Genomic DNA, 57,671 nt, shown 5'->3' on the forward strand with positions numbered 1-57,671 from the left:
GCGGCACGGCCAGCGGTTTCGCTTCCACTTCACGCCGTTGCACGCGAGTTGGGTCAATCAGATCGAACTCTGGTTTGCCCGCTACACGCGCCGGGTGCTGCGCCATGCCAGCTATACCAGCACCGCGCATCTGCGCGAGCGCACCGAGCGGTTCGTCAGCGAGCACAATCAGGCCGCGCGCCCCTTCAAATGGAGCTTCCGAGGCTATCCACTACAAGGCGGCGCATCGTAATTGAGGGACCGACATGCCAGCTTTACCCGCCAAACACTACGCCGCTGAACTGCAGCGGCGACTGCGCAGTCTGCTCGGCCATGAGCAGATCGTTACGCAAGCCTACGGGCGTCACCTGCTGATCAAACGTCTGGACGACGAGGAGCCAATCGTGGTGGCGCGCCTCACCGAACTCGCCCGCAATCGTTACGGCGCCGCCTTTCGCAGCCAGAGTGGACGTTGGGAACCCCTGCCAGGCACCGGTACGCTCGACGAGATGGCTGGGGTGGTCTTCACGCTGCTGCACCCGTACCTGCAGCCCGACAATTATTAAACCTATTTGCGGGATGTCGTACTAGTCCGATTCGACCGGCAAGCCAAAGTCCGGCGTGCTGACACGCTGCACCTGTTCCAGCGCTTCAAGGTAGCGATGGACTGGCACTGCAGCAAGTTGCTCATCATGGACAAGAAGCAACGCTTCGAGTGCAGCCCGCTCGGCGTCCGTCAAGGTCCACGGGCCACCTCGCTCCGCCCGAGCAATGCACTGCGTGAGCGCGGTATCCGCGCAGCGATACGGTTCGGCCTCGCCATGGGCACGCAAGTGGAACGCGAGCGCGAGCGTACTGGATAGCGTGGCGATCGACTCGACGTCACCACATCCACCACATAGCGCCGCAAGTGCGAGATGGTACTTGAGCGAAAGGCGACGGACCTGATTCGTAGGCAGTGGTAGCAATTGCGCCTTCGTCAGCGGCCAACGGCGCAAGGTAGAGTGTTTTCGCATTGCTCTATCGACAGTCCAGGGTAAATCGGAAGTGACCGTACGGTCCGTTCAGTCGCATCGCCGACGTCACTCGTCGGCGAATGTCCGTGCCCCGCACACGAACTCATACTGCGGTCGCGTCGTTCCTGTTGGATCCTGGTACGCTCCAGTTCTCTCGCGAACGTGAGTCCAGACGTTGATTGTACAGACGGCGTCTGCACAATCCAGTCGATCTGCCAGATCAGATAAAAGGCGCGCATCCGCGCGAGGTTGCGTCACCCAAAGCCACGGCCGTACCACTGTGACAAGTCTGCGCCCAAGCGCCGGATCACGGTCTCGCCGTAGCCCACCCTTTCGACGCCGCCGTGCTCGAGAACACCACGATCCGCCGCCCAATCCTCCAGTCGCTGTCATTAGCGCGTTCGCGCTGCGGGCCGACGCCGCACGAGTGGAGGCGACCACCTCGACAATCTCGCGATGCAGGCCGGCGTGGGCGGCCGGCCCGAACTCGCCCTGCGTCACGACGCGTTCACCGCGTCCTTAAAGGACTTGCCGGCCGTGAACTTCACCGTGTTCGCCGCAGCGATAGCGATCTCCGCGCCGGTCGTCGGATTGCGACCGGTCCGCGCTGCGCGCCGCCCCTGCGAGAACGTGCCGAAGCCAATGAGCTGCACCGCCACGTCGCGGCTCACCGCGTCCGTGATGACCTCCAGCACCGCCTGCACCGCCTTACCCGCGTCGCTCTTGCTGACACCGGCACCCGCAGCAACGGCGTCGATGAGTTCCTGCTTGGTCATGAACCCTCCCGCTCACCATGTCAAAGTCGCACCCTACCGCATACCACGGCGGACAAGCAAACCCTCGGACTTCAAAACGAGCGTGCCATCGGGCGCCGCTCACCCAGCACATGCCGAATCCAGGAGACGCCTGCCGCTTCGCGAGCTGTTCACGCACGGCACCTTTCATTTTACCGACACCGCGCGCGCCTCCGCCGCCCGCACCGTTAGCGCGGTCGCAACGCGGGAAAAACCGCCCCAAACGATCGGACCCCATAATAGATTAGCCATGATAACTCGCATTTTTCATTATCAGGTTACATCTTCCACTCGAAGACCACTACGGAGGAGCCGTTGCCAACGGCTTCGGCATAATCATGTGAATTTGCCGGGTACCTATCCGCTTTCGGCCACACCATCAGACGTACGGTCCGCATACGGCGTTGGCCGAACAGCGTCGCAACGTCCCCGCACGGACCGTTATCGTTTTGCGAACGCGGGTTACGACGCGGACAAGAAGCGCACGTTACCCATATCCATGCCGAGCAATACCGACAGACGTTCGCCCCATCGCCGCCACGCGTCGCGCATTTGCACGTCATAGTCGAATTGCAGATAGATGCGATCAAGCGGATCGTTGCGCGCGTGATTCAGGCATCGATGCACGATGCTCTCCGGAATGCCAAGCGACTGCATCATCGTTGCGCACGTCCGGCGCAGGTCATGACATTTCCATTGACCACCTGCGAGAGTAAGCGCATCAGTTGCTCTTGTTCGACCTTCGGTCGGCGAATCCTTTGGGCGTTGCCGGTCACGGATCGCCTTGCACGCCGTATGGATGCTGACGTGCGCTAGCTTGCCCTTTTGCGACGGAAACACGTATTCGCGACGTGCGTCACCTTCGGGCACTCGAGCGCGCTCGACCTGCTGCGCCGCGAACTGCGCGAGAACGAAATCGGACAGATGAATCGTAATCTCCGCGTTCGACTTCGTGTGTTCCTTTGGAATCGTCCACGTCCGTTCCTTGAAGTCGAGATCGGCCCATCGCGTCATGAGCGTTTCGCCGACGCGCGTTCCGCAACCTAGCATCACCCATACCGCTGACACAATAGAACGAGGAAGCCGCGCGGCCGGAATAAGTTCACCGAGTGTGCAGATTTCGTCGTCCGTAAGTGTCCGATCGCGTTCGTTGCCACGTACCGGATCGTAATCGCCTGAAACGACATCCTCTTTCGTAAGTGCGAGCACATCGCAATCGCTCAGCAAGCGCTTCCACGGCTGATTGCGTTCGCCCCATCGAATCATTTGCTGGATGGTTCCCAGCATCTCGACCGCTTGTCGGTTATGTCCCACGTCGGAGATCGCGGTAAGCAGCGGCAGAACGTTCGACGCAAACACACCCGCGACTCTTTGCGCACGGAGAGTCGGAAGCACATGTTTTTCCATCGCACCTCTGAGCAACTTGCCGCCATCCTTTCGGCCTTTCTTGCCGCGCTTCTTGTTGATGGTCGCGAACCACGCATCGAATAAATCACCAAACGTGAGTTCGGCCATCGCCGCTATTTCCGCCGTGGCCTGACGTTCACGCTTCTTCGCATCGAGATAGTCCACGCCATCGCGTGCCTGTGAACGAATCTTCACCGCTGCTGCTCGGGCATCCTCCAGCGACAACTGCGCGTCGGCCGTCGTGCGCCCCCATGCCTTGCCGAGCGGCTTGTCACGTTGCTTGCCATTGATGCTGACGCGAACGAACCAGGTTTTCCCGCCCGTCGGGCCGACACGCAGGAACAATCCACGCCCATCCGACAGGAAATACCGCTTCCCGGTCGCCCTCGCGGCTTCGATTTGCCTGACCGTCAATGCGCCCATGATCGCCCTCCATTGATATCGCCACTCGATCGGCCCGTGCATCCTAAGCAGAGCCTACCCCACACCGCGAACACTAAAAAGACACTAAAAAGTCGTGGCTCGTGCAGGATTTCAGCGGAAGTTGGTGGACCGCCAATTCCCCGCAAACCCTTGTCAGACGGGGCCTGGACGGATTTCAGCGGACTTGGCCGGATCACCCGGAAAATAATCACAAATCATTTAACTTTGAACGACGCATGCGCGGTGAGCCAATAGCCGCAAGGCTTTTCGCTCCAGCGCCTGAAATGCAGTTTCCGTCATCCGGGTACGAACGCTAAATGAACCCTAAAAAGCGGACGCTTCGGGAACGGCCGCCGGTGCACGCGCTCAGGACGCTGCGCGGTGTCCCGCTGCCGTTGCGCCGGCAGGCGATCGAGGTGCTGCCGCAGCGGATTGCGCGGGCGACGGGGACGCTGCGGCGCCAGGCCCGGAAGGCGGCGGCGGAGCAGGCGTATGCGTCGCAGCCGGCTGCGACGAGGACGCTTGGCCGGCGCCGGCTCCCGCTGCCGAACCTGACGCGACGGAACCCGAAGCCGCAGGCGCGGCGCCGGGCGGCGGGCGCAGCCCGCCGTCGAGCGAGGTCCGGCGAGCTGCCAAGTCGGCCTGTTCGGCGCTGCGCAGAGCGGCGCGATCGGAGGACAGGCGCGCCGCTTCGGCATCCGGATTGATCGTGTTGACGCGGATGCGCTCGACGTCGCCCACGCCCGCCAGCCGGTTCAACGGCACGTAGTCCGTCCGAAACACCAGTTCGACGCCGCTGCTCAGGTTGACGTCGGCGTGCGAACTCTCGGTCGTCTGGGTCCGGTCGGTCGACACGTAGCCGATCGTGCTCTGCACATTGGCCTCCGCGCCCCAGGGCCCGAAGCGTGCGCCCCCGCTCACGCCCACCGTGTTGCGCGTGTCGAATTGCGAGCCGCGGTCGTTGGCGGCGGCGCTGCTCGCATCGATATGGAAATTCATCGCGGCGTTGAGCCGCCCGCTCTCGATGACGATGCGCTGCAGACCCATCTGCACCATCGTCGCGAGCAACTGCTGGCGGTTGCGGGCCAGCACCTGCTGCGCGAGCGGCACCAGGCGCTCGGGATCGGAAGCCGGGACCGCGTCGCCCGGCCCCATTCCCAGTGCGCTGCGCAGCGCCGCTTCGGCCGGCGGGGACGCGCCCGGGCGCAACGTCAGCCGGGTCGCGGCATCGCGCTCGGCCTGCAGCTCCTGCTGGCGCTGGCGGCGCTCGTCCGGCGGCAGACCCGCCAATTCGTCGGCATCGTCCGCGGCCTCGTCGTCGCCGGTGACCTGGTAGGCGGCGGGGAAATGCTCGGCCAGCCACTGCCGCGCACCGGCGATGCCGACGTTGCTGTCCGCGAAGCCTTCGGTGGTCTGCGCGACGTTGCGGATCAGGTCGACGAACGCGGTCAGCTGCTGCTGGTTCGAATCGTTCATCGCCTTGAAAACACCCGTGATCAGCTCGGTCACGAAGCGCGGGAACGACACCGCGTTGAGCACCGCCCGGGTGGTGCCGGCCATCCGGTCGATGGCGGTGCCCGAATAGTCCGAGCCGGCGTTCTGCGCGACGGCCAGCGCCGCGCCGGGACGCGCCGCGAGCGCGTCGTGGTCAAGCGCGATCGAGCCGATCCGAACCAGTCCGGACGCGAGATCGCGGCGCGTGGCCGGATCGAGGGCGCCGAAGCCCTGCTGCGCGGACAGCAGTTCGCGGACACGGTGGCGAACGTCGGGCCGCAGCACCGGCGAACGCGCAGGGCGCGCGGCCGCCGCCATCTCAACGGCTCCGCCGCGCGTCGCGCGTCCCGCGACGCGTAGCGCGCGGCCGGGGTGGCGACGGCGCGTCCACCGCCCTCGGTATCCCGGTTGTGCCGTCCGTATCGCGACGGCCTGAGCGACGAGGTTTCATGTCAGCGTCCGAGTGCCGCCCACGGGTTCTCCGGCGCGGCCGGCCCCAAAGCCGGCGGCACGCCGCGGCCGGCGTCCGGCGCGGCAGGCGCCTGGCCGTCGGGTTTCTCGCCGAGGCCGAGCGTTGCCTCGATCCATTCGGCGGCGGCGGCGATCACCGGATTGTCGGTGGTCACCAGCGGCGACGCGCCGCCCAGGGCATCCGCGACGTCCGCCAGCCACGCGATCACGGTCATCCCGGCCTTGCCGCGCCGGACATGGGCGGCGGGCTGGCGCGGCGGCTGGCGCGAGAGCCGGCCGATGCCGGCGACCACGCCCCAGATGTCGTGCGCACCGAAGCCTTGACGCATGTCGGCATGGCCGAGGATCGCGAACGCGTCCCTGAGCATGCCGACGATCTCGCCGGCCATGAACGCGGTCACGCCGGTACACGCGGCGCCGAGGTTTTGCGCGAGCGAGCGGGCGGCGTTGCGGACCCGCGCCTGGTGCCCGAGATCTCCACGCGGGTCGGCACCCGGCGTCTCGTCGAGCTTGTAGAGCGCCTCGCAAAGCGCGAGCATGCACTCCTCGAACTGGACGTTGCACTCGGCATCCGCCGCCGCCGGGCCGTACGCGGTGCCGAACAACCGCGAATAGAACGCCGCGCGTTCGCCGGCCGCCAGCTTCTCGGCGCGGTGGCGCCACCAGTTGGCGACCAGCGGCCCCGCGCCGCCGAGATCGACGCCGACGGCGCCGCTCGCGGACAAGCCGGCGAGCGCCTCGACCGCGGGGATCACGCCCGCGGGCTCGAGATCGGCCGCCAGATAGAGCGACGCGAGCGCCCGCAGCTGCGCCTTGTCGACGCGCGCGGCGACGGGATCGGGGATCGCGATGTCGCCGAGTTCGTCGAGCGCGAAGGCCAGGCCGTGCGCGGTCGCGCGCTCGACGAGCCGCTCCCCCGACCGGATGGCGACCGCGAGCCCGGCATCCGCCAGCGGGGCGATGAGCATGCGCGCCATGATTCAGTGCTGCCCGGCCGGCAAGCCGGCGGCGGGGGCCGGCTTGTTGGGGTTGTACGGCGTCGAGTTGCCCTGGATCACCGACATCATCTCGGGCGTCGCCATCTTGTCGAGCGGCAGGTAGTCGCTCTTGAAGTTGACGCGGACCTCGCCCGAGAGCTTCGCTTTCACCTCGGCCCTGGATTCGCTGGTGTCGTCGAGCGCCGACCCGACGGTGGCCACGTGTTCCTGCTGCCCCTCGAACGCGGCGTCGGCCGAATAAGGCGTGTACCAGCTGCCGTAGTGGGCGCTGAGCGATTCCTTGTATTTCTGGCTCTCGCGGTCGTGCATCGACGCGGTATAGGTGCGCTTCGCGGTGTCGCTGGCGCGCATGTCGAACACCACCTTGGCGTTGATCGACCCGTCGGTGACGACGATGCGATTGATGCCGAGCATGACCATCGACGACAGCAGCTGCTGGCGCTGCTTCGCCATCTGCAGGCGCGCCGCGGTGACGAGGCGCAGCTCGGACTTGTCGTCGGACAGGTCGGTCACGGGCGGATCGAGGTTGTAGTTGCGGCTGATCTCGGCGAGCCGCTGCGGCGCGTTGTCGCCCTGCGCCACCAGCCGCGACGGGGCCGCGGCGGCCGCCGCGCCGGCGCTGTCGGCGTCGAACGCGTCGGCGCCGTCCTGCGCCTGCACCGACAGCACGTCCGGGAACGAATCGGCGAGATAGTCGCGGCCGGCCCCCTCGCTGATGTTGTCGCTCATGAACTGGGCGGTGGTCTTGGCGACATTGGCGATCAGCTCGCCATACGCGCGCATCTGCTCGATCGAGCTTTCGACGATCGCCTGGAACACGTTCTTGATGAGGCCGCCGACGAATTTCGGGAAATCGACCTTCTGCACCATCTGGCCGAACTGCTCGACGCCCTGCTTGACCGCGCCGGCCTGGAAGTCCTTGCCGGCGAAGCCGGGATCCTGCGACAGCTGGCGCTTGGTCGCGGTGACGGGATCGTCGGCCAGCGCGGCGGCGGCCGGCACCGGACGCGGTGCCGCGACGGGGCGCGCGAGGCCGGTAGGCGGCAGTTCGCCGTTCGCCTCGCGCTCGGCGATCTCGGCATGCACGCCGTTGGGATCGGCCAGGTACGCGAGCACCCGCACCGTATCGGCGGCGATGCGGCGGCGCTCGTCGTCGGGCAGGTCGAGGAACGACGGAATCGCGGTCAGCAGGCGGCGCACCTCGGGCCGCGTCGCGTCGAACGCGGCGGCGCTCGTGGGCGGCCGCACCGGGTGAAGCGCGTCGGGGGGAGCGGACAGGCCCATGGCTCAGTTTCCCCTGGCCGGAGCGGGCGCGGCGGCCGGTGCGGCGGCCGGAGCCGCAGCGGGTGCGGGTGCGGCTCCGGCCGGCGGCGTTTTCGGGCTGGGCAGCACGTTGGGATCGGCCGGCGTCGCGTTGCCGGTGATGGTGGCGATCATCTGCGGCGTCGCCATCTTGTCGAGCGGCAGGTAGTCGCTCTTGAAATTGACGTCGACCGCGCCGGACAGCTGGATCTTGGTCTGCATCGCCGCGTTGCTGGTTTCGGACGCGGCGGTCGACGCGGTGATGATCGGCTTGTTCTCGTATTCGTAGTCGCCCTTCGCGTAGTAGTCGGCGCTGTACTGGCGGCCGTTGTCCTTGTCGTTGCTGGAGTCGTACTTGCCGCCGCGGTCGTAGGTGCCCTTGCCGGCATGGGTCGTCTGGACGTTGCCGTCCTTGTCGCGGGCCAGGTCGACCGCGGTGGCGCTACGCTGCTTGGAGAGCGTGTCCTGCGCGCGCACGTCGTAGATGATCTTCGCGGAAATCTTGCCGTCGGTGACGACAATGCGGTTGATGCCCATCAGCACGATCGAGGCCAGCATCTGCTGGCGCTGCTTGGCGAGCTGCATCTTGAAGCGGTTGACGATGGCCAGTTCCGACGCCTCGTCCGACAGGTCGAAGGTGTCGCCGTCGCCCATCTGCAGGCGGGCGCGCACGGTCTTCGACGCTTCGTCGGGGTCGACCCCGTCGCGCACCTGCACGCGCGGGCTCGGCGTATCGCCGCTGTCGTCCATGCCGATCTCGAACAGGTCGGGAAACTGGCCGACCATGTGATCGCGCGCCTGGTTCTCGGTCACGTGCTCGTCGGCGAACTGGCCGAGCGATTTCGCCACCTGCGCGATCATTTCCTGATACGCCTTCATCTGCTCGATCGAGCTGTGGGTGATCGACTGGAACACGCCGCTGATCAGGCTGGCGACGAAGGTCGGAAACTTGACCTGGTTGAGCAGCTCGCCCGCCACCGCGGCGCCTTCGTGCGCGGCCGACGCGGTGAATTTGGACTTGCCGATGGCCTCGACTGCCTGGTTGTGGTCGTCGAAATTCTTCTCTTGCGCCGAATGATCCGTATTGTCGTCGAGCGCGCGCGCAGTGGCGATGCCCAGACCGCCCGGAATCTCGTGGCCGGCGAACCCCTCGGGCCGCGCCAGGTAATCGGCGATCAGCGCGGTGTTGCGGGCGATGTCGCGGCGATCGGCGTCGGGCATCGCGTTGAAGGCCTGCGATCGGGTCAGCATCTGCGCGACGCCGTGGCGCACTGCGTCGGCCGGCACCGGCGGCGTGTGGCGCGGGACGGCCGCGGCGGCGCGCGGGGGCGGCGCGATCGGCGTGGGACGGGCAGCTTGCGGGAACATGGCGACCTCGCGGGAAACGCGTGACGAAGCGATTCGGATTCAGCTGGCCTGGGCGAACGCGTCCACAGGCAACTCGAACTCGATGGGGCGCAGGTAGAGGCTCACCCGCGCCGGGCAAGCCGCGTCCGTGCGCAGGCTGATGATCGAGAAGCGGCCCGGCCAATGCGCGTCCTCCGGCGTAAACGCGCCCATCCATTGCTCCAGCGCCTGCAGCCCGCGCGGACGCTCGGCGAGCCCCATCGTCAGCAGGCTGAGGAATGCGGGCGGCACGTCGGGGATCGCCGAGAGCAGCACGTAGAGCTCGAAATCCGGCCCGTCCGGTCCCAGCCCGAACGCGAGCAGCGCGCCGTGCGGCGGCAGGTCGAACCGCCCGCCGAGCACCAGCCCCAGGAGCTGCATGATGCCGGGCAGGCGATGGCCGATGCCGAGCGCGTCCATGACCGGCTGCAGATCGGCGAGCCGCAGCGCCCGGGTGCACGCGAACGTGAGCCGCTGGCCGCCGAGGTCGCGCTGCGCCGCCATCGTGGTGAAGAGCGGCTTGAGCCCGGGCACCATCCGCAGCGCGGCCTGGACGATGCCGGCCAGGTCGCGCGGCAGGTTCTCGATCGTGCCGGCGTCGCCGGGCAGCTCGTAGTACACCTTGGACGCGTAGAGCCCGTTGCGGTCGTAGCTGGAGCCGAAGAACGCGCCGTAGTCGAGGTTGCCGCCCGGTCGGGCGAAGCCCCGGAACGGCTCGCTCGCCTGGTCGAACCAGTGCAGCGCTTCGCGGCCGATGAAGTCGCGGATCAGCTTGCGCATTTCGCGCGTCGACGCGTCGCGCCGGTCGATCGCGGACGCCTCCGGCGGCAGCGGCTCGATCGTGAAACGCAGCTTGCCCGGCTGGCTTTCCGAGAAGCTGGGTTCGAACGGCACCGCCATCGGCATCAGCGCGTTGTCGCGGAACCGCAGATCGTCGGCGCCGTCGCCGAACGTGCGCAGGAACAGGTCGCGCGACGGCGCGAAAGGATCGGCGGTGCCGAGGCTTCGCGCGGCGCTCTTCAGGCGGCGTTCGACCCGGGCGACGACCGGCTCGCGGATTGAGGTCAGGGGCATGGCTCGGCTCCGGCAGGGTTCGGGGATGGCGCAGCGCACGCAACGCCGGTTCAGTGCGGGCGGTTCGAGTAGTAGCTCGCGCCGTTGTGCGTGCCGACACCGTAGCCCGCCGTCACCGGCACGCCCGTGCCGAGGCCGATGCCGGCGCCGATATCGCCGACGCCGTCCAGCATCTCGCGCGCCATCGCCGGGATCGGCACCGGCTTCGACGTCATCTGCGGCGCCTCGCGCGGCTGCGAGAACTGCTCGATCTGCGTATCGGTGGTCGCGGTATCGGCCAGCCACAGCTCGCACGCGTTGACCAGGTCGTAGTCGGTGGGATCGACGGTCGACTTGTGGTTCGACGAGACGTCGGGATTGGCGATCTGGTCGATGCTGAGCAGCGGGCCGGTCGCCTTGTTGACGCGGTCGACGTTGTTGGCCAGCCACGCGGTGATGATCGTGCCGCAGGTCGCCAGCGTGCGATAGCGCGAGCTGGTGCGCGCGCCGCCCAGATCGTAGGTCGCGACCTGGTCGATCACCTGCCACATGTCCTTGGCACCGTAGCAGCCGCGGATCTCGGGGTCCTGCAGCAGGTCGATCATGAACTTGACCTGCGACTGGATCTCGCGCGCGGCGTAATGCGCCATGCCGTAGCCATGCAGCGAAAGGTTGCCGGCGAGATCCCGGGCAGCCTTGCGCACCTGCTGGTGGTTGATCGGGTTCGGCACGCTCGCGCGCAGCAACGCGTCGACCTCGGTCTGGCGCACGAACGACGACACCGACGACACGAAGCGGATCCACAGATCGTTGAATTCGCGGTTGCCCGCGGTATTCGGATCGCCGCCCGGGACGCCGAGCGTGATCGCCGCGAAGTTCTTGCGCTCCTGCTCGGAGATGCGGTTCGGCGTTTCGCGCCAGTAGCGATAGAGCAGCTTGCCGGCATTGCCCGGGCCGATCGGCAGCGTGCCGTGCTGGAACTGCTCGACGATGCGGTCGACGACCTGGAACACCTTGAGTTCGTCGAACATCGCGGCGACGATCATCGGGCCCATCACGCGCACGTTGTCGGCGACGATGTTCGCATCCTCCAGATCCTCGAGGTTCGGCAGGTCGATGCCGAGATCGGCGATCGCGTCCTGGCTGCCGATGTTCTGGACGGTGTTCAGCTCCTCGTTGATGCGGCGGCGCAACTGCGGCTCGTCGGCCTGGATCTTGCGGGCCTGCAGGCCGCGCATCACCCGCGCGAATTCGGTGGCGACCACGCCAGGCTTCTCGCCGCCGCGGCCGTCGGGATCGCCCTCGATGCACAGCAGCGCCAGCACCCGCTGCGCGAGCGCCCCATACGAATTGGCTTCGCCCACCGCCGCGAAGAACTGGCGGGTAAAGGCGTTCATCAGCCCGCTGTCGTCGTCCGGCACGGTCCTGCCATCCGCGACCTTCACGGGCGGCGGCGTGGCTCCGTCCACCACGAGGATGCCCAGCACCAGCGCGACCAGCGTGATCGCCGCGGGCTCGGGGTCCGCACCGTTCGCGCCACTCGCCCCACTCGCCCCACTCGCGCCGTCCGCGCCGAAGATCAGCTGGCCTTCGTCCTCGGTAAGCAGCGGCGGGTTGACCAGCGACTTGCTGGCGAGCAGTGCGCGGGTGGCGACGAACAGCGGGTCGCAGACCTCTGCCACGTCGCCGGACGACGTCTTGCTGCGGTAGACGACGTCGAGAATGGCCTTGCACAGCGCGAGCTGCTCGCGCTCGGCAGCGACCGGGGGCCGCTTCAGCGACTCGAGCCGGTTGACGATATCGACCAGCCCGTCGCGTGCCCGGGTCTCGAGGTCGACGAAGTCGAGGAAGCGGACTTGATCATTGACATGAAACATTTAACTTCTCCTTGAAATCCGGTCGGTTCGAGGGAATGAACGGGATCCGGTGCACAAGTCAGCCGTCGTCGGCACTGCCTTCCTTGCCCGCGCAACCGTCGTCCGCCGCTTCGTACGCATCGATGCGGCCGGACAGCGCCTGCAGCGCCGCCGCCGCATCGAGAATGCCGGCGCCGCAGCCGTCGGCCGCGCCGGGCGCGAACGGGCGGGCGGTGGCGACGAGCAGATCGCGCACCGTCGCGCCGTCGAGCGGATAGGCGCGGCGCTGCGCATACGCGACGAGCAGCGCCGCGGCGCCCGCGACGAACGGCGCGGCGAAGCTGGTGCCGGTTGCAAGCTGATAGGCCTCGATCGCGGTCGTCAGCACCCGTTCGCCCGGTGCGCACAGCGCGACGTGCGGGCCGCGCGTCGAGAACGGGGTGGGCCGTCCGTCGTCGCCCACCGCACCGACCGCGATCACCTGCGGGTAGGCGGCGGGCCAGTAGCGGGTGACGCAGCCGTCGTTGCCGCTCGCGGCAACGAGGATGCAGCCGCGCGCGGCGGCATACGCAATCGTGTCGGCATGCGGTTTCGGGCGGTTGGCGGCGATCGTCGCATCGTCGGTGCCGAAACTCATGTTGATGACCTTGGCGCCGAGGTCGACCGCCAGCTTGAGCGCGCGGTCGAGGTCGGCGATCGCGCCGAGCCCGACCGCGTGCGCCTTGCCCGGCAGGCGGGCGGCCGCCAGCGCGCGCATCGGCAGGATGCGGCAATCGCCGCCGAGTCCGCGCGGCATCGCGACGCCCTCGGCGGCGATGATGCCCGCGCAGCCCATGCCGTGGCCGACGAAGCGGTCCTCGGGAAAATCGCCGCGATGGCCGTGGCCGCTCAGCAGCTGCACGCCCGGCGACAGATCGCCGGGCTCCAGCCGCACCGTGTCGGCGCCCGCGCGGAACGCGTGGGCGAATTCGGGATGCCGGCGGGCGATGCCGCTGTCGATGAGGCCGACCGTGACGCCGCTGTCGCCCCGCTCGATCGCATGCGCGTCGGCCATGCGCACCAGCGCGCGGGCATCCTGCGCGAACCGCGCGGCCGGCGGCACGGGCGCCAGCCGGCCGGGCGCGTCCATCGGCACCATCGCCACGTAGTTGGGCGTCACGCTCTCCACGCTCGCGAGCTGCGCGAGCGAGTCGCACAGCGCGCCGATCGGCGTGCCGGCCGGCACGCGCAGCAGCAGCGTGCGAGCCATGCCCGTCGTCTGTTCGACCGCGTCGTAACCGTGGTGCGCCTGGCCGGGCACCCAGCGCCCGGCCAGCGCGCTGAACGGGCGCACCGCGAGGAAGCGGCCGGCGAACGCGACCACGATGCGGTCGACCGGGCCGCCGTCGATGCATTGCGCGGCGGCCAGCGCGCCGCGCGTCACGTCGCGGATCGACGGCACATGCTCGGGCGCTTCGCCGAGCGCCAGCTTCAGGAGCAGGCTGGTCGGCAGGCTGAACTGCCGCTCGCCGGGCGACGCCCACGGCGTGCCGAGTGCATGGATCGTCATGGCCGCGTCTCCTCCTGACCGGGAACGGCGGCCAGGGTCATCGGCCTCGCGGCGGGCGCCGGCGGCGGCGCGAAAGCGCTCAGGTCGAACGCCACGGCGGCGGCATGCCGGCTCGTCGGCGACACGGCGAGTTCGCCGGCCCACTGGTCGTGACCGGGCGCGAGCAGCAGCTCGTCGTCCGCCGATTGCAGCACGGCGACCGGGCGATTGCCGATCCGCACCAGCGGCGCGTGCCCGCCATTGACGAGATTGCGCCCGACCACGCGCAGCAGCGGCGACGCATCGGGCAGCGCATCGGTGGCGGGCGCCACGGGCTCGACCCGCTCGACGCTCGGCGCGGACGCCCGATCGAGCGCCCGGCGCAGCCGGTCCACGGACAGGTTGGTGACGCGGCCGATCGCATGCACCATGTCGCGCTGCTCGGCCTGCCGGAATTGCCTGACCGTGCGCACGCCGGCCCATTCCAGCCGCTTGCGGTCCTCGGCCGAGAGTTCGTCGCCCAGCGCGTCCAGCGGCTGGTCCTTGCTGTCCTCGGACAGCGCGATCGCGTTCTCCTCGATCGCCGGCCGCGTGATGGTCGTGAAGACGAGATGGAAGGTGCTGCTGTCGCTGTCGCCCGGGCCGGCGGGGCGAATCCAGACCTCGCTTTCGACGAATTCGACATGGGCGCGCAAATCGAGGTTGACGTCCTTGATCGCGAAGGTCAGCGGCAGGTTGAGGTTGCGCGCCTTGATCGCCATCGCCGCCTGCGCGTTGTCGAGCTGGCTCTGCACGGCCTGGATGAAATCCTCGAGGCGCAGGCTGGCGTTGCTGTTCATTGCCCCGCTCCGCCAGCCGGCACGGCTTCAAGGACGATCACGAGCCGCGCCGGCTCCGGATCGAAGGCCGTGCGGGTCAGGAACTGCGGCAGGTCGCCGACCAGCTCGATGCCGCCGGCACCGCGCGCGACGCGCAGGTCGAGCGGCAGCTCCATGGCCAGCGAGCGCACCTGCAGCCCCTGCGCCGCACCCGCGGTCAGCAGTTCGGCAACGTCGGCAAACGCGCCCAGCGTCTCGCCCAGCGGCCGCTGCGAAATCATGCCGGTTCTCCTCGAGTGGATGCGGGCGCAGCCGGAGCAGCGGGCGCGGCGGGTGCGGCCGCCGCCGGCCCGGCGACCGGCGCAGGCGTCGCCGCGGGCGCGGGCGCCGCAACCGGCGCGGCAGGCTGGGCGACCGGCGCGGCCGTCGGCGCCGGCGGCGCGATCCGCGCGGCGGGCCGGCTGTGCCGCTCCAGCAGATTGCGCGACGCCTCGTCGACGAAACGGTCGAGCGGCAGTGTTTCCGACGCGAAATTGATGCTCACCTTTCCGGTCAGCGTCGCCTTGAGATCGGTATCGGTTTGCGCGTTGACCGCAACGGTCGAGACCGTGGTGACGACGTCGCCCGACGTCCCCCGTCCGCCCCAGGTCGTCTGTCCCGACGACGGGTCGTTCGACGTCGCATACTGCACGGCGGCCCGATCGCGCGCCTTGGCCTGGAAATTGAGGCTGGCGGCGATCGTCCCGTCCTTGACCACGACACGCTGCATGCCCAGCAGCACCATCGTCGACAACGTCGACAGCCGATGTTGCGCGACGCGCTCGCGGGCGCGGGGCAGCACCACCGATTCGAGCGTCTGGGCGTCGAACGCGCCGTCGGCGGCGCCGAAATCGGCGAGCCACGCGGGCGCGGGCGCCGCGTCGTCGTCGCCGGGCCGGACCACCGGCGCGAGACGGTATTCGCCGCCGTCCTGCACCAGCGTCACGTCGTGCGGATACTGCTCGACCAGCCACGCGCGCGCCTGTCCGTCGGTCACGTTCTCCTGCGCGAACTGGTCAAGCGGCTTGGCCACCGCGCCGACCAGATCGGCGAAACTCTCGACCTGCTTGATCGAGCTGTCGACGATCGCGTCGTACGTGCCATGCACGAGGCTCGCGACAAAGGTCGGAAAATCGATCGCGTCGGCCAGTGCCGCCGCACGCCGGCCGATGGCGTCGGTCGCCTTCTCCTTGGGGGGCGCCGACACGCCCGGGCCGCCTGCCGGCGTCGCTTGCGGCAACGCGCCGTCCTGCCTGCCCGGGTCGCTCGATCCGGAGCCGTCGACGATCTCGCGGCCGAACGCGTCGCGAGCGAGCGCCATCGCGGGCGTTGCCGCGCCGCGTGGCGGCGGAGGGGGAATGTGGCGGGCCATCGCGCGTGTCCCTCGGGGGTCAGGCGGGCTGCAATTCGCGCGCCGCGGGTTGCGTGCCGCTTGCCGGGAGCGGCGCCGCGCCGTCGGCGCCGTGCACGGTCTGGAAGCGGCCGTCGCCGTTCAGCGCCACCTCGGTCACGCCGATCTGATCCTCCTCGCCGGCATGCCGGAACGTGGTGGTGATGCGCAGCTTGACGCTCGCCCGCTCGGGGGTGCCGGAACCGCGGCCGATATCGGCGCGCACGAGCGCGCTCCAGCCGTCGAGCATCTGCCCGTCGCCCGGCGAAATCGCGACGTCGCCGACCGCGCCGCCCTGCCACGCCCAGTCGATCGTCACCGGCGCCGACGTGCGGCCGCTCGGCCCGTCGATGTACGGCCAGTCGTCGAGGGCGATGCGCTGACCGGTCATGCGCGGCTGGCCGGCGCCGCCCGCCAGCGCATTGGCCGGCTGGACCAGCCCGGCCAGTTGCGCAAGATCGTAGCTGCGCCCGTCGCGGCTCTCGGTGCGCCGGGTCAGGCTCACGCCGAAGCCGAATTCGCCGCCCGCGGCCGGCGGCTCGACGCCGAGCGCGTAGCCGGCGCCCGCCGCGCTGCCGCGATTGATCAAGTGGCCGAACGTGCCGCCCGCATGCATGAGCTGGATCACGCCGATGCCGGCCGCGGCCTCGTATTCCGACACGAAATCCTCGTAAGTCATGATGTAGCGGCTGCCGGTCGCGTGGGTCGGCGGCAGGGTCCGCGCGCCGGGATGGCCCGGCGTGCCGACCACGCGGTCCAGCGGATCGGTGATCCGCACGAAATACGCGTCGCCGCTGCGATACATGCCCGTCACCACCACCGCATGGAAAAAGTTGACCGGCGCGCGCACGACTTCGGCGACCCAGATCGGCCCGTTGGCCTCGAGCAACCGCCGAAAGCCTTCGGGCGCGAAGCACGCATTGGGTTCGACCGTGAGGCTCGACGCCCCGGCGAAGACCGCCACCTCGGCCGGCTTCAGGCCATCCTGCATCTGGCGCTCGAGGCTGATGCAGCGCGCGAGCAGCGCCGGGTCGACGCTCTGGTTGTCGCGCCAGCCGATCACCATCGACGCGGCCGTTGCCCAGCACCCCATGTCGGTAGGCTGCGGGGTCAGCTGCACCTCGTCCCAGTTCACCGTCCAGTCGTCGGCGCCCAGCGCGCGCGCGGTGCCCGGCGCGACCGACAGCGCCTGGCCGATGCCGAAGAAGCCGCGGCTCGGGATCGGCGCCTTCAGGTGGCCGACATATGCGAGCGTTCCCGGAGCCATCGTGCCGGTCGACAGGCTGGCGAGATCGCCCGGCGGCACCCAGTGCGGCGGCACGCTGACGATCGGCTTGCCCGCGTCCTGGAAGGACTGGGCGACCAGTTGCGAGCAGAAGAAGTTGTCGGTGTCGGCGCCTTCGCCGAGTTCGATGCGGCCGACGAAACGGCGGCAGCGCTCCGCCGCGTCGCCCGACAGGAGTTCGCACGCGTGGCGATCGATCAGGTAGCCGCCGCAGCGGACCAGCCCGACATAGTTGAAGCCGCGATCGAGGTAGCGCGCGGCGGCATCGGCGACCTGCCGCTTCTGCGTATCGGTCAGGCCCGGCACCCGGAACGCGACCGCGAGGCGCGCGTCGGCCAGCGCATCCGCGAGCGGGCGCAGCTGGACCCCGCCGGGAATCGCCTCGATCACCTGCCCGCCTTGCCCGACATAGAGCATCGCATGGCTGACCTCGGCGCCGGAGCCGGCACGAATGACGCCGGAGCCGGGATTGCCGGTGGTGCTGAGAATGATGTCGCCGATCTCCAGCGCATCGGTGCCGATCGACAGGCCGCCGACGCCCGGATCGAGCGGAATGTCGTCGCCGAGGCCGCGGGCGGCGAGCCCCAGCGCCTGGCCGGCCGACTGCGGCTGGCAGGTGCGGCTGTTGACCAGCCGCATGAAGTAGTCCCAGTCCCAGTTGCCGTCGGGGCACGCGGTATGGCCGGTCGACGTGTCGGCCTCGCGATGGCCCATGATCGTGGTGCGATTGATCGGCAGCTGATACTTGTCGCACAGCGACGCGACCAGCGCCGCCGAGGTTTCGTACTGGAGCGGGGTCGGCGCCAGCGCATCGAAATGCTGGACGGTGCCGTTGCGACGCGGGTAGTCGGCGCCGCCGCGCTTCACCGCGATATGCTCGATGCCGATGCTGCGCTGGTTCGAGCCCTTGCAGTGCCACGCCGTATCGGCCTCGGAGACGAACTGGACGACTTCGCCCGCCTGCCCGACCAGGTAATGCGAACTCACCTTGGACGCGGCATTGGTGAAGGTATTCACCACGTGCTGCACGGTGGGCACGTCGGCGATGTGGATGACGATGCGGTCGATCGTCCTGCTGCCGCGCCCCTCGTCGAAATTCGGGCTGGCCGCGGTGCGCGTGACGAGACTGTTCTCGCGCGCACCCAGCGCCAGCGCACTGGCCGTTGCGGCCGGCTCGGCGGCCGCGTCGTCGTCGCTGTACGGCGGCGTATCGATGCCGTACGCCTCCGGGTCGTCGCTCAGGCTGAGCGACCACGCGAGCGACGACGAGGTGGCGATCGTGCCTGACGCGGCGCGCGAGACGCCGACGAAGATGCTCACCGGGCTGCCGACGCTGACGCCGGCCGACAGCGTGACGCCGACGAATTCGTTGCGGGCGTTGAACAGCGCCGAGATGCCGCCCGCCGGGGCTTCGCCGATCGTCACGCCCACGGACGTGCCGGCGCCCGCGAAATCGTCGATATGCCCGCGCAGCAGGCTGATCTGCCCGGTGACGCTCGCCGACACGATGAAGCCGAAGTCGAGCTCGCCCGCCGCGAAGGCGCCGATGTCGTCGCCATTGGCGTCGAAGATGAGGCCGACCGAGCCAGAGCCCCCGGCTTCCCGCCCGGCGCCCGCGCCCGCGCCGATCGAGACCGACAGGCCGTTGCGCATCGCGACCGGCAGCAGCAGCAGCAGCGATGCGGTGGCCGGATTCGCGCTCAATATCGCGCGCAGCGCGGCCCGCTCGACAGTCGATAGCTTGCGCGGCCGCGGCCAGGTAAAGCTGCGGCGCTCGCCGGCAATGCGGAAGTCGGCATCGTCGCCCATCCCCTGCGAGACGGGCGCCGGCGCGGCGGCGGGCGCCGGTGCCGGCGCAGGGGGGATCGCTGCGACCGGCGCGGCGGCGTGCAGCGGCGGCAGCGGGCCGAACCCGTCGTCGTAGTGGACGTCGTGGTGTGGCGCAGCAGCCTCGACGCCCGGCTGCGGCGCGGCGGGCGCCGGCACGGCGACGGCACCCGGCCGGGTGCCGTCGCCCGCCCAGCTCAACAGCGGGCTCCTGACGCCGGCCCCCCCGCGAGTCGGGAACATCAGGACCCTGCGCAACCCCCGGTCGCTGAGCCCCGACAGCGACACGTAGGGGCTGTCGGCATTCGGCAGGACGTCCACCGTCCACGCGTCGGCATCGGGCGACGCGGCGGTGGCGAGACCGAACCACAGCCGGCCCGCGCCCGTGAAGCGCGCCAGCACCGCCGGCGGCACCATGAACACCGCTTCGCCGCGCGGGATCGCCAGCAGGCCGTCCTCGCGGCTGGTGTAGAACGTCGACGACGTGCGGCCTTCCTTGCGCACGAACAGCGCGGAATCGGTGGCGATCACCAGTTCGGCGACGCACGGCGCGTGGCCGACGCGAATCGTGAAGCCCAGCATCGGGAAGCGGTCGGTCACGACCATGCGGTTGGGATGGAGTTGCGCTGCCATGTCGTGTCCTCAGCTCTGGTTTTGATCGGGCTCGTCGCGACGGCCGCCGAGCATCGGCTTGCTGCGCGCATCGATCGCGCGCTGTTCGAATTCCTGCGGGGGAAGAATCGCCAGATCCGGTTCCGGTTCGGCGATGTCGGCAATGTCGGGGATGTTGTGGTGCGTCGCTTCGAACTGGGCGATCGAGTGCGCGAGCAACTGTGCCAGCAGCTTGGCGTGAACCGGGCTGACCGCGATGCGGCTCATCAACTGGACGTTGCCGGACTGCGGCTCGACCTGTCCGGCATCGATCAGGAACTCGAACGCGTTATGCCCGACCTCGAAATAATTCGCATAACTGGCAAGCAGCGGCCGTGGCTGGCCGGCCGGCTGCGCCGGGTCCGGCGGGGCATCCTGGAGTGGCTCGATGACGTGCACGACAGCCTCCTTGCATGGCGACGGGCGGTCTGTCCGTCGATCTTCGCAAGGAGCGGGCCAACCCGCGCGCGCTGACGCAAGCGCATGATTTGCCGTGGAATTTCCCGGTCGGACCGGAATGCGTGAAGGCTGCCGGGCTGTACCATGTGACAGCCGCGCTGTCACACTGATGCAGTGTTGCCGCCGTCCAGGTTGTACTTGGCCAGCTTGCGGTACAGCGTCATGCGCGACCAGTTCATCTGGCGCGCCGCTTCCATCTTGTTCCAGTTGGTCTGGCGCAGCACCGAGACCAGCCGCTCGCGCTCATGTTCGCCGGCGGAAAAGTCCTGCACGAACAGGCGGCGAAACGCCGGCGGCAGGTCGCCCAGCCCGAACGGACGCCCTTCCGGCGCATCGATGAACAACGCCTCGACCAGGTTGCGCAGCTCGCGCACGTTGCCCGGCCACCGGTAGTGCCGCATGCATTCGAGCAACGCCGGATCGGGCCGCCCCACCCGCATCGCACGCCGCTGGTTGTGTTCGGCGACGAAGTGATCGACGATCGACGCGATGTCCTCCGGCCGTTCCCGCAGCGGCGGTATCTCGATGCGCGCGACGTTCAGGCGATAGAACAGATCGGGGCGGAAACGGCGTTCGGCGACCAGATCCTCCAGTCTTTCGTTGCTGGCCGCCACGATCCGGACATCGACCGCGCGTCGGCGCAGCGAGCCGACCGGCATCACCGTGCGGTCTTCGAGCAGGCGCAGCAGCTTGGCCTGGACGGCGGGCGGCATCTCGCTGATTTCGTCGAGAAACAGCGTGCCGCCGTCGGCCTCGACGAAGCGGCCGGGAAACGCGTTCTGCGCGCTGGTGAAAGCGCCGCGCTCGTGGCCGAACATCTCGGATTCGAACAGGCTGTCGGGCACGGCGGCGCAGTTGACCGCGATGAACGGCTTGCCGGTGCGGGCGCTGAGACGATGGACGGCGGCGGCGACGCGCTCCTTGCCGGTGCCGGTTTCGCCGGTCACCAGCACCGTCGTATCGGTCCGCGCGACCTTCGCCAGATAGCGGCGCAGGTCGGTCATCGCCGGGCTCGTGCCATGCAGCCCGAGTGACGTCGCCTGAATGCTTCCGGTCGTGCTCATGCGCGCGCCGTTCGGCTAGCAAACCGCTGACGGGTTATGCGCAGCCCCGATTTTCATCGCCACTTTCCCCCCGCTGGATATTGAGGAACAAGGCAACCATCCTCGATGGCGATTGTCGGCACGCGTTTAATTAGTACTTGGCGATGCGTATTGAATGGATAACCGCGTGTCCCGGCGCCGGCTGATAATCAGTGTAGTGTCATTATCGATATACGTACAACCTGCCGGCTACCGGCGCTTGTGCACGAAATGCCGGCCGCCAATGCGCCGGCGCAAAAAGCGAACAGGCCATTTCACGCTTTTTTCATAACGGGATCGAATGCGACGAGCCCCGACGTTTCTTCGTGAATGGCGCAGTAGATCCGCGAAACGGCGCGCTGCATGGACGGGTGGCCGTCGCGTCCTATCCGGAAAGCAGCGCATCGCCGGCCCAATGTTCCGGAGCAATCGCGTTCGTACGTCTTCGTCCTGAAAATCCAATGCATCGGCCAGCCCCTGACTGACGCGAAGTCGGCAGAATTGTCAGGATTCCTGCACGGCAACCCCGCCTCAGAAATTGTGGGCCAATCCGATCATGAACATGTCCTGGTCCGTGTTGTTGCCGGTCGCGACACGGTTGAAGCGAAGATTCGCAGTCCAGTCCTTGGTAAATTCATAGCCGATCTGCGCGCTGAAAAGCGCAGCAAGCTTCATCCGGTCAGACGGCGCACTCTTGTCGTATGCAAGATAGGGGCCGATTCCGGCACTGAGACTCCATCTGCTCAAGATCGGCGCAACGTACCAGAATTGGGCTGCGACGCCCCTTCTGGCAGCAACGTCGTTGACGCCCTCGTAAACGAAGCTTGCCGAATATGCCCAGGCATTGCCGATCGGCCGTTTGAGTTCGACCAGGTAACCCTTCTGGATCGGAACCCTCGGCCGGTTCGTTTGCGAGGTTCCGGTCCAGACGCTCAGCTGAGTCCTGCCGTCGGAAAACGACGGATGAGGGTCGCCGCCGAATCCCGAGCCGATGCCGAACAGCACCGTATCGGATGAGTGGCCGCCCGCCATCTGAACACGGTTGTACTGCGCCTTGAGGTAGATGCCATTGGGCGTGAGTTCGTAACGCAACGCAGCCGACGCGCGGATCCCGAGACGCTTTTCGTTGCGCGCCTCATCACCGACGTGTGTCGTATTCATGCTGAAATACGGGCCCGCCGCAAACTCGAGCGCCGCCCTCCCGCCAAGCGGCAAGCGCGCCGCGCCGAGCAGCGCGAAACCGTCGCGATGGTTGTCCGTCGGATGGCCTTCGTTCAGGTAGGCGACGAAAACCGACGCGTAATCGTTCAGTGCCTGGCCAAAGCCGATTTCGTAAGCGCGCCAGTGCATGTTGCCGCCCTCGCTCGCACGGCCATTACCATAAACGGCGTATGCGTCGAGTGTGCGTTGCCCCGGGCCGAGCCCACTCGACGGGCTCGGCGCGCCTTCGTCGGCATTCGCAAAACCCGCGACAGCCAAGCCAACGGCGGCGGCGGCGGCGGCGAAAGCAAAACGGAAGCGAACATCAGAGTGTTTTCCCATTCCGGCACGCTCCAGCAATGACAATGGCAACAAACCAGAGAATCGGATCGCGCCGCGATTTGCGGGCGCCGGTACCCCTGGCGCCTTATCGCGCTAGCCGCGAGCGTTCACGCCTGGCCACCTCTCCAACGACCGTCAGCCATTACCGCCTGGTGGCCGGTGCCGCCGGCTCGACAGCGCGCCTGATGGATGTCGAGGTTGCTTTGGGCGACCTGAACCGCCTGTTGGCCAGTTCGTTGCAGTATTTCGCAAAGCGCGTTTGGCGGCAATCGCCGAATCCAGCGGCACGCTGGCGGCCTCGGAGCCGGCGGTCGCACTTTTCGCGACGTCCGCCACCAGCGTCCTGACTAATCGATTCGCATTTACCGGATCGTCTTTTCTAGATGCCGCGAGCGATCACGCAGCGTATGGCCGTCACGTGCCGGCGGCGAGACGCGGGCCCGCGCCAAGCGGAGTGAACTCGGCTTCAGGTTGCGGCGACGGCAGCGCGTGTACCCAAGGATCGATGCCCTGCTGCTGCACTTCTTCCAGAAACGCAACGCGCGTGCTCCAGTAGCTTGCTCGCAATTTCGCATCGATGACACGCTGCTCGGCAGCGAACAATTCCATGCGAGCAGTCACCAGCATCGACGCGGCGGTCTTTTCCGGTGTCGGGGCGTGACGCATCGCCCAACGGCTGATCCAGTTCACCATGCTGCCCCCCGCAAAAAACAAACCGACCTGGATCGGGCAATCGCGAGCGGCCGCGCCCGTCTCGATGCATCGCGGCCGCCACCAAACGCCACCACCCAGGTTCCAGGCGCCATCGACACCCCCTATCGATGTCGATCGCCGCGGCATGCGCGCGCGGTTTACCTATCCTATGAATACTTTCCGGTTTGCGCGATACGGGTTTGCATCCTTCGACACGTTTCATTCTTGAATCCGTGCATCGCACATGCAACGGAGGAACGGGCGGCGCATCGTCGATCGTGCGCACATTGGCATTGCGGTGGCGCATTGCCGCTGCTTGGCATGCCGCAGGAAGCTGCGATGGCGACGGTGCGGGTGCCGGGAGCCAATACTGGCGAGGCTTTTAGTTCCGGCCCTTGAGATTCGATTTCCATCGTCCGGGTGCGGACACCTGAATCGCCCCGCCCCGTATCGCGCGTTATCGCACGCGCTGGCCCCACGCCGCACGAATCCCCGCGATTCCCTCACCCCGCCCGACGCGCAGTCCGCACCTGCTCACGCGACGGCATCTCGACCGCAGACTGCATGAACCGCTGATCGGCCGTCGCGGAGATGCGTTGTGCCGTTTCGCACAGCGCGACGCCGATCTGCCTGATCGACATCGCCCCGGCTTCTTCCGAGAGCGCCAGGTACGGGCAAGCGAGGATCGCGATTGCCGAGCCCGACTTGTCGACGATCGGCGTTGCGATATCCGTGATGCCGGGAATGCGCTCGTTCGGGCGGCAGATATAGCCGTCGCCCCGATGGGTCGGCAATGCGTCATCGCTGCGTTGCCGGTTCCACGACTCGACATCGTGCCCGATGTTCCGGAGCAATCGGGTTCGCACGTCTTCGTCCTGAAAAGCCAGGTACATCTCTCCCACGGCACTGCCGTGCAGCGGAACGCGCGTGCCGACCCGGACCGCGAGGTTCCATTCCGTTTCAGCGCCGGCCGTTGCGATGACAACCATCGTGTCGCCGTCGAATACCGTCAGGTAGCACGACTGGACAGTCTGTAATGCGAACTGCTTCAGGAGCGGCGTGACAAGCGCGCCGAGCGATCGTGTCGGCGCATGATGCTGCCCGAGAAAATAAAGCTTCATGGTCAGCGCGTAACGGTCGTAACGATCCACCCTGTAGATGTATCCCCGCTCCTCGAGCACCTGCATCATCCGATACAGTTCGCTCCGGCTGCGCTTCAACGCGCGGCAGATGTCCGCCTGCGCCATGCCGAACTGGCGATCGACGAGCAACTCGAGAATATCGAGGCCCTTCTCGAGCGCCGGCGCACGATAATGCGCTTTTTTCTTGAGCCCCGAACTGTCGGGATCAACCGGATCTTCATTTGGATTCCGCATGTGAAACGATGCCTCTGGAATTCAGCTCACTTGAGTCACGCCGGCATGACCGCGCGCGTCATGCGGCGCTGCTGCGAATGCGGGAAAAATATCGCGGAAACCGCTCACGAAGGCCGGATCGCATGGATCACGCCGCGCAGGTTTCTGGATGACGCCTCCGTTACGCGCGGCAGCGCGGCATGCACCTGGTTGCGCAGTTGCGGAAGCGCCGACACGAACCGGTCCAATACCGCCGCCAGATGCGTGGAGCGCATCGCTTCCTCGGGCTTCAGCAAGAAGCTGTCCGACAGACCGAAATGACTGAAGAGCCCATGGAACTTGTCCTGATAGGTCAGCGCGGCGACAGGCACACCCATGCCAAGACTGGCGATCGCCAGATGCATGCGCCCCGTTACCACGCCGTCCACCTGCCCTGAAATGGCCTTCAGTTCCGCCGCCGACATCCTGGTGCGCGGGTAGCAAAGCCGCTCGCCCATCGTCGCGGCCAATGCGCGATGCAGCGGCTCGAGACAGGTATCGTCGCCGTCCCGGCCGCGATAGTCGTGGGACAGCAGCACGATGCTGATCCGATGAAGCTCCGCGAGTTCGCGAATGGCAGCCTGCGCCGACGCGACCAGCGCCGCGATATCGTCGTCGCTGGCCCGGCGGATCAGCATCGGGTGAAGGTTGAACGCGATCACGATGTCGCCGGCCGCGCGGCGCGCTTCGACCCACGCGGCCGTGCCCCTGACGCAATCGGACGAATCGTCCGGCCGAAGCATGAAGGCGGAATCCGCCACGAGCTCCGCGCTCGCCGAACTGAAACGCCTGAATCGATCGAGCGAGACGCCGTCGCGAACGTTGACCAGCAGCCGGGCGTCGATCCGGTCGAAAGCATGCTTCAACTGCCGATACGGCAAGCGATTGAAGCTGAAGCCGAGAATCGTGCCGGGCACGCCGCGCCTGACCAGCAGATCCGCCGTTGCCAGCAACCTCAGCGACGTCATGGGCGAATAGTAGCCGTCCATCACGTCGGCACCGATGACGACCACCGCGCTGGGTCGCAGCGCGGCAAGCCGTTCGACCGTGTCCGTCAGGCGCCATGGCTCGTTCCATGCGTCGACCGCATGCAAACCGAGCTGCGTCGCGGCGTCCGCTGCCGCGGGCGTAGCCGTGACGACCGACACCTTCAACGCGCCGTTCGCCTGTCGCAACCGCTCGACGACCGCGCGCAGCATCGCTTCATCGCCTTTCGAGCCGACCAGCGTCCACGGATCGCCCGGCAGTATCAGCAGATGGGCGCCGCGCGCGCCGTCGTTTTGCGGGGCGCCCCGGGAGGCCTCGCGACGCCATTGCATCGTCAATCGCTTGACATACAGCCACACGCGAAGCCGCTGCTTCAGACCGGCCAGTTTCGACATGTTCGATTCTCCTGGGTGATTCGATGGTTTCGACGGCTGCATTCGTCAGGCCTCCGCGGCGACGGGCGGCCGCCGTTGGAGCGTGTCGCGAAGCACGCGAAGCTGCGTGTCGTGCCAGGCTCGCGCGGAATCGCGCGCCGCCGCGCCCTGGGCAATACGATGCGCGCGGTCAGTCGCGAGCCGGACGACCGCATCCGAAAAGCCCTGCGGATCGCCGTCCCGCACGACCGTCACCCCGCGCAGGTCATGCTCGCCAAGGCCGCGCGCGCCCGTCCGGGTGCTGACGATCGGCACGCCGAGCGACATGCTTTCGAGCAGCTTGATGTTGATGCCCGTGCCGAGCAGCATCGGATTGATCGAGATCGGTGCGATCGCGAATGCGTCGCCCAGCTCGGCGACGGGGCCGTGCTTGACGATGTTCGGCCCGTCAGGGACGGCCGCGGCAATCGTGCCGGCCAGATGCACGCGAAACGCCGGCAGCCGGGCCACGATATGCGGCAGGATTTCGTCGACGAAGTATTTGACGGCATCGCGATTCGGTTGGTTGTCGCTGCCGAGGAAGGTCGCGTCGGCGTGCCCGGCACAGTCCACCTGCGGCGGAAACGCCAGCAGGTGACTCAGCACCGCGACCGCCGGGATGTCGCCGCTGCCGAGGCGCGCCGCCAGCAGGTCGCCCTCCTCGGCCTGGATGGCCAGCGCGACATGCGCGCGGCGCAATCCGTCGCACTCCCGTTGCGGCGGAATCGAAAACATGTAGCGCTTCGCACCGGGGCGGCCGATGAACGGCACATGCCGGTCCGCAAAGATGTCGTGCGTATCGATGACCTTGACCACCGTATCGGGAAACGCATCCAGCGCGCGCGAATAGAACACGTATTCGACGAACACGGCATCGAATGCATGGCGGTGCTGCAGCGCGCGCAACTGCCCGGTAAAGCGCTCGCTGAACAATTCATCGAGCCCCGTGTAGTACGCATGGCGGCTGCCGGCCGCTTTCGCGGCGAGACGACGCGCCAGCCAGGCCACCCGCTTGGCGCGATACAGCGCAAGCGAGAGGCCCGCGCGGCGCAATATCGACACGCGGTCGGCACCGAACTCCCGGCGATGCGCGTCAAGGTCCATGCCGCCCGTCTGGCGCGATTCCAGATAGACGAAATGCACGTCGCAGCCGAGCGATTTGATCGCCCGCGCGAGATTCAGCACGCGACTGCGATTGCCGGCATTGACGGGAAACAGCGGAATGGGCGAAACGATGGCAACTTTCATGAGGCGTTTCCTTTGAGCGGAACCGACGGCAGCGTGCCGCCCGGCGCACCGTGACGAATGGCGATGAAGGTGCCGACGCGCACGGACTGGCCTCGCGCGAATCCGACGCCGTGGACATAAATGCCCTTCTCGTGATCGGCGTCGTACGCGAACGGGCCGCCCGGGACAGGCAGCCATCCGAATCGCGCGTCGTCGAGCGTGCGCGCCGGCGTGTCGGTGCGCAGCGTCATCGGCGGGTAGGCGCCCACCCGCACGGCCGCAGCGCCAGCACCACCCGCACCGCCGCCTTCCGGCACACGCACCGACGCGTAGAGATCCCAGCGCCCGTCGCGCGGCAGCTTGTCGAGCTTGAGCTGGATTGCCCAGACGCCCGAATCGCCGCGTATCGCTATCGCGGCGCCGTCGAGCGCCGCGGGGTCGGCCACCACGCGCGCGCTGTCGTAGAGATTCACGCGCGAAACATCGATCGCGCGCCAGTCGCTGTCGGCGAGGCCCGCCACGAGCGGCGGCGCAACGACGGGATGGCGGTCGAGATCGAGCAATGCACCGAGTGCCGCGAGATTGCCGCTTTGCCGATACTGACGAACGCCCGCGGCCGAGATCGCCGCATCGAAACGCGCGCGCCGCCCGCGAATATCGAGGTCCCAGCCTTCCTGCGCGGCACGCGCCGCGTAGCGGTCGCGCAGCGCCAGGATCACGAAATCGAGCGGCATGCGCGCCTGGCGAACGCGCGCGCTACGCACGGCATCGCCGTCGACGGCACGGGCGGCCGCATCGAAATCCCGCTCCGACTCGCGGACGAAGTCGTACGTGTACATCGACATGCCGACCGGCGTCTGTTCGGCCAGCACGTCGCCGCTCGCGCGCAGCGCGGCATGCATGCGATCGATGTAGCGGACGACGGCCGGGGCAGCCGCGCCGTAATAGGCGTCGCAATATTCGCGGACGAGCGTGCGCGGGTCCGCGGTCGGCGTCCAGAGCAGCCGGGCGATCAACCACACGCGCAGGCTCGCGAATTCGCCGCCGCGCGACTGCCAGTCGCCTTCCGCGAAGTAGCCGTCGATGCTCGGCAACGTGGCGAGCCACGCGATGCTGCGGCCGATCGGATAGAGATTCGGCGTCGGCTGTATGTAGCCGCCGAAGTTCACGACGTGATCCCACACGGTAACGTGCCGCGCGATGTCGCTCCATTTGCGCAGACCGTCGCGCAGCGATGCATTGCGACCCTCGTTCAGCGCGACGCCGTAGTCGACCTGGATCGTCATCGGATACACGCGAACGTAATCCGGAACCTGCATGCCGTCCGGCGGCGTGAAGCCCCAGTGATAGGCCGGCATCGCGAAACGCGCGCCGGGAACCTCCTGCCGGACCCGCGCCGCCACGTCCCGCACCATATCGAGAAACGCCGCCGACGGCGCACCGCCATGCGCGTCGGCAAACGCGCGGCTGGCTGCGTCCAGATCCCAGCCCCAGTCCATGTCGCGGATGCCGAACCAGATGCGGGCCGGGTCGGGTTGCCGCTTCAGGCGCTTCACGATCCCGGCCGCCATCGCGGCGCGGACGTCGGCCGACATCATCGCGAGTTGCCCGCCGGCATACCACTCGGGATGCGCGGCCGCATACCGGTCACGCGGCACGAGCGTCCAGAAATCCGCATCGCCGTCCCGCGCGAGCCAGCTGCGATCCCACATGTCGATACCGGGCGGGGAGGCGCGATACGACGTGCCGTGCGACTCGCCGTTCAGCAGGTTGTGCGCGCGGAACGGCTTGTCCTCCCCTTCCGCGCTCAACACCTCCCGATACGCGAAGCGCGGAACCTGCCGGACGGGCGCCGCGTCGACGCGCAGCTCGGCCTGTTGCGGCACCTCGGTCGCATCGGGCGCGAGCCACTTCACGCCGAGCTTGCGGTCGAGCCACCAGTACGCGCCGAACAGCGTGCCGCGCGGGGTGTCGCCGGCCACGACGAGGTCGTCGCCGCTGCGGCAGACGACGAAGCCGTCGCTGCCGAGCGGCGCCGCGTGTGCCGACCGGCATCGTTCCGCCGCATGCTCGCCGCCGACGACAATGGCCGGCGTGCGGTCTTGCCCGTCGTCCGACACGGCGAACGACGCGCCGCTGATCCGCGACAGGTAGTCGGCAATCTCGTCCGCCGCATGTCGCGTCACGGCATCCGTCGCACCGGCACGAACGAGGTAGCGCGCGACGCCATCCCGCGCGAGCAGCACGCGCGGCGCCGACACCGGGGGCTTTCCGGCGACGACGTTCGCGTCGTGCGGCGGCCGCACCGGCTGCGCGCAAGCGCCGCCGCGCGCGGCCATCGCGCACAATGCGACAGCCGCGGCACGCACGACGACACGAACCGGCGCGGCAGGCCTCATTACCGTGCGATCCGCGAGATGCCGGGCGGCAACGACAGCGGCACGTGGAACTTGCGGTAGAACCGCCACAGGCTGCGCAGATGATGCCGCCCCGCTCGCGACACGGGGCTCGCCGCCGACTGTCGTTGATGATCGTGCACGAGCGTGACGCCCGGCATGCCGAGCACCCGATAGCCGGCCAGCCAGGTCCGCGCGCACAGATCGACATCCTCCATGTACAGGAAATACGATTCGTCCATGCCGCCGAGGGACTCGAACAGGTCGCGCCGCACGACGAATCCCGTTCCCATCACCCATTCGGCATCGAACGGGTTGCCGCACGACCATGCATCGATCATCAGGTGCTGGTTCATCCGCGCACGAAAGCGGCCCGAGCGGCCAAGCGCGGTGCGTCGCGCGACGATGTCGAGCCAGCTGTAGAACCGTCGCGCCGAATACTGGCGCCGGCCGTCGGGGTACTGCAGGTCGAGCCCGACGAGCCCGGCCTCCGGCCGTGTCTCGAACAGCTCCAGCACTTTCGCCAGCCCGTTCTCGCTGAAACGCGTATCGGGATTGACCACCAGCACGTAGTCGCGCCGACAGGCGGCCATGCCGAAGTTCACGCCGGAGCCGAAGCCGCGATTGCATGCGGCGCGCAGCAGCCTGACGCCGCGCGGCAATGCGTGCCGCAACCGCGTGTACGAGTCGTCCGGCGACGCATTCTCGACGACGACGATGTCGTCGGCGAGTGCGACGCGTAACGACGTCAATGACGCCACGCATCGTATCGTCAGGTCGGGCGTGCCGTAATTGACGACGATGACGCTGATTCTTCCTTCGGTTTCCATCGTGATACCCCGCGCCGTGGTGGATTGTGTCGGCCGGTTTGCCCGGCTCTGTTCGTTGACGTGCGCGTCATGCCGACGCGCCGACCTGCTCGACGAGCCGCCAGAACGTGCGCGCCGATGTGTCCCAGTCGAACCGGCGGGTCTGCTCCCGGCCTCGCGCGACGAGCGCGTCTCGCCACACGGCCTCGGTGCCGAGCCGGCGCATGGCGACCGCGATGTCGACGACCGACAACGGGTCGACGAGCATCGCGGCGGTGCCCGCCACTTCCGGCATCGCCGACACGCTCGAGGTCAGCACGGGTACGTCGGATGCCATCGCCTCGAGGATCGGCAGGCCGAAACCTTCGTACTGCGACACGAAAGCGACGAACAGCGCGCCTCGATACAGTTTCGGCATCGCATCGTTCGGCAATACCCCCGCGAATACGAGGCCGTCCGCGCATCGGTGCCGCGAGGCGTGCGCAAGCAGCGCCGGGTCGGGGTCGCCGGTCAGCATCAGACGCACGCCGAGCGGCAACAGCCCGCTCGCGCCGAATGCCGCGATCAACCGGTGCAGGTTCTTGTAGTTGCGCCGGTTGCCCGGATAAAGCACGTACGGAAACGGATAGCCGAGCGTGTCGCGGTTGCGCCGGTATGCAGCGTCGGTCCCGTTGTGGATCACGTGAACGCGATCCGGCGGCATGCCAGACCAGCGGAGGAATTCGTCGCGCGTGAACTCGGACACGCAGACGATCGCGGTGCAACGCCGGTACAGCGGCCGGAGCACCGTGTCGTAGTAGAAGCGATGCGCGCGCGTATAGAAGTGGCGATGCGTGAGGTCGTGCACCACGACGACCGACGGGAAACCGGGCAACGCGGCCGGTACGAACCCGGGATTCCAGAACACGGCATTGCGGGCCGGCAGCCTCCTCAGCGCGCGGCTCAACGCGAGCGGCGACAGCGGGTGCGCGACACCGCCGCCGACCGCCAGCGGCTCGATGCGGACGGTCGACGGCGCGCGCTCGGCATAGGCCGCCATCACGTTGTGGATGCCGGTTCCAACCGGCCAGCGCGTGTCGGTATAGACGGTTAGACGCGCGCGCTCGGCACGCTCGGCACGGTCGGTGCATTCGGTCGAAGCGGAGAAGATCGTGCTCATCGTTCAATCCATCCAGCCAAGCAGTCGATGCGACGCGGCGATCCAGTAGTACTTCGCACGCCGGGGATTGCGGCGCACGCATGACAGCAGGCAGCCGGCGACAGGCCGCGCGATCATGTAAAGGACGTAGGCGAGCGGATAGCGATTGATGCGCAGCACATGCCCGAACCCGCGGTTGTAGCGCCGGCCGCGCGCATAGGCCTGCTCGTCGAGCACGGCGAGCGGCTCGGGATGATGGACACGCAGATGCGGGTCGTAATCGATCCGGCACCCCGCCTGCAGCGCGCGCACGAGAAAGTCGACTTCTTCCCCCGCTCCCCAGCGCGTGGTCGCGCCCACGCCGAGGTCCACGTCGAACTGTCCCGCCGCATGCACGGCAGACCGGCGCAGGAAGATCGTGTACGACGTCGCGCATACCCACACGTTGAAGCGGTTGACGGTCTGCCCCGAAGTCGCCCACCGTCCTTGCGACGGCCGGCCCGCGGCGTCGACGCTCATGCCCGTCACGCCGTCGAGCATCCGGTCGGCGGACAAGCGCGCCGCGACCGCATGGAGCGTCCCGGGCCGATACCAGCAATCGTCGTCGGGGAACCCGACCACGTCGCCCGTCACGGCCTTCAGGCCGACGTTCGTCGCCCGCGACTTGCCCTTGCCGGATCGCAGATGGACGATCGTCAGCCGGTCGCGATACCGGTCGACGATCCGCTCGACCCGGTCGTCCGGGTTCTGGTCGACGACGATCACTTCGAGGTCGGCATAGGCTTGCAGCACCAGCGAATCGAACATGCGCACGATCTCGTCGCTGCGGCCGAGCGTCGCCATGATGAGGGAGAATTTCATCGGGTAGGTCCGGACGGGAAAATGGATCGGGGCCGCAACACGCGCGGCGCGGCGCGCGCTTCCCGGCGTGCCGCCCGCGGAGCGAACGCGAACGACGCGAGATAGCCGACGAACAGGTATGACGTTTCGCTCTGGTGCATCGGGTTGATCAGCGACCATGCCGCGAGCGGCGCGAGCAACACCATCGCGCGCCGGCCCTGACCGAGGCCCGCAAAGAACACCGCCCACGCGAGCAGCCCGATCGGGCCGGCCACCAGCATCAGATCCAGCGGCGCGCAAAACACGGCGCTCGTGCCCTCGCCGAGCCCGCGGACGGCGACGGCCGAGTGCGAGAAGTAATGCTCGACGAAGCCGAAGCCGTGACCGATCCAGTCGCGGCCGACCAGCTTGATCGATTCCGTGAAGGCAAGCCCGCGCTCCTGTTGCAGCCGGACCTGAAGCTGGTCGCCGGTCAGTTCGCGCGTGAACATGTACAGATAGAAGGCCGCCCCGGCGGCCATCGTCAGCACTTTCGCGAAGAAATAGCCGCGCACCTGCAGCAGGATCACGATCGCGCATGCGATCAGCACCGTCTTCGATTCGCTCAGCAGCGTCACGACGAGTGCGAGCGCAACGAACTTCACGACGTCGGGAATGCGGCGCGGCGACTGCAGGAAACACGCGTAGGCGGTCAGGAAGAAAAACGCCGCGAACCAGTTGCGCTCCTTGAACGAACCGTGAATCGCGTTCTGCATGAAGTCGACTTTTTCGTACAGCACCGGGACGTCGAAATACTGCAGCGCGTACTGAAACGCCAGAAACCCCGCGATCGCGACATAGCCGAACGGCAACGGCCGCGTGCGTGCCCGCGCGCCGTAATAGCGGCCGATCAAATAGAACGCCGGCATCACGAACCCGAATTTCACGATCTGCTCGGCCGCCTTGAAGCGCGGATAGCCGGACAGAAAGGTCGTCGACAGCGCCACGCCGACAAACAACGCAAAGGCCCAGATTTCCCATGCGCCGACGGGGATCCGGCGCCTCACCAGCAGCACCGGCAGCACCAGCACCGCGAACATCTGGCCGAGTTGCGCGCCGCCGATCTTCAGGAACTGGATCGAACTCAGCAGCAGCAATACGAGCAAGACCGCGTCCGCGAGATCGAAGCGCACATGCGGCCCGATCGTCGATACGCCGGACGACGACGCGCGTTGCCGCGGCACCTGCGGCGCGAGGCGGCTCATGTCCGGTTCCTCGCATCGCGCAATGCGCTCAGCATCGCCACGGTTTGCCGGGCGGCCTGACGACGCAATATCCAGGTCGCGCCGGCATAAGCGGCGCCGAAGCAAACGACCTGAAGCGGCAACCTGACCAGAGCCGATACGCCGCCGAGATACGCGCCAAGCCGCGATACGACCAGCGCGCAGCCGAGCGCGATCAGATACGGCGGCACCAGCCGCCCCAGCAAGCGGCGGGGATCGATCGACAGCTCGACGACGACGGCGCCGAAGCTGAGCGGCGTGATGCACAGCACGGCGCCGACATACAGCCACGCCAGCCCCGCGACGTCGTGCGACGGCAGGCAGACCATCGCGCCCAGCACCAGGACGAGCTTGACGAACGTCAGCCACATCGCGACGTTCGGCCGGCCGCGCGCAGCCAGGAATGCGCCGTTGATGAACTGGACGGTCTGAATCGCGCCGAGCCCCATCAGCGGCGTCATGATCGCGGCGCTGTCGGCCCAGCGCGCACCGAACAGCACGATCGTGATGTCGCGGCTCGACACGGCCATCAGCACGAACAGCGGCGCCGCGGCCATCGCGGCCAGCCCCGTGACGTCGAGATAGGTGGCGGCCATTTTCCCGGCGTCGTGCGCGACACGCGACAGCACCGCGAGCGCGACGTCGGTCGCGGCGCGGCACAGCAGTTCCAGCGCCGTCTGATAGAGCTTCGCCCCGATCGCGTAGATGCCCAGCCCGGCCGCGCCGTACAGCGCGACGACGATCAGGTCCACCGTTCGCGTCGCGCACCAGTCGATCAGCCTCGACGCGACGACGTGCCCGCCGAAGCGCGCGATCGGCCAGAACGTCGACGCGTTGCGGCGGCCGCGCGGCCGCCAGACCGGTCTGCGCCAGAGCCAGAGCGCGGACACCGTCATGAAGGTCGCCGCCTGCGCGATCAGGCTCCACGCGCCGGCGCCCGCGATCGCCAGCGCGACCGCCACGGCGCCCGCGACGCTCACCGACACGAGTTGACGCATGGCCAGCGTCCTGAAATCCAGCCGCCGCTTGTACAGCCCCTCCTGGAACGAACTCGCCGAGCCGATCGGCACGAACGCGCACGCCACCCGCAGGTACGGCGCCAGGCCGGGTACGCCAAGCCACGTTTCGACGCGGCCGGCCAGCACGAACATCACGGCCGCGAGCACGACCGCCATACCGATCGAACACAAGAACGGCCATTCGAGGTCGTCGTCGTGGAGCGATGCGCGCTGAACCAGCGCGTCGCTGAAGCCGCCCTCGGCGATCATCAGGACCAGCGACAGCGACAGCGTGACCGCGGCCGCGAGCCCGACGTCCGCCGGGCCGAGCCAGCGCGCGACCAGCAGATACGTGACGAGCGTGACGAGCTTGCCGCCCCACGCCTGCACCAGCGCCCACGCGAGGCTTCGCACCGTGCGCGCGCCGAGTCGCTCGCCGGCGGGCGACGCGCGGTCGCTCGCGGCGAGCAGCGCGATGTCGCGAATCGCGGGCTCAGTGCTCGGTTTCATACGCGTATTTCCCTTCGCCATACGCGCCGTAGACGGCCTGGCGCCGCGGCACGTCGTTCAGCACGACGCCGCTGATCGCGATGCCTGCATTGCGCAGGCGACGCTCCGCCTCGCGAATCTCCGGCATCGAGCTGCGGCCATGCCGGACGCACAGCAGCGTCGTCGCGCCGTGGCGGCCGATGGTCGCCGCATCGTGCAGCGCAAGGATCGGGGCCGTATCGACGATGACGATGTCGTAGAGACGCGATGCCGTGTCGAGCAGCATCTTGAAGCGGCCGTCGTTGAACAGCTCCGACGTGCGGGCGACGGCACCGCGCGCGAGCACGTCGACGCCGGCAACCGCCGATTTCTGAACGCCGCGCTCGAGCGTGCCGCTCGCGATCGCGTCGGGCAGGCCGGGCGCCGCCGGCAGCCCGAAGTGGCGATGCGACTGACCGCGGCGAATATCGGCATCGATCAGCAGCACGCGCTTGCCGCCCGACGCGAACAGCGAAGCCAGGTTCGCGCAGAGGAACGATTTGCCCGCACTGGGCTGCGGGCTCGTGACCATGATCACGTTGTGCCCCGACTCGGACATCGTGAACTGCAGCGTCGTGCGCAGGCTGCGGATCGCGTCGACGGTCACGTCCTCCGGAATTTCCGATGCGAGAACATGCGCGCCCTGTCCCGCATGCTGCTGGTTTCGCACGAGACGCCGCTGCTCCCGACTATGCGGCACCACCGCATAGACCGGTACGCCCAGTACCTGCTCGAGGTGCTCGGAATGTTCGACGCGGCCCCATACCGCCCGCTGTGCGAACGGGGCGGCGACGCCGAGGGCAATCCCGACACACAACGACAGCGCGACCAGCAGCAGGCGCCTGGGCTTGACCGGTTTCACCGGCAGGACCGGCAAGTCGACGGCGCGGACATTGCCGATCTCGCTTCTCCTGGCGATCTCGAGCTGTTGTCCGGTGTTCAGCAGGTTCGTATACAGCTCGGTGTTGACGCGCACGTCACGCAGCACGCCGAGGCCCTCCCGCTCCGTATCGGGCAACCTGGCTTCGAGCGCCTTCAGTTCCTTCGCCTTGCCCGCCAGTTCCGCCAGGTTGGCGTCGAGCGCCTGCACGGCCGGATGGCCGTCGGCGAACCGCGCGATCAGGTCGACACGCTTTTGCTTGAGTTCGAGCGTGCGCGTCTCGATGTCCACTTCCTGGCCGAGCAGCAGCTTGCCCTGTTCGTCGAGATCGACCGTCCCCGTGCGCGCGCGAAACGCCGCGTACTTGTCCTCGGCATCCTTCAGCGCTTTCATGACGGTCGGCATGCTGCTCTTCAGCGATGCCAGCGTCGCGGCGGCCTCCTCGCTCCGGTACTCCTTGTTCTGCTGGACGTAACCGTCGACCACGGCCCGCAGGATGTCCCGGATGCGGGTCCGGTCGTCGCCCTCGAGCGTGACGGTCAGGATGCCGGATTGCTTGGCCTTTTCCTCGACGGTCAGATCGTCCTGGAGCTGGGAGACCGCTTCGAGCTGCGGGATGCGCCTGAGCCGAAACGCCGTGCCCGGCCTGGCGTCGAGGGCGGCGACCAGCAGCGTCAGCGGCTGCGCCTTGTACTGCCCGTGCGCCGGCACGCCGACCTCGCCTTTCAGCACGACGTCGCCGTCCTCGTCCCTGACCACGTAGCGTCCGCCGCCTTCGGCGGTCACGTCGAACCAGAGCCCGTCCAGCGCGTCGATGCCGTCGTGGCTCTTCTTCCCGGCCGTCTCGAACGTGACGACGTCGAATCGCTCGCCGCCCCATGCAAACCGGGACAACCCCCAAAGCGGCCGCGCCACGCCGTCGTCCCGATAGCGACGAGCGACCCAGCGGCCGATCAACGGGAAATAGCGCGGTTCGGCGATGAGGTTCAGATGCTGCTTCGTGACGACCGAGTCGATCACCATGCGCGCGCGCACGAGTTCGAGTTCGGCAGCGGTCGTGCTCCCGTTGTCGAGCAACGCCGCGATGTCGTGCAACGGCGAATTGCCCGCCGTGGTCGATTCGTTGACCTGGATCGTCGCGTCGACACGATAGACCGGCGTCGCGAATACGACATACAGCAGCCCCAGCAGGAACACGCCGGCCGCGATGCCCAGCACCATGCGCCACCGGGCCAGCACGATATCGACGTAGGACGAAAGGGGCGCATCGTCGTACAACGCCGCGTCGTACAGCCGTGCTTCGGAAAGGTCTGTCATCGCAAATCCAGTGTCGATCGGGGTCCGGCGGTTCATTTCGCGACCAGCGCGCCGGTCATGCCGGCATTGATGGCGGGCAACAGCAGCGACAGCACGCGGCTGAGTCGGACGAGGCCGTTGCCGTCGACATAAACGACATCCTTCGGCGCCAGCCTGAAGTCGTTCGCGAGCACCATCGCAACCGGCGACTTCGCGTCGAGATGAAACACGTCGGGGGTACTCGAGCCGCGCCCGCGAATCACATAGACCTGCGCCGTGTCGGCGGTGCCGCTGTTGAAGCTGCCGGCTTGCTGCAACGCATCGCCGAGCGTCAACGAGCCGTCGCGCAGCGGCAGCGCGAGCGTCGGCTTCGCGACCTCGCCCATCACGAACGCACCGTTGTCCTCGCGCGACTGCACGCGCAGCACGTCCCGGTTGCGCAACAGGATGCGGGCCGGATCGATGCGTCGTGCGACGAGCAGGGACAGGTTCAGCACGTAATGCTCGTCGCCGCGCAGCAGCTCGATGCGGCTTCGATCGGCCGTCGGCTGAAGCCCGCCCGCGCGATCGATCGCCTCGATCAGCGTCATCGGCACGTCGTTGATCGGCTGGACGCCCGGATTGCGCACCTCGCCTTCGACGTAGACCTGCTGGCTGCGGTACGACGTGACGCGCACGGTGACCTGCGGGTCGCGGAAGGTTTTCGTCAACGCGACGCGGAACGCATCGCGCACCTCGGTCGTCGTCCTGCCCGAGACCGCGAGCGTGCCGACATAGGGAAACTGCACGCTGCCGGTTTCATCGACGACGAAGCCGCCGACGGGGTCGCTCTGCCGTTGTGTCGACGACGACTGATTCGTCGGCGCCGCCGCGGAAAGTTCGGGGTGATCCCACACCGTGATCTGCAACACGTCGCCGGCGCCGATCCGATAGCCGCCCTTCGTGCGCTCGCGCAACAGCGCGTCGACGTGCCCGGCCGCGTCGCTGTCGTCGCGCATCGATTGCAGCAGGTTGACGTCGATTTCCCGGATCGGCACATCGAGCGACTGCGCCGGTTCGCCGTTGCGCGCGCTGGCCACCGGCAATTCCTGCGAGCCGGTCATCCGCATGCCGGGCGCAACGGCACATGCCGTCAGGAACACGGACAGCACGAGCGGGGCCAGCGCGCGGCCCCGTCTGCTTCCTGTCGATATACCGTCGAATGATTCGCCCATTGCCGCCTCGTATGTCGCGCTATCGTCAATTCCGTCCGTGGCGCCGTGCTCACGGATATGTTCATTTCTTCGCGTGAGGGTTTGGCTTGCTTCGCCCTCATGCCGCGCCGCCCGGTCGATCACCACGACGAACGGGACCAGGGCGGCTCCATGCCCGGCCAGTCGCCTGCCGCGTTGTCGGTCCCGCCGCGCGGCCGATTCGGGACGCGTGCCGCGCCGCGCGTGCGATGCGCCGTCGGCATGCCCAGCGCGTCGATCGACAACGCCCGCATCTGCCGCTCGATCGGCAGCGGCGCGTAGTTGCCGACCGCCGGCACCGCGACGCCCGACGCGACCGCCGGCTTTGCGATCGATCCGCGCCACGGATTCGAGGTCTGGGACGCGGTATCCGCGAGCCCCGCGATCCACCGCGGCGCATTCGCCGAAGGGCGCGCCGCCGGTGCATTGCCGTGCGCAGCCGATGCACACGACAGGCCGATGAGCATCGCGAGTCGACCGACATGGCGTCGCATCAGCAGTGCCCCCGTGCGGCAGCTGCGGGAATCCGCGCGATCCAGTGCGCCACCGCGCGCTCGATGTGACGCGCCACGGCATCGAACACGTCCGCCGACTTGCCGACCGGATCCGCGATATCGCATTTCGCGGCATGGTCGAGCTGGAAGACGCGACCGCGCGCGAACGGATAACGGCGCTCGATCTCGCGACACTGCACGAGCGTCATCGCGAGAATCAGTTGCGACGCACGCACGTGGCCGAGATGCACCGGTTGCGCGATATGCGACGTGATGTCGAAGCCGCGTTCGCGCATCACGTCGATCGCAGCCTGTGCGGCCGGCCGGCCCGCCAGCGCGATCAGTCCCGCGCAACGCACCTGCACGGACGGCAGCGCGCGTGCCAGCATCGCGCTCGCCATCGGGCTGCGGCATGCGTTGCCGTCGCAGACGACCAGAATGCGTTCGATCATGGCCGGGCTCAGTAGGCGTTCGGATGGACGAAGCCCTTCAGCACCGTGGCGGCGACAATTTTCATGTCGAGCCCGAAGGACCAGTTGCGCAGGTAATAGAGGTCGTGCTGGACACGGCCGACCATCTTGTCGAGGTGATCCGTCTCGCCGCGATAGCCGTTGACCTGCGCCCATCCGGTGATGCCCGGCTTGATCCGGTAACGATGGATGTATCCCTCGACGAGCGGCCGGTACAGATCGTCGTGCTCGATGGCGTGCGGTCTCGGCCCGACGACCGACATGTCGCCGCGCAGCACGTTGAAGAACTGCGGCAGCTCGTCGAGGCTGGTGCGACGCAGGAACGCGCCGACGCGCGTGATACGCGCATCGCCCCGGGTCGCCTGGCGCACGATGCCGGCCGGTTCGGCGTGCACGCGCATCGTGCGGAACTTGTAGATCCGGAACACCCGGCCATCGGCGCCTTTCCGGTACTGCGTAAACAACACCGGGCCCGGGGACGACAGCTTGACCGCCAGCGCGATCAGGCCGAGCAGCGGCGCCAGCGCGACGAGGGCTGCTGCCGCGAATACCCGGTCGAACAGCGCCTTCTGCATCAACGCGTGATGCGACATCGGCGATGCAACGAGGTTGATTGCCGGCATGCCGACGAGATCCATCATCGTTCCGCCGAGCAGCGCGATGCTGCACATGTCCGGCATGAAGCGGATATTGATCAGATCGTCGCCGAACGTCTTCAGCACGCGCCGGATCGTCCGTTCCTCGGAGATCGGCAACGCGAGCCAGATTTCCGTTGCGGCTTCGGCACGCACTGCCGCGGCGAATTCGGTGAAATCCGCGATCGCCGGGACGATGCCGTTGGACGATCCCGCGGGATCGTGGAGCACGACGGGGCGAAACCCGCTTGCCGGCGACAGCGCAAGCGTTTCGATCACACGCACGGCATGCGCGCCGTGACCGACGATCGCCACCTTGCGAAGATTCAGGCCCGCATGCCTGACGCGCGCGAGCATCGTATAGGCAGCCACGCGAATGACGACGAATCCGCATCCCGCGATCGCCGTCCAGTAGACGAACCACAGCCTCGACACCTGATCGACGCGATGCATCGCGAACAGCAGCACGAGGTTGCAAGCCTGCACGGCGACCCATGCGGCGCTGATGCGGCTGATCATCGCGATCCACGACCGCCCGCGCCAGGACTGATACACCTGACATGCCGGAAAGACGGCGAGCGCCAGCATCGCGACAAACGGGACGACCATCGCGTCCGGCCGGCCGAGCGTATCGTCATCGAACCGCACGTGCGACGCAGCAGCCGCCCCCAGCACCACCACGAGCGCATCGAGCAGGCGCGCGATAATCGACTGAAATCCGAACATGGATATTCTCCAGGCGGCGCACGATGGCGCCGTATTTGCGGTCAAACGCGTCCGTATGCATCGTCGAAGCGCACGATGTCGTCTTCGCCGAGATAGCTGCCGGTCTGCACTTCGATGATCTCCAGCGGCATCCGCCCCGGGTTTTCGAGGCGGTGTCGCACGCCGATCGGGATGTAGGTCGATTCGTTTTCGCCGAGCAGGAATCGCTCGTCGCCGCGCGTGACGGTTGCGGTGCCCTTCACGACAGTCCAGTGCTCGGCGCGGTGATGGTGCATCTGCAACGACAGTCGCGCACCAGGGTCCACCACGATTCGCTTGACCTGGAAACGTTCGCCGCGGTCGACCGAGTCGTACCAGCCCCACGGACGCCGCACGAGCCGGTGCGCCTCGGCTTCCGCGCCATGCCCGGCCTTGATTCTGGATACGAGCGACCTGACGCCCTGAACGTGCTGCCGGCCGACGACCAGAACGGCGTCGGGGGTCTCCACCACCGCGACGTTACCGACGCCGACGCACGCGACCAGTCGGCCTTCGGAATGGGCATAGCACGCGGTCGCGTCCTCGAACATCACTCGCCCACGCCCGGCGTTGCCGTCCTGGTCCTTGTCGAGCGCAGCCCAGACGGCGTCCCACGACCCGAGATCGGACCAGCCTGCATCCAGCGGAACCGCAACGGCCACCGGCGGTTCAGCCATGAAGCTCAGGCGTTCCATGACCGCGTAGTCGATCGAATCCGACGGGCACGTGGCGAATGGCTCCGGGGCCGGGTGAAAACAACCGCCATCGGCATTGCCATCGCGGATCGCGGCGACGCACGCAGCGTGAATTTTCGGCGCCAGCTCCTCGATGGCGCGCAGCCAGACACTCGCCCGGACAACATAGATTCCGCTGTTCCACAAATGGGATCCTGACGCGACGTATTGCGCCGCGACTTCCGGTGACGGCTTCTCGACGAACGTATCGAGTCGGTAACCGCCATCGACATCGTCCAATGCAAGCGGCACGCCGGTGCGCAGATAGCCGAAACCGGAATCGGCATGCGTCGGCCGGACGCCGAGCGTCGCGACGCACCCACGCTGCGCGTAGCGCAACGCCGTTTCCATCGCGCGTTCGAACCGGGACGTGTCGTGAATGACGTGATCGGCCGGCATCACGACCAGTACAGCGTCCTCGTGCTCGGCTCGCGCAAGTGCGGCCGCGAGGGTCATGGCAGGCGCCGTATCGCGACGCGCCGGCTCGACGACCACGCGTGCGCAAAGATCGCTCGCCGCGAGTTGCCGCACCGTGATGTGCCGATGCGCGTCGCCGCATACGACCTGCGCAGGTGCCATCTCGAATTTCGACCCAAGCCCGCTTACCCTTCGCAGCGTCGATTCGAGCAGCGTTTCCTCGCCAACGAGGTGCGTCAGTTGTTTCGGGTGCTGCTCGCGGGACATGGGCCACAGCCTGGTTCCAGCCCCTCCCGCCAGGACCACCGGCACGACCGCGCTCGCGGCGACGTGAATGCGATCCTTCGCCCCCGGCTCGGCACCGCACGAAGTTTCGACGAACTCGAATGTGCTCATTTCATCTATCCCCCAGCATCCGCTTTTTCCGCCCGCAATCGACCGCCGGCGCCATCCGGCCGCCCGTGCTTCGCGCCGACGGAGCTTTCCCGAGCGACGCCGGACATGCTCCGCCCTCGGTATCCCGATGCATCGACAACATTCATCCCGGGTGTCATTGGCCCATCGATGAATTAATCAATAAATTCGTATTCCTATATGAAATTGAACGCGCCTTTATCGAATGGACGGTTCAATTCACGCCGGGAATCCAGACCGCGGACGAACTACCGGTTACTCAGGCTCATGCCCCCGCGCCGATGCATGGCCGCCGCAAGGACGTCTCAACACGATTCGGCATGGCAACGGAAATGCCGCGCCCGAGCCATCGCGAATGGATTGGCGAATGGACGCGATTTATCGATTGAGTGTCCGGAATCGACCGCTTCGCCCCCGCGTCGCGTCCGGATATAGGAGTGTTGATCTGATTCATGATTGGTCTAGCGTTATGGTATTAACTACTTCTGCACATGTCATTTGACGCACGATCCGTGCCACCGGGACGCGTTCTCTTGTTGCAGCGCGGAAAATCCTCGATAAACCAATGACCTATGTCCCAAATTTGAAAGGTATGAATAAATCAAAACAATCCTGTTTAACGTTTGCGCAACTGCGGCGTTCGCATACGTTACGTAACGACACACCGTAACGCGGCCGACATGAACGGCATTCGACCGATTTCGTTGCCGACATGCGGGAGGGGATGCGGATGCTCGCGAATAAGGGCGGAATCGAGGCGAGTCATTTCTCGAAGCAAGATCGGACTTCGAGCGATCACATTCGAGTTCTGACGCGGCATGAGCGTTTTTCCCGATTTCCCCCGGGAAATGACCGATGCGGCAAGAGAGACGTATGGCGCACTTCTTTCATCGCCTCCGGGCGATTTTTTTAATGCGTGCGCCCTTTATATCGACAGGGGCATAATTTCCGGTTCACCTGCGGCCAACGCTGCGGACAGCCCGTCCCGTGCTTGCGGCTTCGGATGCCGCACGTTCATTCCCGCTCCCCGGACAGGTACGCTCGTACCGATTCGACACGACGTCGACATTCAGACGATCGCGCCCGCCGCTTCGGCATCGCCTGCGAGCCAGTCGTTCATCACGCGCGCATCCGCCTGCCGGTCCAGCGACAGGCACACGTCGCTCAGTGCATCGACCTGCGCCCGGTCGAGCCCCATGCCCGCCAGCGCACGATATTTCGCCAGCAGCGCCGCGTCCGACAGCGGATTGCGCGGGTCGCCGAGCGCGATCGGCACGTGGCGCGATTCCCGCCGTCCGTCGGGGCGATGCAGAATCACCGTCGGCTCGTCGAGATCGCCGAGCGCCGGATCGGCGTCGACCGCGATGCGCGCGAGCAGCGCGGTCACGCGCGAATCGGTGCGCCGGTCCGCGCGATACACGCCGATCCCCGTGTCGCCGAACGCCAGCGCCGCCGCCACCGCGTACGGCAGGCTCATCTGCGCGGACGACAGCGTCGACAGGTCGCGACCGCCGCACATGCGGGCCACGAACGCGCTCGTGCGCACGACCACCCGCTCGATCTCGCCGGCCTCGACGATGCGGCCGTCCGCGAGCTGCAGCGCCGCGTCGACAGCCGCATGCGCGCTGCGGCACGATGCATGCGGCTTGATCGAGCAGCGCATCAGCTTCCAGTGCGCGCCGAGGCCGTCGGTCAATGCGTCGGGCATATGCGATTGTGCGGCGAACGTGTTGAAAAAACCGCCCCACACGTCGTCGAATACGTGCGCGGGGCCGCTCACGCCTTCGCGCGCGAGCAGCGCCGCGAGCACGCCGCCCTCCGCCGCACGCCCGGCGTGCAGCCGCTTCGTCTGCGCTCCGTCGTGGATGAAACCCCACAGGCCGCCCGCGAAACTCGCCGCATGGCCGAGCGCGTCGCGCGTGCGCGCGGCGTCGAGCCCGAGCACGCGCGCGCTCGCGGCCGCCGCACCGAACACGCCGCAACTGAGCGTCGAGTGCCAGCCCGCCCCGTTGTGAACCGGGTAGCCGCCCGCTGCCTCGAGCACGCGCCGGCCGACGTCGTAGCCAAGCACGATCGCCGCCACGCATTCGCGGCCCGTCACCGTGCGCCCCGCGCACGACAGCGCGGCGAGCACGGCCGGCAGCACGACCGCGCCCGAATGATCGCAGCCGCCGGAATCGTCGAGTTCGAGCGCGTGCGCGGCAATCCCGTTGACGAACGCCGCATCGCGCGCGCCCGCGGTCCGCCGCGTGCCCCACAGCGGCGCGCCGCCCTGCGCGACGGCGCCGGTCAGCGCACGGGCGCTGCGCGTCTCGACGGCGGACGTTCCCGCCAGCGCGGCACCGACCGTGTCGAGCACATGACGCTTGGCCTTCGCGACGACGTCGTCCGGCAACGCGTCGGCGGACGTCTGCGCGACGAACGCCGCGAGCCGCGTGGCGCGCGTATCGGTTGTCATCGTCATCGCGCCGACTCCTCCGCCACGCAGTGCGCGAACACGTCGACCGGATGTCCGGGCGCATTGACGGGCGCCTGGGCACACCACCAGCGCGCGATGTCGCGCCCCGTCGCGAACCAGACGTCACCCGCGTCACGCAGATGCGCGAGCAATGCGCGCAGCAGGTCGATCCGCGCTGCCGTGCCGATGATCTCGGGATGCAGGCGCAGCACGCAGCACAGCCCGAAGCGCCGAAACCCGTCGACGTCGCGCCGCCAGTTGTCGAGCACGTCGCGGTACGCCGCGATGCGCGGCTGACCGACCGGCACGGGCGGCGACAGGTTGAACTCGAAGTACGGCTCGTCCTCGAGTTCGTAGTGCAGCGGCAGCTCGACGAGCCGCGCGCCGTCCGCGCCGCCGTCGCCGCGCGGATGCACATACGGCAGATCGTCGCCGCGCCACGACGACGACCACGTGAAACCTTCCGCGACGAGGAAATCCGGGAAACCGTCGGCCCAGTTGCCGGTGAACGAGCGAAAGCCTTCCACGTCGCGGCCGATCGTGTCGGCGAGCGCCGCCCGTCCGGCGCGGCACGCATCGACCTGCGCGGCGAGCGGCAGCGCGTCGAAATCCTCGCAGCGATAGCCGCTCACGCCGAGCTCGTGGCCGGCTGCGGCGATCGCGCGCACCGCATCCGCATGCGTTTCGGCGACGATGCCCGGGACGAACCAGCTCGCCGGTACGCGGAACGCATCGAACGCATCGAGCAGCCGATCGACGCCGCGCGTCGCGCCGTAACGCCAGACCGACAGCGATTTCTCGCGGCCGACGATGCGCGGCTCGCGTGTCTGGATACCGTGAATGTCGTTGAAGTCGACCGTGATCGCGACCGCGCATCGCGCGCCGCCCGGCCATGAAGGGAGTGTCGTCACAGGCCGCTCCGTTGCGTGGGTTGCGCGTCTCGCGCGTGCTGCGCAAGCCACCAGTCGGCCACTTCGCGGCAGCGCGCGAACCATACGCCATCCTGTGCGCGCATGTGGCCGAGCCACGCCTCGAGCAGCGCGATGCGGCCGGGTTTGCCGCAGACCTTCGGATGCAGCAGCGTCGTCAGGCACAGCCCTTCGCGGTATACGCCGTCGAATTCGCGCGTCCAGTTGTCGAGCGTCGCGCCGTAGCCGGCGATCCGGTCGAGCCCGGCCGGATAGTCGGGGTTGCGGTGATACGCAAGCGACGCGTAGTCGTCGGTCTCCCAGCGACCGGGTATCTCGACGAGCGGCGCCTCGCCGTCGTCACCGTGCAGCAGGTACGGCCGGTCGTCGCCGCGCATCGAGCTCGAATAGCGCACGCCGGCTTCGCGCAGCACGGCCACCGTCGCCGCGCTCCAGTCGCCGGACGGCGTGCGGAACCCGACCGGCCGCACGCCGAGCGTACGCGCGAAGACGTCGGCCGACTGCGCCATGATCTCGCGCTGCCGCCCGGGCTCGAGCGTCCAGAACGCTTCGTGGCGGTAGCCGTGATAGTCGATCTCGTGGCCGCGCTCGACGATCGCCGCGCATTGCGCGGGCCACGTTCGCGCGACCCATGCGGGCACGAAGAACGTCGCGGGCAGGTCGAACGCCGCGAGCATGTCGAGCAAGCGGCCGAGCGCGCGCCACGGCCCGTAGCTGCCGAGCGTGAAATACGCGGGGTTGCGCCAGATCGACCCGTTCAGCATCGCGTCGCCAGTCGGGCCGTCGAGATCGAACGCGAGCGCGACGCACGCGCGCTTCGCGTCCGGCCAGCGGGGAGCGAGGGCCGTCATCGCGCGCTCAGTGCGTGCCGTTGATCATCGCCTTCGTCACCGCATGTTCCTGCAGCCCCCACTTCGCCAGGATCTTCTGGTAGGAACCGTCGGCGATCAGCTGGTTGAGCGCCGTCGTCAGCGCGCCGCTCAGCGCGGTGTTGCTCTTCGCGACGCCGATGCCCGTGTATTGCGACAGGAACGGCTTGCCGACCGGCGCGTATGCGTTCTGCTCGAGGCCGTTCTGGTACGGCAGCGTCTCGCCGCCCTGCACGGCCGCGTCGATGCGGTTCTGGCGCAACTGCATGCGCGCGTCCGACGAGCCGTCGGTGCCGACCACGACGATCGCCGGCTTGCCGGCCTTCACGCAGTTCTCCGCGCTCCACGCGGTCGTGTTGTCCGGGAACGACGTGCGCCGGCTCGACCCGACGCGCTTGCCGCACAGCGCGCCCATCTGCGCGAACTCGCCGGCGCGCGCCTTCAGCGTATAGAACTGCGGGCCCGTCTCGATGTAGTCGACGAACGTCACCGCATCGCGGCGCGTCGGCAGGTCGGTCATGCCGGACAGGATCATGTCGACGCGCTGCGTCGCGACCGCGCTCATCATCTGGTCGAAGCTCGTTTCGACCCAGTTCAGCTTCGCCCCCATCTTCGCGGCGAGCGCTTCGCCGAGATCGACGTCGAAGCCCGCGAGCTTGTCGGTCGCCGGGTCCTTGTATTCGAACGGCGGATAGTTCGGCACGATCGCGACGTTCAGCGTGCGCTTCGCGCTCGCGGCCTGGGCGACTGCGAAGGAGGCATGCAGCGCGAGCGCGCCGAATGCGACGGCGGCCAGCGTGCGGGTCAGGACGGATGCTTTCATGGGGGGGGGGCGCCTTGTCGTGGTGGGCTTGTATCGTTGACGGTGGAATCGTTCGGGCGCTTCGGTCCGGGGCGCCCGGCCCGTTCATGCAATCACGGCCGAGATGAAATCGCGCGTACGCGCGTGCGTCGGCGCGGACAGCACCTGGTCGGGCGGCCCGCTCTCGACGATCCGGCCGCCGTCCATGAACACGACGCGGTCGGCCACCTCGCGCGCGAAGCCGAGCTCGTGCGTGACGACGATCATCGTCATCCCGCTCTTCGCGAGATCGCGCATCACGGCCAGCACTTCGCCGACGAGCTCGGGATCGAGCGCCGACGTCGGTTCGTCGAACAGGATCAGTTGCGGATGCATCGCGAGCGCCCGCGCGATCGCGACGCGCTGCTGCTGGCCGCCCGACAGCTCGACCGGAAACGCGTCGCATTTGTGCGCGAGCCCGACGCGCGCGAGCAGCGCGCGCGCTTCCTCGTCCGCTTGCGCGCGGCGGCGCTTGAGCACCTGCACGGGGCCCTCGGTCACGTTCTCGAGCGCGGTCTTGTGCGGGAACAGGTTGAAGCGCTGGAACACCATGCTCGTCGCCAGCCGCTGGCGCGCAACCTGGCGCTCCGACAGCTCGTGGAGCCGGTCGCCGGCGCGCCGGTAGCCGGCCAGTTCGCCGTTGATCCACAGCGCGCCCGCGCTGATCGTCTCGAGCTGGTTGATGCAGCGCAGGAACGTGCTCTTGCCCGAGCCCGACGGCCCGATGATGCACAGCACTTCGCCCTGCGCGACGTCGAGCGTGATGCCGTGCAGCGCCTGGAAATCGCCGTACGACTTGCGCACGTCTACCGCGCGAACGACCGCGTTCGTCATGACGTTCTCCCGATGGTTGAGGGTCGTGCCGTTCATGTGCGGCCCGCCGCGCGGCCCGCGCCGCGCGCGAAGCGCCGTTCGACGCGCGCCTGCGCGAGCGACAGCACGGTGACGACCGCGAGATACCAGATGCCCGCGACGATCAGCAGCTCGATCACGCGGGCGTTCGCGTAGTAGATGTTCTGCGCGTTGTGCAGCATCTCCGCGTACTGCACGACGCTCGCGAGCGACGTCAGCTTGACCATGCCGATCAGTTCGTTGCCGATCGGCGGCACGATCACGCGCATCGCCTGCGGCAGGATGATCCGGCGCAGCGCCTGCAGGCGCGGCATGCCGATCGATTTCGCGGCCTCGTACTGGCCGGTGTCGACCGACAGCAGCCCCGCGCGCACGACTTCCGACGTATACGCGCCCTGGTTGATGCCGAGCCCGAGCACCGCCGCGAGGAACGGCGTCATCACGTCGGCGGTCCGGAATTCGGCGATGCCCGGGATGCCGAGCGTCGGGAACACCAGCGCGAGGTTGAACCACAGCAGCAGTTGCAGGATGATCGGCGTGCCGCGGAACAACCAGATGTAGCCCTGCGCGATCGTGCCGAGCACCGGGTTCGACGACAGCCGCATTACCGCGGTGACCACGCCGAGCACGACGCCGAGCGTCATCGCGAGAACGGTCATCACGATCGTGTTGCCGAGCCCCGTCAGGATCGAGCGTGCGGTCAGGAACTGGCCGACGACGCGCCACTCGATCTGTCCGCGCGCGAACGCGGCGGCCACGTAGGCGAGCGCGGCGATGATCGCGATCGACGCGACATAGCGGCCCCAGTAGCGCCGGCGCACGCGCACGAGGCCGGCGGTATCGTCTGCCGCGGCGCCGGCCGGCCCGGATGCGCCGTCGAGACGGCTCGAATCGGAGGCGCTCAGCATGACGGCCCCCGGTAGTCGGCCGCCCAGGCGGCCTGGCGTTCGATCGCGCCGCTCAGGCGGCCGATCTGCTCGCGCACGCGCGCGGGCGACGTGCCGCCCGCGCCGCCGCGCGCGGCGACGGCCGCGTCGAGCGTCAGGTGCGCGCGCACCGCCGGCGCGAGGCGCGGGTCGACGGCCTGCAATTGTTCCGCGCTTGCGTCCGCGAGCTCGATGCCGTCGCGTTCGCACGCCCGCACGAGCGCGCCGGTGATCTCGTGTGCTTCGCTGAACGGCACGCCCGTCAGCGCAAGCCAGTCCGCGACCTCGGTCGCGAGCGTGAAGCCGAGCGGCGCCTGGCGACGCATCTCGTCGACGTTCACGCGCATCGTGCGGATCATCCCCGCCATCGCCGGCAGCACGAGTTCGAGCGTGTCGATCGAATCGAACGCGGCGATCTTGTCTTCCGCGAGATCGCGGTTGTACGCGAGCGGCAGCGACTTCAGCGTCGCGAGCAGGCCCGTCAGGTTGCCGATCAGGCGTCCCGCCTTGCCGCGCGTGAGTTCCGCGATGTCCGGGTTCTTCTTCTGCGGCATGATCGAGCTGCCCGTCGCATAACCGTCGTCGAGTTCCACCCAGCGGAATTGTCGCGACGTCCACAGGATCACTTCTTCCGACAGGCGGGACAGGTTCACGGCCAGCATGCTCGCGACGAACGCGAATTCGGCGACGTGATCGCGCGCGGCCACGGCGTCGATCGAGTTCTCGCACGGTGCGTCGTAACCGAGCTCCTGCGCGGACAGCTCGGGTCGCACGCAGATCGCCGAGCCCGCCAGCGCGGCCGCGCCGAGCGGCGAGCGCGCGGTGCGGCGGTCCCAGTCGACCAGGCGGTCGGCGTCGCGATACAGCGACTGCGCATGCGCAAGCAACTGATGACCGAACACGATCGGCTGCGCGGGCTGCAGATGGGTGAAGCCGGCGGTCACCGTGTCGACGTACCGGCTCGCCTGGCCGACCAGCGCCTGCTGCAGCTCGAGCACGCCGCGCACGAGCTGGCGCGCCTTGTCGCGCAGGTACAGGCGCAGGTCGTTCGCCGCCTGGTCGTTGCGCGAACGCCCGGCGCGCAGCTTGCCGCCGAGCGCCGGCAGCCGCTGCGTGAGCACGCGCTCGAGGAACGTGTGCACGTCCTCGTCGGCGAGCGACGGCGCGATCGCACCGGCCGCGTAGTCGCGCGCGATGCCGTCCATCGCGGCCAGCAACTGCGCGAGGTCGTCGTCGTTCACGATGCCGGCGCGGTTCAACTCGCGCGCATGCGCACGGGAGCCCGCCAGATCGTACGGCACGAGACGGTAGAAACTCGGATCGGAGCGGGACAGGTTCTGCAGCGCGTCGGACGGCTCCGACTGGAAGCGGCCGCCCCACAGGCGTTCGATCGGTTCGGTAAGGCTCATTGCGGTCGACCTCGACTCGGTTGGATTGCCCCCACTGTAGGCATTCAATTTTTTTTGTTGTAGCGAGAAATTGGCTCCGCTTAAATGAAGTTTTTCTCAGCACCGTCGCCTTCGACGCGCCCGCCGATGCGCAACCGCCTGCCCCCGCTGAACCCGCTTCGCGCATTCGAGGCCGCCGCCCGGCGCGGCAGCGTGTCGGCCGCCGCCGACGAACTGCACGTGACCGCGAGCGCGGTCAGCCACCAGATCCGCATTCTCGAAAGCACGCTCGGCGTCGCGCTATTCGTCCGATCAAAGGCGCGCGTGAAGCTCACGCCCGAAGGCGAGGCGTTGCTGGAACCGGTCGGCGCCGCGTTCGACATGATCGCGAACGCCACCGTCAGGCTCGATTCGCCGGCCGCCGTCGGCGATCTCGTCGTGTCGACGCCGCTGTCGCTGACGTCGCGCTGGCTCGCCCGGCACATCGGCGATTTTCTCGAGCGCTATCCGGGCATCCACCTGAAGGTGATTCCGTCGAACGACGAACGCGAGATCTATTCGACGGACGTCGACGTCTGCATCCGCTATGGGGAAGGCACCTGGCGCAACCGGCACGTCGAGCTGCTCGATCATCCGGCGCTGTTCCCGGTCGTGAGCCCGGCGTTGATGAACGGGCCCGATGCGATCCGCAAGGTGCAGGATCTCGCGGGACGCACGCTGTTCTGCGAGCATGCGGGCTCATGGATGCGCTGGCTGGCGGAAGCGAACGCCGACAAGCTGCCGGGCATCCGCATCCTCGAAATCGGCAACGCGCACATCGGTGTCGAAGCCGCTGTGCACGGGCAAGGCGTCGCGCTCGGCGACAGCCTGTCCGTGCGCGACGACCTGATCGACGGCACGCTCGTGCGGCCATTCAGCGCAACGGTGCCGTCGCGTCATGCGTACTATCTCGTCACGCGTCACGAGCTGACCGGGACGCCGCTCGTGACCGCGTTCACGTCGTGGCTGCGCGCCTGCCTCGCGTGATGCGCGTCGTTGCCTGCGGCAGGGTTTCGGTCAGGAAACGAGATTCAAATGAGATTCGCCAGGTCGTCCCACACCATGACGATGTTGTACGAGCGCCAGATCGGCCCCGCATCGACGTACTCGCCGGCAAACCGCGCATTCAGCGCCTCATAAAAGGCAATCGCGGATGCGTTTCCGTTGACGACACTCAACGCGGCGCCCTGATACCGCAGCCTTCTCAAATGCGTCGCGAGTTGGGCAAGCAGCTTGCGGCCGATGCCGCGACGCTTGAATTCGGGATCGACATACAGGAATTTGATCTCGCCACGGCCGTCGAATATCGGTTCCGACGGCGCGCCGGCCGCGCCGATTCCGACGATCCTGTCGTCGGTCTGCGCGATGAGCACGAGCTGGTCGCCATCGTTCGACGCCAGCTTTTCCTGCCATCTTTTGCCACGATAGCGCTCGTCGAGCACGGCATGCGCTTGCGCCGGTGCGAGATCGCGATAGGTATGCCGCCAGACCTTGACGTGGAAATCGGCGATCGCCTGTGCATCGTCGATATTTGCGGACCTGATGGATATTCCGGACATTGAGGACTCCCTGTCGGGCGGCTTTGCGCCAGTGGGTGCAGTGTATGCAGCGGATTGTAACGATCCGGGCTGCGATGTCGAATAACTGTTTGTGGCTCACGGCCATCGGTCACGATCTCCGAAGGCCGGCGGCCGACACGCGCGGAACGCGAACCGCGAGCGGGCGTGTGGCGTTCACGCGTCCGTTCGCCGCTGCTCGTGGGATGGATCGTGCGAATCGCCGCTGAAGAGCCTGTTTCGCAACTGACCGCCGACGAACGCACCCGCAATCAACGACAGATACCCGGCAACGAGGAGATGTCGCCAGCCATCGAGCGCGGCGCGGTGCGCAAGCAGCGCCGCGTCGGGCGCCGGCACGGCGAGACTTCCCGGCACGATCGCACGCGTCATCTGCACGAATCCCGCCGCCGACAGCACGGGCAGCAGGACGAGCATCGCCAGCAGCACGAACTTCGCATGCCGAAAAAATGCATGGCGGCGCAAATGAAACCACAGCCCGAGACTGCCGTGCACCCATCCCGGTGCGAGCAGCGCGATCTGCAAACCCTGCGTGCCGCTCGTGAGGAGCGACACGATGACCCGTTCGTAGTTCGGCTCGAAGCCGTAAAACGATGTCGCAACCCGTGTCCCGACGACGTGGCGTATCAACAGCATGGGCAGGCTGAGTCCCGCCCACAGACGAAGCCATTCGGCGGGCGGCAGCGCCCAGTGTCGGCGGCCGTAGATGGTGCGGATCGCCAGCGCGAAATGCAGGCCGGCCGCGCCGTACAACAGGATCGTGCCGGGCGCGCTTTGCCAGAGCCCGATTGCCAGATGCAGCCCGCGCTCGGCGATATCGATCGACCAGATGCCGAGCGCGTGATTGACCATATGGACGGAAATATAGAACCACAGCAGGATGCCGGAACCGAGTTGCAGCCTTCGCGCGGCATTGCGCTTCCCGTCTTGCGCCGACGCCGGTTTACCGGCATCGGAGTCGATCGCGTGCTGCGCGGGACGCGGCGCGCGGTTCCGCCACGGCGGGCGCATGCCGATGCGATCCTGGAACAACGATGGCAGCCGTGCCTCGTTCACCTTCGGGGCACCCTTGCCGTCGCGCTGCGATCGGCCTGGAATGTCCCGGGTTTGTCTCCGCTTGCCGTTCATTGGCGCCTCCCCTCGATGCGTCCGCCGCTTGATCGGCATACCGCGGAGCGGGCCCGTTTATTCCGGCGACGCACGACATCCCGCGCATGAAGTGCATCGCACGGTTTCGGGAATAGGCGCGGTGCTCGCCGGGTATACGGTGTGTGAGCACGACGGATGACGATCGCGACGCGTCGGCACCCTGCACATCGAAACGAGCGCAGTCAAGGAGACCATCATGTCCAACGTTCTGTCCCACTGGATTCTGATCGGTTGCGACGCATACGACGAGTATGTGTTCGTGCCGTGGCTCGATAAATCCGTCTATCTGAGAACGGTCAAGCTGCGTCGGGTCTGCCTGTTGTGACGGCAGCAGTTCCGGCGCACCTCGCCGCCCCCAACGGACAATCCGGACCAGAATCCACGCTGCTTGCCGCCTCAGCGCCCCCCGGCGCAACAGCACCTGTCAAGTGCCGCGGGGCCGAAGGCGACCGCGTCCAAAACACAAAGTGGAGTTACCCCCGTAGTCCCGGACACAGCCTCACGCTACGGTCGATGAATCCACCGCGCGTCGAAACTCGCGTGGTGAGCGATACTTCAGTGCGCTACGGGGATGCTTCTCGTTGTAATGCTCGAACGCAATGGCGAGATTCCGCGCGGCCGTCGCTGCATCCGGTTTCGGCATCAGGGCCACATAGCCGCGCTTCATCGTCCTCACAAAGCGCTCAGCCATGCCGTTGCTCTGCGGGCTGCACACCGGCGGCGTCGGTGACTTCAGCTGCTACGCGAGCCACGACTTGATGTTCGCCTGCATCGCGCCGGTCGAGATTCCATAGCGCTCGTGCAACGTCGGCAACGCGCCCGCGGCAAGGTACGCATCCGGCAGCGCGATCTGGCGGAACGGTACGGCAACGCCGGCCCCGATCAACGCAGTCGCCACCGCTTCGCCGAGCCCGCCGATCGCCGTATGGTTCTCGGCGACGATCACCATGCGTCCCTTGCGCGCCGCCTCGCGCACGATGGTTGCCGTATCGAGCGGCTTGATCGTCGGCACGTGCAGCACGGCCACATCGACGCGATCGGCTTCGAGTGCCTTCGCAACCTCGAGCGCGCGCATCGTCATGATCCCGGACGAGATCAACAGCACGTCGTTGCCGTCGCGCAGCTGCTTGGCCTTGCCGAGTTCGAAGCGGTAATCGTATTCATCGAGCACGGCCGGCACGTTTCCACGCAGCAGGCGTGCGTATACCGGCCCCTTGTGCGCAGCAATGGCCGGCACCATCTGCTCGATATCCAGCGCGTCGCACGGGTCGATCACCGTCATGTTCGGCATCGCACGCATCAGCGCCAGATCTTCGGCGGCCTGGTGGCTCGGCCCGTAGCCGGTCGTCAGTCCCGGTAATGCGCACACCAGCTTCACATCGAGATTGTCCTCGGCAATTGCCTGATGAATGAAGTCATAGGCACGGCGCGTGGCGAATACCGCATAGGTCGTGACGAACGGCTGCGCCCCTTCATGCGCGAACCCGGCGGCCGCGCCCATCAGCAACTGCTCGGCCATGCCCATCTGGTAGTAGCGCTCCGGAAATTCCTTCGCGAAGATGTGCAGGTCGGTGTACTTTCCGAGATCGGCGGTCATTCCGATCACATTGCTGCTCGTCCGCGCGAGCTTCGCGAGCGCATGGCCGAACGGCGCGGGACGCGTAGTCTGCCCTTCTGCCGCGATGGACGCGATCATCGCGGAAGTCTTCAGGCGAGGCTTGTTGTCGACGGTGCTCATGCGTGTCTCCCTGCTTCGAGTGCGTCGAGCGCGAGCTTCCACTCGTGCGCATCGACGCGGATGAAATGACTCTTCTCGCGTGCTTCGAGGAACGGCACGCCGCGCCCCATCTTCGTGTCGCAGACGATGATCCGCGGCTGCGGCTTGTCATGTCGGCGCGCGTTGTCGAACGCGCGCTTTACCGCGTCGATATCGTTGCCGTCGACACGCTGCGCATACCAGCCGAATGCTTCGAGCTTGTCGACCAGCGGCTCGAACGCCATGACTTGCGTCGACGGGCCATCGGCCTGCTGGTTGTTCACATCGACGATCGCGATCAGGTTGTCGAGCTTCCAGTGCGCGGCCGACATGAGCCCTTCCCAGATCGCGCCTTCGTCGAGCTCGCCATCCGAAAAGAGCGTATAGACGAAGGCATCCGAGCCCTTGCGCTTGAGGCCCAGGCAACGGCCGACCGCGATCGTCAGGCCCTGCCCGAGCGAACCGCCGGACATTTCCATCCCGGGCGTGTAGCTCGCCATCCCCGACATCGGCAGACGACTGTCGTCGCTGCCGTAGGTTTCGAGTTCCTCGGCCGGCAGGATGCCGGCTTCGAACAGCGCCGCGTACAGCGCGATCGCGTAGTGGCCGTTCGACAGCAGGAAGCGGTCGCGCCCTTCCCACTCGGGATCGTCGGGGCGATAGCGCATCGCGCCGAAATACGCGACGGCCAGCACGTCGGCGATGTCGAGCGCCTGGCCGACATAGCCCTGCCCCTGGACTTCGCCCATCAGCACGGCGTTTCTTCGGATACGGTACGCGCGCTCGGCGAGCGTGACCGCTTCATGGATGGTTTCGGTATCCATCGATAGCTCCAGTATTGTGTCGGAAGGAATGCAAATCGAATCAGCGGTTGACGGATCGGGGCACCAGGAACACCAGCAGAGCGCCGACCGTGATCGCGACGGAGATGAAGAGCAGTCCCGCAGTGGACTTGCCGGTCAGGTCGTTCAGCCAGCCGACGATCGCAGGCGAGAAGAAGCCCGCGAGATTGGCAAAGCAGTTGACCGCGGCGATGCCCGCCGCCGCCGACATCCCGCCCAGCAGGGCCGTCGGCAGCGACCAGAACTGCGACGACGACGCGAGGATGCCGGCGGACGCAATGCTCAGGCACACGATCGACGCGCTGACGCTGCCGAGCGTCGGCAAAGTCGCGAAGCCCGCCGCCGCGATCAGCATCGGCACCGCGAGATGGAAGCGACGCTCGCGGCGGCGATCCGCGCTCATGCCGATCAGCGGCAGCGCGATGATTGCGCACGCATACGGGATTGCGGTGAACAGTCCGACCCACAGCGGATCGGCAACCCCGGCCTTGCGAATGATCGTGGGCAGCCAGAACGTGAGGCCGTACTGACCGAGCACGACGCAGAAGTAGATCGCGGCCATCAGCCACAGGCGGCGGTCGGCGACGAACGAACGAATCGACAGGTGGGCGGTAGTGTGCTCGGCGTCGGCCGACACGTTGCGCGCCAGCAAGGCTTTTTCGGCATCGGTCAGCCATTTCGCGCCGGCAATGCCGTCATCGAGATACAGCAGGATCGCAAAGCCCAGCACGAACGAAGGCAGCGCCTCGAGCAGGAACAACCACTTCCAGCCCGCCATCGACATCGCGCCGTGCAGCGAATGCATGATCGCGCCCGACAGCGGCCCGCCGATGATCCCCGCCAGCGGAATCGCCATGAAGAACAGCGACAGGGCCTTCGCGCGGCGTGCCGACGGGAACCAGTACGTGAGGTACAGGATCACGCCCGGTGCAAAACCCGCTTCGGCGACGCCGAGCAGGAACCGCAGCACATAGAACGCGGTGGGCGACCTGACGAACACGAAGCTCGCCGAAATGACTGCCCACGTCAGCATGATGCGGGCGAGCCAGCGGCGCGCACCGACGCGATGCAGAATCAGGTTGCTCGGCACTTCGAACAGAAAGTAGCCGAGAAAGAAAATGCCTGCACCCATGCCGTACACCGTCTCGCTGAAGCGCAGGTCGTTGAGCATCTGCAGTTTCGCGAACCCGACGTTGACGCGGTCCAGATAGGCGCCCAGGTAGCACAGCATCAGGAACGGGATC

At 67.5% G+C, this 57,671-nt stretch carries 49 protein-coding genes and 2 pseudogenes (1 of these 51 running past the window's edge); 5 read left to right on the forward strand and 46 right to left on the reverse strand.

Annotated features, from left to right (window positions below; translation table 11 throughout):
* Positions 1 to 232: pseudogene (locus BT264_RS31850) on the forward strand (IS630 family transposase); the annotation flags it as partial.
* A gap of 13 nt (positions 233 to 245) precedes the next feature.
* A complete protein-coding gene (locus BT264_RS31855; protein WP_072443932.1) occupies positions 246 to 545 on the forward strand; it encodes a hypothetical protein in 300 nt (99 codons plus the stop codon).
* A gap of 21 nt (positions 546 to 566) precedes the next feature.
* Here the strand turns inward: BT264_RS31855 and BT264_RS31860 are convergent, their stop codons facing one another.
* The 33 genes from BT264_RS31860 to BT264_RS32025 form a co-directional block, all read right to left on the reverse strand.
* Positions 567 to 995 (reverse strand): hypothetical protein, encoded by a 429-nt coding sequence (locus tag BT264_RS31860; RefSeq protein WP_072443934.1) that lies wholly within the window; start codon positions 993 to 995, stop codon positions 567 to 569.
* A 497-nt stretch (positions 996 to 1,492) separates the two neighbouring features.
* Positions 1,493 to 1,771: an HU family DNA-binding protein gene (locus BT264_RS31870; protein WP_072443936.1), complete on the reverse strand. Its 279-nt coding sequence runs from the start codon at positions 1,769 to 1,771 to the stop codon at positions 1,493 to 1,495.
* 480 nt (positions 1,772 to 2,251) lie between these two features.
* A complete protein-coding gene (locus BT264_RS31875) occupies positions 2,252 to 3,619 on the reverse strand; it encodes a tyrosine-type recombinase/integrase (protein ID WP_177318430.1) in 1,368 nt (455 codons plus the stop codon).
* A gap of 366 nt (positions 3,620 to 3,985) precedes the next feature.
* Positions 3,986 to 5,431: a hypothetical protein gene (locus BT264_RS31880; protein WP_072443940.1), complete on the reverse strand. Its 1,446-nt coding sequence runs from the start codon at positions 5,429 to 5,431 to the stop codon at positions 3,986 to 3,988.
* A 134-nt stretch (positions 5,432 to 5,565) separates the two neighbouring features.
* Entirely contained in the window at positions 5,566 to 6,561 is a 996-nt protein-coding gene (locus BT264_RS31885; protein ID WP_072443942.1) for a hypothetical protein, read from the reverse strand.
* A 3-nt stretch (positions 6,562 to 6,564) separates the two neighbouring features.
* Positions 6,565 to 7,866: a hypothetical protein gene (locus tag BT264_RS31890; protein WP_143155788.1), complete on the reverse strand. Its 1,302-nt coding sequence runs from the start codon at positions 7,864 to 7,866 to the stop codon at positions 6,565 to 6,567.
* 3 nt (positions 7,867 to 7,869) lie between these two features.
* Positions 7,870 to 9,252, reverse strand: coding sequence for a hypothetical protein (locus BT264_RS31895; protein WP_083534278.1), 1,383 nt, complete (start codon positions 9,250 to 9,252; stop codon positions 7,870 to 7,872).
* 39 nt (positions 9,253 to 9,291) lie between these two features.
* On the reverse strand, positions 9,292 to 10,344 hold the full coding sequence (locus BT264_RS31900; RefSeq protein ID WP_072443944.1) for a hypothetical protein: 1,053 nt from the start codon (positions 10,342 to 10,344) through the stop codon (positions 9,292 to 9,294).
* A 50-nt stretch (positions 10,345 to 10,394) separates the two neighbouring features.
* The gene (locus BT264_RS31905; protein WP_072443946.1) at positions 10,395 to 12,200 is read right to left on the reverse strand and encodes a hypothetical protein; all 1,806 of its coding nucleotides are present in this window, start codon (positions 12,198 to 12,200) and stop codon (positions 10,395 to 10,397) included.
* Between the two features lie 58 nt (positions 12,201 to 12,258).
* Positions 12,259 to 13,728, reverse strand: a complete 1,470-nt coding sequence (locus BT264_RS31910) for a S8 family peptidase (protein ID WP_072443948.1) — start codon at positions 13,726 to 13,728, stop codon at positions 12,259 to 12,261.
* Positions 13,725 to 14,546 (reverse strand): hypothetical protein, encoded by an 822-nt coding sequence (locus tag BT264_RS31915; RefSeq protein WP_072443950.1) that lies wholly within the window; start codon positions 14,544 to 14,546, stop codon positions 13,725 to 13,727. Before BT264_RS31915 ends, BT264_RS31910 begins: the two co-directional genes overlap by 4 nt.
* Positions 14,543 to 14,806 carry a hypothetical protein gene (locus BT264_RS31920; protein WP_072443952.1) on the reverse strand — a complete coding sequence of 88 codons (264 nt, stop codon included), beginning with the start codon at positions 14,804 to 14,806 and terminating at the stop codon, positions 14,543 to 14,545. The genes BT264_RS31915 and BT264_RS31920 overlap by 4 nt, the downstream gene beginning before the upstream one ends.
* Positions 14,803 to 15,936 (reverse strand): hypothetical protein, encoded by a 1,134-nt coding sequence (locus BT264_RS31925; protein WP_218173362.1) that lies wholly within the window; start codon positions 15,934 to 15,936, stop codon positions 14,803 to 14,805. Before BT264_RS31925 ends, BT264_RS31920 begins: the two co-directional genes overlap by 4 nt.
* A 19-nt stretch (positions 15,937 to 15,955) precedes the next feature.
* Positions 15,956 to 19,699, reverse strand: a complete 3,744-nt coding sequence (locus BT264_RS31930; RefSeq protein ID WP_256260746.1) for an N-acetylmuramoyl-L-alanine amidase — start codon at positions 19,697 to 19,699, stop codon at positions 15,956 to 15,958.
* 9 nt (positions 19,700 to 19,708) lie between these two features.
* Positions 19,709 to 20,116 (reverse strand): DUF3467 domain-containing protein, encoded by a 408-nt coding sequence (locus tag BT264_RS31935; protein ID WP_072443956.1) that lies wholly within the window; start codon positions 20,114 to 20,116, stop codon positions 19,709 to 19,711.
* A gap of 161 nt (positions 20,117 to 20,277) precedes the next feature.
* Positions 20,278 to 21,240, reverse strand: a complete 963-nt coding sequence (locus BT264_RS31940; protein ID WP_072443958.1) for a sigma-54 interaction domain-containing protein — start codon at positions 21,238 to 21,240, stop codon at positions 20,278 to 20,280.
* A gap of 549 nt (positions 21,241 to 21,789) precedes the next feature.
* Positions 21,790 to 22,800, reverse strand: a complete 1,011-nt coding sequence (locus BT264_RS31945) for a hypothetical protein (RefSeq protein WP_072443960.1) — start codon at positions 22,798 to 22,800, stop codon at positions 21,790 to 21,792.
* Between the two features lie 414 nt (positions 22,801 to 23,214).
* Positions 23,215 to 23,493, reverse strand: a complete 279-nt coding sequence (locus BT264_RS31950) for a hypothetical protein (protein WP_072443962.1) — start codon at positions 23,491 to 23,493, stop codon at positions 23,215 to 23,217.
* Positions 23,494 to 23,996: 503 nt separating this feature from the next.
* A complete protein-coding gene (locus tag BT264_RS31955) occupies positions 23,997 to 24,869 on the reverse strand; it encodes an IclR family transcriptional regulator (protein ID WP_072443964.1) in 873 nt (290 codons plus the stop codon).
* A gap of 104 nt (positions 24,870 to 24,973) precedes the next feature.
* Positions 24,974 to 26,269 (reverse strand): polysaccharide pyruvyl transferase family protein, encoded by a 1,296-nt coding sequence (locus BT264_RS40205; protein ID WP_072443966.1) that lies wholly within the window; start codon positions 26,267 to 26,269, stop codon positions 24,974 to 24,976.
* A gap of 45 nt (positions 26,270 to 26,314) precedes the next feature.
* Positions 26,315 to 27,535 carry a glycosyltransferase gene (locus BT264_RS40210; protein WP_072443968.1) on the reverse strand — a complete coding sequence of 407 codons (1,221 nt, stop codon included), beginning with the start codon at positions 27,533 to 27,535 and terminating at the stop codon, positions 26,315 to 26,317.
* Positions 27,532 to 29,913: a DUF4838 domain-containing protein gene (locus BT264_RS31970; RefSeq protein ID WP_072443970.1), complete on the reverse strand. Its 2,382-nt coding sequence runs from the start codon at positions 29,911 to 29,913 to the stop codon at positions 27,532 to 27,534. Before BT264_RS31970 ends, BT264_RS40210 begins: the two co-directional genes overlap by 4 nt.
* Positions 29,913 to 30,740 carry a glycosyltransferase family 2 protein gene (locus BT264_RS31975; protein ID WP_034185023.1) on the reverse strand — a complete coding sequence of 276 codons (828 nt, stop codon included), beginning with the start codon at positions 30,738 to 30,740 and terminating at the stop codon, positions 29,913 to 29,915. Before BT264_RS31975 ends, BT264_RS31970 begins: the two co-directional genes overlap by 1 nt.
* Positions 30,741 to 30,807: 67 nt before the next feature.
* Positions 30,808 to 31,878, reverse strand: a complete 1,071-nt coding sequence (locus BT264_RS31980) for a glycosyltransferase family 4 protein (protein ID WP_072443972.1) — start codon at positions 31,876 to 31,878, stop codon at positions 30,808 to 30,810.
* A gap of 3 nt (positions 31,879 to 31,881) precedes the next feature.
* Positions 31,882 to 32,718, reverse strand: coding sequence for a glycosyltransferase family 2 protein (locus BT264_RS31985; protein WP_072443974.1), 837 nt, complete (start codon positions 32,716 to 32,718; stop codon positions 31,882 to 31,884).
* Positions 32,715 to 33,941, reverse strand: coding sequence for a hypothetical protein (locus BT264_RS31990; protein ID WP_256260747.1), 1,227 nt, complete (start codon positions 33,939 to 33,941; stop codon positions 32,715 to 32,717). The genes BT264_RS31985 and BT264_RS31990 overlap by 4 nt, the downstream gene beginning before the upstream one ends.
* Positions 33,938 to 35,467, reverse strand: a complete 1,530-nt coding sequence (locus tag BT264_RS31995; protein ID WP_083534281.1) for an oligosaccharide flippase family protein — start codon at positions 35,465 to 35,467, stop codon at positions 33,938 to 33,940. Before BT264_RS31995 ends, BT264_RS31990 begins: the two co-directional genes overlap by 4 nt.
* Positions 35,451 to 37,682: a polysaccharide biosynthesis tyrosine autokinase gene (locus BT264_RS32000; protein WP_072443976.1), complete on the reverse strand. Its 2,232-nt coding sequence runs from the start codon at positions 37,680 to 37,682 to the stop codon at positions 35,451 to 35,453. The genes BT264_RS31995 and BT264_RS32000 overlap by 17 nt, the downstream gene beginning before the upstream one ends.
* Before the next feature lie 32 nt (positions 37,683 to 37,714).
* Positions 37,715 to 38,875 carry a polysaccharide biosynthesis/export family protein gene (locus tag BT264_RS32005; protein WP_072443978.1) on the reverse strand — a complete coding sequence of 387 codons (1,161 nt, stop codon included), beginning with the start codon at positions 38,873 to 38,875 and terminating at the stop codon, positions 37,715 to 37,717.
* Between the two features lie 119 nt (positions 38,876 to 38,994).
* The gene (locus BT264_RS32010; protein ID WP_072443980.1) at positions 38,995 to 39,387 is read right to left on the reverse strand and encodes a hypothetical protein; all 393 of its coding nucleotides are present in this window, start codon (positions 39,385 to 39,387) and stop codon (positions 38,995 to 38,997) included.
* The gene (locus tag BT264_RS32015; RefSeq protein ID WP_072443982.1) at positions 39,387 to 39,839 is read right to left on the reverse strand and encodes an arsenate reductase/protein-tyrosine-phosphatase family protein; all 453 of its coding nucleotides are present in this window, start codon (positions 39,837 to 39,839) and stop codon (positions 39,387 to 39,389) included. The genes BT264_RS32010 and BT264_RS32015 overlap by 1 nt, the downstream gene beginning before the upstream one ends.
* Before the next feature lie 8 nt (positions 39,840 to 39,847).
* Positions 39,848 to 41,218 (reverse strand): undecaprenyl-phosphate glucose phosphotransferase, encoded by a 1,371-nt coding sequence (locus BT264_RS32020; RefSeq protein WP_072443984.1) that lies wholly within the window; start codon positions 41,216 to 41,218, stop codon positions 39,848 to 39,850.
* A gap of 41 nt (positions 41,219 to 41,259) precedes the next feature.
* Entirely contained in the window at positions 41,260 to 42,783 is a 1,524-nt protein-coding gene (locus BT264_RS32025; RefSeq protein WP_072443986.1) for a mannose-1-phosphate guanylyltransferase/mannose-6-phosphate isomerase, read from the reverse strand.
* On the opposite strand from BT264_RS32025, the gene BT264_RS38700 reads away from it, so the two are divergent.
* A complete protein-coding gene (locus tag BT264_RS38700) occupies positions 42,774 to 43,190 on the forward strand; it encodes a hypothetical protein (RefSeq protein WP_143155789.1) in 417 nt (138 codons plus the stop codon). The two genes, BT264_RS32025 and BT264_RS38700, sit on opposite strands and share 10 nt — an antisense overlap.
* Before the next feature lie 680 nt (positions 43,191 to 43,870).
* Here BT264_RS38700 and BT264_RS32030 read toward each other — a convergent pair.
* From BT264_RS32030 to argH, 7 genes are all read right to left on the reverse strand, one after another.
* On the reverse strand, positions 43,871 to 45,265 hold the full coding sequence (locus BT264_RS32030; RefSeq protein WP_072443988.1) for an MmgE/PrpD family protein: 1,395 nt from the start codon (positions 45,263 to 45,265) through the stop codon (positions 43,871 to 43,873).
* The gene (locus BT264_RS32035) at positions 45,262 to 46,170 is read right to left on the reverse strand and encodes a polysaccharide deacetylase family protein (protein WP_072443990.1); all 909 of its coding nucleotides are present in this window, start codon (positions 46,168 to 46,170) and stop codon (positions 45,262 to 45,264) included. Before BT264_RS32035 ends, BT264_RS32030 begins: the two co-directional genes overlap by 4 nt.
* The gene (locus BT264_RS32040) at positions 46,167 to 47,039 is read right to left on the reverse strand and encodes a polysaccharide deacetylase family protein (protein ID WP_072443992.1); all 873 of its coding nucleotides are present in this window, start codon (positions 47,037 to 47,039) and stop codon (positions 46,167 to 46,169) included. The genes BT264_RS32035 and BT264_RS32040 overlap by 4 nt, the downstream gene beginning before the upstream one ends.
* Positions 47,040 to 47,046: 7 nt before the next feature.
* Complete coding sequence (locus tag BT264_RS32045; protein ID WP_072443994.1) at positions 47,047 to 47,880, reverse strand: ABC transporter substrate-binding protein; 834 nt, start codon at positions 47,878 to 47,880, stop codon at positions 47,047 to 47,049.
* 84 nt (positions 47,881 to 47,964) lie between these two features.
* A complete protein-coding gene (locus BT264_RS32050) occupies positions 47,965 to 48,768 on the reverse strand; it encodes an amino acid ABC transporter ATP-binding protein (protein WP_072443996.1) in 804 nt (267 codons plus the stop codon).
* Positions 48,765 to 49,658 (reverse strand): amino acid ABC transporter permease, encoded by an 894-nt coding sequence (locus BT264_RS32055; protein ID WP_072443998.1) that lies wholly within the window; start codon positions 49,656 to 49,658, stop codon positions 48,765 to 48,767. The genes BT264_RS32050 and BT264_RS32055 overlap by 4 nt, the downstream gene beginning before the upstream one ends.
* A complete protein-coding gene (gene argH / locus BT264_RS32060) occupies positions 49,652 to 51,085 on the reverse strand; it encodes an argininosuccinate lyase (RefSeq protein ID WP_072444000.1) in 1,434 nt (477 codons plus the stop codon). The genes BT264_RS32055 and argH overlap by 7 nt, the downstream gene beginning before the upstream one ends.
* A 126-nt stretch (positions 51,086 to 51,211) precedes the next feature.
* Here argH and BT264_RS32065 point away from each other — a divergent pair, with 126 nt between their 5' ends.
* Positions 51,212 to 52,090 carry a LysR substrate-binding domain-containing protein gene (locus tag BT264_RS32065; protein WP_072444002.1) on the forward strand — a complete coding sequence of 293 codons (879 nt, stop codon included), beginning with the start codon at positions 51,212 to 51,214 and terminating at the stop codon, positions 52,088 to 52,090.
* A gap of 44 nt (positions 52,091 to 52,134) precedes the next feature.
* Here the strand turns inward: BT264_RS32065 and BT264_RS32070 are convergent, their stop codons facing one another.
* Positions 52,135 to 52,662: a GNAT family N-acetyltransferase gene (locus BT264_RS32070; RefSeq protein WP_072444004.1), complete on the reverse strand. Its 528-nt coding sequence runs from the start codon at positions 52,660 to 52,662 to the stop codon at positions 52,135 to 52,137.
* Positions 52,663 to 52,836: 174 nt separating this feature from the next.
* The gene (locus tag BT264_RS32075; RefSeq protein WP_371287131.1) at positions 52,837 to 53,808 is read right to left on the reverse strand and encodes a hypothetical protein; all 972 of its coding nucleotides are present in this window, start codon (positions 53,806 to 53,808) and stop codon (positions 52,837 to 52,839) included.
* 217 nt (positions 53,809 to 54,025) lie between these two features.
* Between BT264_RS32075 and BT264_RS40215 the strand changes: the two genes are divergently transcribed.
* Positions 54,026 to 54,154 (forward strand): hypothetical protein, encoded by a 129-nt coding sequence (locus BT264_RS40215; RefSeq protein WP_256260748.1) that lies wholly within the window; start codon positions 54,026 to 54,028, stop codon positions 54,152 to 54,154.
* A 174-nt stretch (positions 54,155 to 54,328) separates the two neighbouring features.
* Here the strand turns inward: BT264_RS40215 and BT264_RS32080 are convergent.
* The 4 genes and pseudogenes from BT264_RS32080 to BT264_RS32095 all read right to left on the reverse strand — a co-directional run.
* Positions 54,329 to 54,565 (reverse strand): annotated as a pseudogene (locus tag BT264_RS32080) (integrase core domain-containing protein); the annotation flags it as partial.
* 3 nt (positions 54,566 to 54,568) lie between these two features.
* Positions 54,569 to 55,567 carry a transketolase family protein gene (locus tag BT264_RS32085; RefSeq protein ID WP_072444006.1) on the reverse strand — a complete coding sequence of 333 codons (999 nt, stop codon included), beginning with the start codon at positions 55,565 to 55,567 and terminating at the stop codon, positions 54,569 to 54,571.
* Complete coding sequence (locus tag BT264_RS32090) at positions 55,564 to 56,409, reverse strand: transketolase (RefSeq protein WP_072444008.1); 846 nt, start codon at positions 56,407 to 56,409, stop codon at positions 55,564 to 55,566. The genes BT264_RS32085 and BT264_RS32090 overlap by 4 nt, the downstream gene beginning before the upstream one ends.
* Positions 56,410 to 56,449: 40 nt before the next feature.
* On the reverse strand, positions 56,450 to 57,671 hold the 3' portion of the coding sequence (locus BT264_RS32095; RefSeq protein WP_072444010.1) for an MFS transporter. 104 nt of this gene lie beyond the right edge of the window; 1,222 of the gene's 1,326 nt are visible here — the last part of the coding sequence; the start codon falls outside the window, past its right edge; its stop codon occupies positions 56,450 to 56,452.

This window comes from Burkholderia sp. NFPP32 (assembly GCF_900119325.1).
Classification (GTDB): domain Bacteria; phylum Pseudomonadota; class Gammaproteobacteria; order Burkholderiales; family Burkholderiaceae; genus Burkholderia; species Burkholderia pyrrocinia_C.

Excerpts from the sequence above, each read along its gene's own strand:
- BT264_RS31855 (WP_072443932.1), top strand. The coding sequence starts at position 246 with ATGCCAGCTTTACCCGCCAAACACTACGCCGCTGAACTGCAGCGGCGA.
- BT264_RS31860 (WP_072443934.1), bottom strand. The coding sequence starts at position 995 with ATGCGAAAACACTCTACCTTGCGCCGTTGGCCGCTGACGAAGGCGCAA.
- BT264_RS31870 (WP_072443936.1), bottom strand. The coding sequence starts at position 1,771 with ATGACCAAGCAGGAACTCATCGACGCCGTTGCTGCGGGTGCCGGTGTC.
- BT264_RS31875 (WP_177318430.1), bottom strand. The coding sequence starts at position 3,619 with ATGGGCGCATTGACGGTCAGGCAAATCGAAGCCGCGAGGGCGACCGGG.
- BT264_RS31880 (WP_072443940.1), bottom strand. The coding sequence starts at position 5,431 with ATGGCGGCGGCCGCGCGCCCTGCGCGTTCGCCGGTGCTGCGGCCCGAC.
- BT264_RS31885 (WP_072443942.1), bottom strand. The coding sequence starts at position 6,561 with ATGGCGCGCATGCTCATCGCCCCGCTGGCGGATGCCGGGCTCGCGGTC.
- BT264_RS31890 (WP_143155788.1), bottom strand. The coding sequence starts at position 7,866 with ATGGGCCTGTCCGCTCCCCCCGACGCGCTTCACCCGGTGCGGCCGCCC.
- BT264_RS31895 (WP_083534278.1), bottom strand. The coding sequence starts at position 9,252 with ATGTTCCCGCAAGCTGCCCGTCCCACGCCGATCGCGCCGCCCCCGCGC.
- BT264_RS31900 (WP_072443944.1), bottom strand. The coding sequence starts at position 10,344 with ATGCCCCTGACCTCAATCCGCGAGCCGGTCGTCGCCCGGGTCGAACGC.
- BT264_RS31905 (WP_072443946.1), bottom strand. The coding sequence starts at position 12,200 with ATGTTTCATGTCAATGATCAAGTCCGCTTCCTCGACTTCGTCGACCTC.
- BT264_RS31910 (WP_072443948.1), bottom strand. The coding sequence starts at position 13,728 with ATGACGATCCATGCACTCGGCACGCCGTGGGCGTCGCCCGGCGAGCGG.
- BT264_RS31915 (WP_072443950.1), bottom strand. The coding sequence starts at position 14,546 with ATGAACAGCAACGCCAGCCTGCGCCTCGAGGATTTCATCCAGGCCGTG.
- BT264_RS31920 (WP_072443952.1), bottom strand. The coding sequence starts at position 14,806 with ATGATTTCGCAGCGGCCGCTGGGCGAGACGCTGGGCGCGTTTGCCGAC.
- BT264_RS31925 (WP_218173362.1), bottom strand. The coding sequence starts at position 15,936 with ATGGCCCGCCACATTCCCCCTCCGCCGCCACGCGGCGCGGCAACGCCC.
- BT264_RS31930 (WP_256260746.1), bottom strand. The coding sequence starts at position 19,699 with ATGGCAGCGCAACTCCATCCCAACCGCATGGTCGTGACCGACCGCTTC.
- BT264_RS31940 (WP_072443958.1), bottom strand. The coding sequence starts at position 21,240 with ATGAGCACGACCGGAAGCATTCAGGCGACGTCACTCGGGCTGCATGGC.
- BT264_RS31945 (WP_072443960.1), bottom strand. The coding sequence starts at position 22,800 with ATGGGAAAACACTCTGATGTTCGCTTCCGTTTTGCTTTCGCCGCCGCC.
- BT264_RS31950 (WP_072443962.1), bottom strand. The coding sequence starts at position 23,493 with ATGGTGAACTGGATCAGCCGTTGGGCGATGCGTCACGCCCCGACACCG.
- BT264_RS31955 (WP_072443964.1), bottom strand. The coding sequence starts at position 24,869 with ATGCGGAATCCAAATGAAGATCCGGTTGATCCCGACAGTTCGGGGCTC.
- BT264_RS40205 (WP_072443966.1), bottom strand. The coding sequence starts at position 26,269 with ATGTCGAAACTGGCCGGTCTGAAGCAGCGGCTTCGCGTGTGGCTGTAT.
- BT264_RS40210 (WP_072443968.1), bottom strand. The coding sequence starts at position 27,535 with ATGAAAGTTGCCATCGTTTCGCCCATTCCGCTGTTTCCCGTCAATGCC.
- BT264_RS31970 (WP_072443970.1), bottom strand. The coding sequence starts at position 29,913 with ATGAGGCCTGCCGCGCCGGTTCGTGTCGTCGTGCGTGCCGCGGCTGTC.
- BT264_RS31975 (WP_034185023.1), bottom strand. The coding sequence starts at position 30,740 with ATGGAAACCGAAGGAAGAATCAGCGTCATCGTCGTCAATTACGGCACG.
- BT264_RS31980 (WP_072443972.1), bottom strand. The coding sequence starts at position 31,878 with ATGAGCACGATCTTCTCCGCTTCGACCGAATGCACCGACCGTGCCGAG.
- BT264_RS31985 (WP_072443974.1), bottom strand. The coding sequence starts at position 32,718 with ATGAAATTCTCCCTCATCATGGCGACGCTCGGCCGCAGCGACGAGATC.
- BT264_RS31990 (WP_256260747.1), bottom strand. The coding sequence starts at position 33,941 with ATGAGCCGCCTCGCGCCGCAGGTGCCGCGGCAACGCGCGTCGTCGTCC.
- BT264_RS31995 (WP_083534281.1), bottom strand. The coding sequence starts at position 35,467 with ATGAAACCGAGCACTGAGCCCGCGATTCGCGACATCGCGCTGCTCGCC.
- BT264_RS32000 (WP_072443976.1), bottom strand. The coding sequence starts at position 37,682 with ATGACAGACCTTTCCGAAGCACGGCTGTACGACGCGGCGTTGTACGAC.
- BT264_RS32005 (WP_072443978.1), bottom strand. The coding sequence starts at position 38,875 with ATGGGCGAATCATTCGACGGTATATCGACAGGAAGCAGACGGGGCCGC.
- BT264_RS32010 (WP_072443980.1), bottom strand. The coding sequence starts at position 39,387 with ATGCGACGCCATGTCGGTCGACTCGCGATGCTCATCGGCCTGTCGTGT.
- BT264_RS32015 (WP_072443982.1), bottom strand. The coding sequence starts at position 39,839 with ATGATCGAACGCATTCTGGTCGTCTGCGACGGCAACGCATGCCGCAGC.
- BT264_RS32020 (WP_072443984.1), bottom strand. The coding sequence starts at position 41,218 with ATGTTCGGATTTCAGTCGATTATCGCGCGCCTGCTCGATGCGCTCGTG.
- BT264_RS38700 (WP_143155789.1), top strand. The coding sequence starts at position 42,774 with ATGTGCTCATTTCATCTATCCCCCAGCATCCGCTTTTTCCGCCCGCAA.
- BT264_RS32025 (WP_072443986.1), bottom strand. The coding sequence starts at position 42,783 with ATGAGCACATTCGAGTTCGTCGAAACTTCGTGCGGTGCCGAGCCGGGG.
- BT264_RS32030 (WP_072443988.1), bottom strand. The coding sequence starts at position 45,265 with ATGACGATGACAACCGATACGCGCGCCACGCGGCTCGCGGCGTTCGTC.
- BT264_RS32040 (WP_072443992.1), bottom strand. The coding sequence starts at position 47,039 with ATGACGGCCCTCGCTCCCCGCTGGCCGGACGCGAAGCGCGCGTGCGTC.
- BT264_RS32045 (WP_072443994.1), bottom strand. The coding sequence starts at position 47,880 with ATGAAAGCATCCGTCCTGACCCGCACGCTGGCCGCCGTCGCATTCGGC.
- BT264_RS32050 (WP_072443996.1), bottom strand. The coding sequence starts at position 48,768 with ATGAACGGCACGACCCTCAACCATCGGGAGAACGTCATGACGAACGCG.
- BT264_RS32055 (WP_072443998.1), bottom strand. The coding sequence starts at position 49,658 with ATGCTGAGCGCCTCCGATTCGAGCCGTCTCGACGGCGCATCCGGGCCG.
- argH (WP_072444000.1), bottom strand. The coding sequence starts at position 51,085 with ATGAGCCTTACCGAACCGATCGAACGCCTGTGGGGCGGCCGCTTCCAG.
- BT264_RS32065 (WP_072444002.1), top strand. The coding sequence starts at position 51,212 with ATGCGCAACCGCCTGCCCCCGCTGAACCCGCTTCGCGCATTCGAGGCC.
- BT264_RS32070 (WP_072444004.1), bottom strand. The coding sequence starts at position 52,662 with ATGTCCGGAATATCCATCAGGTCCGCAAATATCGACGATGCACAGGCG.
- BT264_RS32075 (WP_371287131.1), bottom strand. The coding sequence starts at position 53,808 with ATGAACGGCAAGCGGAGACAAACCCGGGACATTCCAGGCCGATCGCAG.
- BT264_RS40215 (WP_256260748.1), top strand. The coding sequence starts at position 54,026 with ATGTCCAACGTTCTGTCCCACTGGATTCTGATCGGTTGCGACGCATAC.
- BT264_RS32085 (WP_072444006.1), bottom strand. The coding sequence starts at position 55,567 with ATGAGCACCGTCGACAACAAGCCTCGCCTGAAGACTTCCGCGATGATC.
- BT264_RS32090 (WP_072444008.1), bottom strand. The coding sequence starts at position 56,409 with ATGGATACCGAAACCATCCATGAAGCGGTCACGCTCGCCGAGCGCGCG.